At 65.0% G+C, this 47,140-nt stretch carries 34 protein-coding genes; 14 read left to right on the forward strand and 20 right to left on the reverse strand.

The window, feature by feature from the left end:
* Positions 1–122 precede the first annotated feature (122 nt).
* Both GGR39_RS07005 and GGR39_RS07010 read left to right on the forward strand, forming a co-directional pair.
* Positions 123–2,558 (forward strand): TonB-dependent receptor, encoded by a 2,436-nt coding sequence (locus GGR39_RS07005; protein ID WP_343055807.1) that lies wholly within the window; start codon positions 123–125, stop codon positions 2,556–2,558.
* A 95-nt stretch (positions 2,559–2,653) separates the two neighbouring features.
* The gene (locus GGR39_RS07010) at positions 2,654–3,694 is read left to right on the forward strand and encodes a glycerophosphodiester phosphodiesterase (RefSeq protein ID WP_246388385.1); all 1,041 of its coding nucleotides are present in this window, start codon (positions 2,654–2,656) and stop codon (positions 3,692–3,694) included.
* On the opposite strand, the gene asd is transcribed toward GGR39_RS07010, so the two are convergent.
* Positions 3,636–4,523 carry an archaetidylserine decarboxylase gene (gene asd, locus GGR39_RS07015; RefSeq protein WP_183616437.1) on the reverse strand — a complete coding sequence of 296 codons (888 nt, stop codon included), beginning with the start codon at positions 4,521–4,523 and terminating at the stop codon, positions 3,636–3,638. The genes GGR39_RS07010 and asd overlap by 59 nt on opposite strands.
* Before the next feature lie 32 nt (positions 4,524–4,555).
* Here asd and GGR39_RS07020 point away from each other — a divergent pair, with 32 nt between their 5' ends.
* Positions 4,556–6,211, forward strand: a complete 1,656-nt coding sequence (locus GGR39_RS07020) for an aminotransferase class III-fold pyridoxal phosphate-dependent enzyme (protein ID WP_246388387.1) — start codon at positions 4,556–4,558, stop codon at positions 6,209–6,211.
* 139 nt (positions 6,212–6,350) lie between these two features.
* Here the strand turns inward: GGR39_RS07020 and GGR39_RS07025 are convergent, their stop codons facing one another.
* From GGR39_RS07025 to GGR39_RS07035, 3 genes are all read right to left on the reverse strand, one after another.
* A complete protein-coding gene (locus GGR39_RS07025) occupies positions 6,351–7,001 on the reverse strand; it encodes a DUF962 domain-containing protein (RefSeq protein ID WP_242867223.1) in 651 nt (216 codons plus the stop codon).
* Positions 7,002–7,003: 2 nt separating this feature from the next.
* Positions 7,004–7,636, reverse strand: a complete 633-nt coding sequence (locus GGR39_RS07030) for a class I SAM-dependent methyltransferase (RefSeq protein WP_183616438.1) — start codon at positions 7,634–7,636, stop codon at positions 7,004–7,006.
* Positions 7,637–7,704: 68 nt separating this feature from the next.
* Positions 7,705–9,327, reverse strand: a complete 1,623-nt coding sequence (locus GGR39_RS07035) for an NAD(P)/FAD-dependent oxidoreductase (protein WP_183616439.1) — start codon at positions 9,325–9,327, stop codon at positions 7,705–7,707.
* Between the two features lie 138 nt (positions 9,328–9,465).
* On the opposite strand from GGR39_RS07035, the gene GGR39_RS07040 reads away from it, so the two are divergent.
* The 3 genes from GGR39_RS07040 (at position 9,466) to GGR39_RS07050 (ending at position 16,072) form a co-directional block, all read left to right on the forward strand.
* Positions 9,466–11,559, forward strand: a complete 2,094-nt coding sequence (locus tag GGR39_RS07040) for an AsmA family protein (protein ID WP_183616440.1) — start codon at positions 9,466–9,468, stop codon at positions 11,557–11,559.
* Positions 11,560–11,762: 203 nt separating this feature from the next.
* Complete coding sequence (locus tag GGR39_RS07045) at positions 11,763–14,093, forward strand: TonB-dependent receptor (RefSeq protein ID WP_183616441.1); 2,331 nt, start codon at positions 11,763–11,765, stop codon at positions 14,091–14,093.
* Positions 14,094–14,188: 95 nt separating this feature from the next.
* Complete coding sequence (locus tag GGR39_RS07050) at positions 14,189–16,072, forward strand: ABC-F family ATP-binding cassette domain-containing protein (protein ID WP_183616442.1); 1,884 nt, start codon at positions 14,189–14,191, stop codon at positions 16,070–16,072.
* Between the two features lie 115 nt (positions 16,073–16,187).
* On the opposite strand, the gene GGR39_RS07055 is transcribed toward GGR39_RS07050, so the two are convergent.
* Positions 16,188–16,757 (reverse strand): DUF4142 domain-containing protein, encoded by a 570-nt coding sequence (locus GGR39_RS07055; protein WP_183616443.1) that lies wholly within the window; start codon positions 16,755–16,757, stop codon positions 16,188–16,190.
* Positions 16,758–16,918: 161 nt separating this feature from the next.
* Between GGR39_RS07055 and GGR39_RS07060 the strand changes: the two genes are divergently transcribed.
* Positions 16,919–17,356: a DUF3597 family protein gene (locus GGR39_RS07060; RefSeq protein ID WP_183616444.1), complete on the forward strand. Its 438-nt coding sequence runs from the start codon at positions 16,919–16,921 to the stop codon at positions 17,354–17,356.
* On the opposite strand, the gene GGR39_RS07065 is transcribed toward GGR39_RS07060, so the two are convergent.
* The gene (locus GGR39_RS07065; protein WP_246388389.1) at positions 17,353–18,024 is read right to left on the reverse strand and encodes an arylesterase; all 672 of its coding nucleotides are present in this window, start codon (positions 18,022–18,024) and stop codon (positions 17,353–17,355) included. The genes GGR39_RS07060 and GGR39_RS07065 overlap by 4 nt on opposite strands.
* A gap of 48 nt (positions 18,025–18,072) precedes the next feature.
* Here GGR39_RS07065 and GGR39_RS07070 point away from each other — a divergent pair, with 48 nt between their 5' ends.
* Together GGR39_RS07070 and GGR39_RS07075 are read left to right on the forward strand one after the other, a co-directional pair.
* Positions 18,073–18,771, forward strand: a complete 699-nt coding sequence (locus GGR39_RS07070; RefSeq protein ID WP_183616445.1) for an ABC transporter ATP-binding protein — start codon at positions 18,073–18,075, stop codon at positions 18,769–18,771.
* Positions 18,768–21,296, forward strand: a complete 2,529-nt coding sequence (locus GGR39_RS07075) for an ABC transporter permease (protein WP_221225980.1) — start codon at positions 18,768–18,770, stop codon at positions 21,294–21,296. The genes GGR39_RS07070 and GGR39_RS07075 overlap by 4 nt, the downstream gene beginning before the upstream one ends.
* Positions 21,297–21,475: 179 nt before the next feature.
* Here the strand turns inward: GGR39_RS07075 and GGR39_RS07080 are convergent, their stop codons facing one another.
* Positions 21,476–21,829 (reverse strand): DUF6481 family protein, encoded by a 354-nt coding sequence (locus GGR39_RS07080; RefSeq protein ID WP_183616446.1) that lies wholly within the window; start codon positions 21,827–21,829, stop codon positions 21,476–21,478.
* Positions 21,830–22,058: 229 nt separating this feature from the next.
* Between GGR39_RS07080 and GGR39_RS07085 the strand changes: the two genes are divergently transcribed.
* Complete coding sequence (locus GGR39_RS07085; protein WP_183616447.1) at positions 22,059–22,517, forward strand: YaiI/YqxD family protein; 459 nt, start codon at positions 22,059–22,061, stop codon at positions 22,515–22,517.
* Here the strand turns inward: GGR39_RS07085 and GGR39_RS07090 are convergent.
* From GGR39_RS07090 to GGR39_RS07105, 4 genes are all read right to left on the reverse strand, one after another.
* A complete protein-coding gene (locus GGR39_RS07090) occupies positions 22,512–23,414 on the reverse strand; it encodes a pirin family protein (RefSeq protein WP_058737906.1) in 903 nt (300 codons plus the stop codon). The two genes, GGR39_RS07085 and GGR39_RS07090, sit on opposite strands and share 6 nt — an antisense overlap.
* Positions 23,415–23,645: 231 nt before the next feature.
* Positions 23,646–25,055: an efflux transporter outer membrane subunit gene (locus GGR39_RS07095; RefSeq protein WP_183616448.1), complete on the reverse strand. Its 1,410-nt coding sequence runs from the start codon at positions 25,053–25,055 to the stop codon at positions 23,646–23,648.
* Positions 25,056–25,069: 14 nt separating this feature from the next.
* The gene (locus tag GGR39_RS07100) at positions 25,070–28,264 is read right to left on the reverse strand and encodes an efflux RND transporter permease subunit (RefSeq protein ID WP_183616449.1); all 3,195 of its coding nucleotides are present in this window, start codon (positions 28,262–28,264) and stop codon (positions 25,070–25,072) included.
* Between the two features lie 68 nt (positions 28,265–28,332).
* Positions 28,333–29,610 (reverse strand): efflux RND transporter periplasmic adaptor subunit, encoded by a 1,278-nt coding sequence (locus GGR39_RS07105; RefSeq protein WP_425490586.1) that lies wholly within the window; start codon positions 29,608–29,610, stop codon positions 28,333–28,335.
* Positions 29,611–29,980: 370 nt separating this feature from the next.
* Between GGR39_RS07105 and GGR39_RS07110 the strand changes: the two genes are divergently transcribed.
* Complete coding sequence (locus tag GGR39_RS07110; RefSeq protein WP_183616450.1) at positions 29,981–30,949, forward strand: isoaspartyl peptidase/L-asparaginase family protein; 969 nt, start codon at positions 29,981–29,983, stop codon at positions 30,947–30,949.
* 143 nt (positions 30,950–31,092) lie between these two features.
* Here GGR39_RS07110 and GGR39_RS07115 read toward each other — a convergent pair whose 3' ends face one another.
* From GGR39_RS07115 to GGR39_RS07150, 8 genes are all read right to left on the reverse strand, one after another.
* Complete coding sequence (locus GGR39_RS07115) at positions 31,093–32,436, reverse strand: PepSY-associated TM helix domain-containing protein (RefSeq protein WP_183616451.1); 1,344 nt, start codon at positions 32,434–32,436, stop codon at positions 31,093–31,095.
* On the reverse strand, positions 32,433–33,011 hold the full coding sequence (locus tag GGR39_RS07120) for a hypothetical protein (protein ID WP_183616452.1): 579 nt from the start codon (positions 33,009–33,011) through the stop codon (positions 32,433–32,435). Before GGR39_RS07120 ends, GGR39_RS07115 begins: the two co-directional genes overlap by 4 nt.
* The gene (locus GGR39_RS07125) at positions 33,011–35,188 is read right to left on the reverse strand and encodes a TonB-dependent siderophore receptor (protein WP_183616453.1); all 2,178 of its coding nucleotides are present in this window, start codon (positions 35,186–35,188) and stop codon (positions 33,011–33,013) included. Before GGR39_RS07125 ends, GGR39_RS07120 begins: the two co-directional genes overlap by 1 nt.
* A gap of 449 nt (positions 35,189–35,637) precedes the next feature.
* Positions 35,638–36,504 (reverse strand): acyl-CoA thioesterase domain-containing protein, encoded by an 867-nt coding sequence (locus GGR39_RS07130; RefSeq protein WP_183616454.1) that lies wholly within the window; start codon positions 36,502–36,504, stop codon positions 35,638–35,640.
* Positions 36,501–36,932, reverse strand: coding sequence for a MerR family transcriptional regulator (locus GGR39_RS07135; RefSeq protein ID WP_425490587.1), 432 nt, complete (start codon positions 36,930–36,932; stop codon positions 36,501–36,503). The genes GGR39_RS07130 and GGR39_RS07135 overlap by 4 nt, the downstream gene beginning before the upstream one ends.
* Positions 36,929–38,563 carry a long-chain-fatty-acid--CoA ligase gene (locus GGR39_RS07140; RefSeq protein ID WP_183616538.1) on the reverse strand — a complete coding sequence of 545 codons (1,635 nt, stop codon included), beginning with the start codon at positions 38,561–38,563 and terminating at the stop codon, positions 36,929–36,931. Before GGR39_RS07140 ends, GGR39_RS07135 begins: the two co-directional genes overlap by 4 nt.
* 74 nt (positions 38,564–38,637) lie before the next feature.
* A complete protein-coding gene (locus GGR39_RS07145) occupies positions 38,638–39,936 on the reverse strand; it encodes an OmpP1/FadL family transporter (protein WP_183616455.1) in 1,299 nt (432 codons plus the stop codon).
* A gap of 54 nt (positions 39,937–39,990) precedes the next feature.
* Positions 39,991–40,437: a DUF2147 domain-containing protein gene (locus GGR39_RS07150; protein WP_183616456.1), complete on the reverse strand. Its 447-nt coding sequence runs from the start codon at positions 40,435–40,437 to the stop codon at positions 39,991–39,993.
* Positions 40,438–40,626: 189 nt separating this feature from the next.
* Between GGR39_RS07150 and GGR39_RS07155 the strand changes: the two genes are divergently transcribed.
* From GGR39_RS07155 to GGR39_RS07165, 3 genes are all read left to right on the forward strand, one after another.
* Positions 40,627–41,763: a thiolase family protein gene (locus GGR39_RS07155; protein WP_183616457.1), complete on the forward strand. Its 1,137-nt coding sequence runs from the start codon at positions 40,627–40,629 to the stop codon at positions 41,761–41,763.
* Positions 41,763–44,087, forward strand: a complete 2,325-nt coding sequence (locus GGR39_RS07160; RefSeq protein WP_183616458.1) for a 3-hydroxyacyl-CoA dehydrogenase/enoyl-CoA hydratase family protein — start codon at positions 41,763–41,765, stop codon at positions 44,085–44,087. The genes GGR39_RS07155 and GGR39_RS07160 overlap by 1 nt, the downstream gene beginning before the upstream one ends.
* Before the next feature lie 76 nt (positions 44,088–44,163).
* The gene (locus tag GGR39_RS07165; protein ID WP_183616459.1) at positions 44,164–45,954 is read left to right on the forward strand and encodes an acyl-CoA dehydrogenase C-terminal domain-containing protein; all 1,791 of its coding nucleotides are present in this window, start codon (positions 44,164–44,166) and stop codon (positions 45,952–45,954) included.
* Here GGR39_RS07165 and GGR39_RS07170 read toward each other — a convergent pair.
* Entirely contained in the window at positions 45,951–46,661 is a 711-nt protein-coding gene (locus GGR39_RS07170) for an HPP family protein (RefSeq protein WP_343055808.1), read from the reverse strand. The genes GGR39_RS07165 and GGR39_RS07170 overlap by 4 nt on opposite strands.
* Positions 46,662–47,140 lie beyond the last annotated feature (479 nt).

The following is a 47,140-nucleotide window of genomic DNA, read 5'->3' on the forward strand; positions in this document are numbered from 1 at the left end:
AATATCTTTGCCATTTCCCGTCTCTAACCGCGCGCTTCGCACTGCCAGCAGGCACGCGTTCAGCGGGGGAAATAATGTCGAATTCTCAAAAACTAAGCCGTATCGCACACGCAGCATTGCTGTTGAGCGCTACGTCCGTCCTGGGCCTGAGCGTACCGGCCTTTGCACAGGATACGGCTGAGCGGGCCGATGCCGCTACGGGTGATGACGTCGCGGGCCAGATCATCGTCACCGGCAATCGCTCACGATCAACCACCACGATCGCTGCGGACGAGATCCAGAAGATCCTTCCTGGCATCAGTCCGCTCAAAGCCATCCAGACGCTGCCTGGCGTTGCCTATATCACCGCCGACCCCTGGGGTAACAACGAGCAGAACGCCTCGCTCTTCATCCACGGCTTCAGCGCAGGCCAGCTGGGCTACACGCTGGACGGCGTGCCGCTGGGTGATCAGAACTACGGCAATTATAACGGTCTTTCGCCATCGCGCGCGGTCATTTCCGAAAACGTCGGGCGCGTGAGCGTCAGCACCGGCGCGGGCGAGTTGCGGGTCGCTTCCACCAGCAACCTGGGCGGCGCGGTGGAGACTTTCTCCAGCGATCCGCGCGCGAAGCTGGGCCTTGAAGTCAACCAGACGCTGGGCAGTTACGATGCCTCGCGCACCTTCGTGCGCTTTGACAGCGGCGACATGGGCAAGGGCACAAGCTTTTACCTGTCTGCAGTGCGCCAGAAGGCCCGGGCTTGGGACTTCAATGGCAAGCAGGGCGGCTGGCAGGGCAACTTCAAGCTGGTCCACGATGACAGCGCCCGCCGCCTCACCGCCTACATCGCCTATTCGGACAAGACCGAACCGAACGAGGATGCGACGACGATCTACGCGCGGCCCGCAAACGCGGCGCAGGCGTACCAGCCCTATACCCGCCCGTTCCTCTATCCCGATTTCGGCAAGGCGCTGTCCTATCTCAGCGCGACCGGCGCGGTTCCTGCGGTGGAGAGCGTGAACTATCGCAACTATTACAGCGATGCGCAGCGCACGGACTGGCTGGTCTACCTGAAGGATGAGGAACGCCTGACGGACAAGGTCACCCTTTCGGTTCAGGGCTACTATCACCACAACGATGGCGTGGGCGTGGTCGCAGGCCCGATCACGGTGGCGTCCCTGCCCAAGCTGTTCGGCCTGTACTTCCCCGGCCGCAACCTGAAGCTGTCCACCGGCAACTCTGGCTACGCGGTGCGCACCACGGAATACCGGATCGACCGCAAGGGCGTGCTGTCCGAGCTGAACATCGATGCGGGCAACCACCAGATCGCGGCAGGCGCCTGGTATGAAAACAACAGCTCCTCCGCCTACCGCCGCTGGTACGCGCTCGACGTGAATTTCCCCGAGCGTTACAGCCCCTATATCCGCCCCAAGGGCCCGCTGTTCACGCAATATGGCAGCGAAATGCGCACCGAGGTGCTGCAGCTGCATTTACAGGACACCTGGACGCTCACTCCGCGCTTCACCATCGAGGCGGGCGTGAAGACCAGCCTGCAGGACGCGGACGGCTTCTTCACCGTGCAGCCGATCGTCGGTTCGCTCGACGGTTCATCTAGCGCGTTGCCGAATGGGCGGATCAAGACCGAAAACTGGTTCCTTCCCACGCTGGGTGGCAAGTGGCGCTTCACCGATAACGAAGAGCTTTATGCCAACGTCCAGAAGAACTTGCGCCAGTATCAGGCCTACGGTGCCGGTGGTGGCGCCGCGCCATGGTCGGTGGGCAGCCAGGCATCGTTCGACTTCATCAAGGAGAACGGCCACCCCGAAACGTCGTGGACCTATGAAGTGGGCCTGCGCAGCCGCCACAGCTTCCCCGGCTCGTTCCTCAGCGGGTTCGAAGCGCAGCTGAACGCCTACCATGTCGATTTCAGCGACCGTCTGCTGGCGATCAGCCCCACCGTGGGCGGCATCGGTGGTGGCTCGATTTCGGGCGGCACACCCTCGCTGTTCAACGTGGGCAACGTGAAGACCAACGGCGTCGATGCCGCCATCACCTTGCGTTTCGGCAGCCACTTCTCGCTTTACAACGCGCTGTCTTACAACAGCTCGAAGTATGACAGCGACTATAGCGTGATCACCGGTGCGGCGACCGGCACGCGGCTTGGCACCTTTACCGTCGTTCCCACGCCCGCCGCCGGGCAGGCCGCGCTTCCCAACGCCGGCATCGTGCCGACCGGTGGCAAGCAGGTTCCGGGCAGCCCGCAATGGCTGAACAAGACGGTGGCGACGCTGGACTTCCAGCCGGTGCAACTGCAGCTGTTCGGCGATTTCGTGGGCAAGCGCTTTGCGACTTATACCAACGACGCCTCCGTCCCCAGCTTCTTCCTGCTCAGCGGCCGGGCAGCGATCGAGCTGGGCGATATGATCGGTCTGGCAGGGGCAGAGTTAAGCCTCAACGTGACCAACATCACCGAGAAGAAGGGCTGGCTCTCGGTCCAGCCGAACGCGCCCACGAATACGTATAACGTCTATCCGATCCCGCCGCGCCAGTGGTTCGGCACGCTGAAGCTGCGCTACTAATGCGCGGGGCGGACATCACGCGTCGCGGTGTCATCGGTGCCGGGGTGGGCCTAGCGCTCGCCCCGGCACTCGCTTTTGCGGCGGAAGGAGAGGTTATGCGCAAACGTCCGGCCAAACCGCTGCTGATGGCCCATCGCGGCGCATCGGCGCTCCGGCCCGAGCATACCTTGGGCGCTTACGCCAAGGCGATCGCGGACGGGGCAGACTTCATCGAGCCCGACTTGGTCGCCACGAAGGATGGCGTGCTGGTGGCGCGGCATGAAAATGACATTTCCGGCACCACCGATGTCGCCGCGCACCCTGAGTTCGCTGCCCGCCGGACGACCAAGACGGTGGATGGCGCACCCATCACCGGCTGGTTTACCGAGGATTTCACGCTGGCTGAGCTGAAGACTCTGCGCGCCAGGGAACGGCTGGGTGGGGTAAGGCCGGAAAGCCAGTCCTACGACGGCATGTTTCAGATCGTCACGTTGGAGGAAGTCGCGGACTTCGTGGCGGCCGAGGCGGCGGCGCGAGGGCGCACGATCGGGCTGATCCCGGAACTGAAGCACTCAACCTATTTCGCCGGGATCGGCCTGCCGCTGGAGGCGCGGTTCCTGGGCATCCTGAAGGCAAGCGCCTATCTGCGCCGCGCACCGGTGATCGTGCAGTCGTTCGAAGTGGCCAATCTCAAGGCCTTACGCCCACAGATCGCCGGGATGCCGAACGTGCAGCTGATGCAGCTGATCGGCGATCCCAAGGAGGCCGCGTTCGATGGCGTGGCGGCGGGCAACCCACAAACGTACGGGCAGATGATGACGCCCACCGGGCTTGCCGCGATGGCGCGCTATGCGGACTGGATCGCCCCGGCCACGCGCGTGGTCATCCCGCTCGATGCAGAGGGCAAGCTGGGCCGATCCACCGGTCTGGTCGCCGCGGCGCACAAGGCCGGCCTGCTGGTCGGCACCTGGACGTTCCGCCCGGAAAATCGCTTCCTGGCCGCCGACTATCGCAGCGCTGCAGGCGAAGACGCGCGCAACCCTGCGGGCAGCGTTGCCGAAATTCGCCGCTACCTGGCCGAAGGGCTGGACGGGTTCTTCACGGACGATCCGGCATTGGGCCGCCAGGCGATCGCAGCAGCGGCTCACCCATCCTGATGCTCTGACCCTCGATCAGCCCAGGCACCGGGGGGCAATCGGCCGGGGAGAGGACGATGATGGTCGAGCCGTGTTCGAACCAGCCTATCTCCTCTCCCTTGCCGAAACGCGCCTTGCTGGGCCGCACGCCTTGGCCGCCTGAGCGCACGTTGCGATCGGCGTCGAGGAAGGGCAGGCGGATGCTGGCGACCAGCACTGCCGCCACCGGCACCAGCGCCAGCCGATGCCCGCTGTCCAGCGTCACCGTGATCGGCGCGCGCTCGTTCTTGCAAAATAGTCGCTCCACGCGCTTCAGCGCGATCGGGTTCACGTTCCAGGTATCGCCCGAGATATAGCGCACTTGCTCGACCGTCAGGTCATGCGGCGCGTGGAAGCGGTGGTACATGCCCGCCGTCAGCCGCAGCGTGACGAACCAGCCGTCGCGCCATTCCTGCGCCTCCGCCACACTGCCGAGCAAGTCGGCAATGGCGTAGGGAAAGCCTTTCACTTGCAGGACTTGCCCCGCGTTCACCCGGCCGAATGCGCCGACGATGCCGTCGCTGGGGGAGACGATCGTGCCGGGATCGGTGTTCACCGGCCTCGCGCCGTCCCTCAGTCGGCGGATGAAGGCATCGTGCAAGCTGCCGAACCGGGTTTCTGCCGCATCCGTCAAATCCACGTCACAGAACAAGCGCCATAGCGCGATCGACGCGGTGCGCACCGCCGGATTTCGCCGCTTGCTGAACCATCCCATGAACCGGGTGGCGGCATGGCGGGGGATGCGGTTGGTCAGGAGGAAGTTCAGATCTTCCTGCGCGCCAAGGCGAGCGAGAGCGGAACGCAGGCTCATCGTGGGTCCTTCGTGGAGCTAGGGGAAGCGAGTTGAAGCAGGACAACTGGGTTTGGGGACTGGCGGGCGCGGCGGCGGGATTGCTGGCGGTCGACAAGGCGCGCAAACGCCTGCGCCTTTCGCGCGCCAAGCACCCCTCGCTCACCGGCCATGTCCGCATGGGCAAGCGGGTGGCGGGGATGGTTCCGGGCTATGCCCTGACGCCGGACGAGTTCTTCCGTGCCGACGATGCTCCGCTCGAAGTGATCGGCCGCCGCCGCGCCGGCTTCGAGCGATTGGCCACGCTCTATGCCGAGCGTTTTGCCAAGACCCGCGCCTACACCGCCGAAATCCGCGACAGTATCCCGGACCTGGAATTCACCGCAGCCTATCGCGTGCCGTTCCCTTTCAGCCCGGTCGTTCGCGAGCGGCTGGGGGCGGGAAGCTTCTACCAGGCGGCCGAGGGCGTCAGCCTGACCGATCTGGACGGCAATCGCTTTACCGATCTCACCGGTTCCTACGGCGTCAACCTGCTGGGCGTGGATGCCTATCGCGCGATGGTCCAGCAGGGCATCGCAACGACGGCGGACCTGGGCCCGACGCTGGCCGGGTTGCATCCGGTTGTTGCCGACAACGTGCGGCGGCTGAAGGCGATTTCCGGCCTCGATGCCGTATCGTTCCACATGTCGGGCACCGAGGCGGTGATGCAAGCGGTGCGGCTGGCGCGCTATCACACCGGACGTTCGCATCTGGTCCGCTTTTCCGGCGCGTACCACGGCTGGTGGGGCGATGTGCAGCCGGGCGTCGGCAATCCGGTGCCGGCGGACCATACCTACACTCTGGCGGACATGAGCGAGGCCACGCTGGAGGTTCTCGCCACGCGTAAGAACATCGCCTGCGTGCTGGTGAACCCGTTGCAGGCCATGCATCCCAACGCCGGAGCGCCGGGAGATTCCACCCTGGTCAGCGGCCGTGCCGACAAGCGCGCCGACCGCGCGGCCTACGCCGCCTGGCTCCAGCGCCTTGCCGCGGTGTGCCGCAAGGCAGGGATCGTGCTGATCGTGGACGAGGTGTTTACCGGCTTTCGCCTCGCACCACGCGGGGCCTGCGAATATTTCGGCATCGCGCCGGACATGGTGACATATGGCAAGACGCTGGGCGGCGGCCTGCCGGTGGGCGTGGTCTGCGGCAAGGCGGCGCTGATGAAGCGCTTCCGCGAGGATCGCCCCGCCGACATCTGCTTCGCGCGCGGCACCTTCAATTCGCACCCCTACGTGATGGGGGCGATGGACGCCTTCCTGCGGCACATGGATACGGCGGAGGGCCAAGCGCTCTACCATGGCGTCGATGCGGTGTGGAATGATCGTGCCGCTGCGCTCAACGCGCGGCTGGCGGCGGAAGGTGTGCCGGTGCGGGTCGCGAACCTGGGCACGATCTGGACGATCTGGCACACGATGCCTTCGCGCTATCATTGGATGCTGCAATTCTATCTGAGAGCGGAGGGTCTGGCGCTGAGTTGGGTCGGCTCTGGGCGGATGATCTTCAGCCTGGCCTATGGCGAGGTCGAGTTCGCCTATGTGGCTGACAGGTTCGTGGTGGCGGCAAAGCGGATGGCGGCGGATGGCTGGTGGTGGGCGCCGGAGGGAGATGCCCAGCGGGCGCTGCGCAAGGGACTTGTGCGGGAGTTTGCCGGGCATCTGCTGGGGTAAGATACTCTTGCCTCGTATCTCCCCGTTCATGTCGAGCGAAGTCGAGACACGCTAGCCTTAGTGCTGCGATGTCTCGACGTCACTCGACACCAACGGCGAAGAGGCGCGCCCCCCTGGAGGCGCGCGCCCCATCCGTGCTTTACCCGATCCGTGCCGCGCGGGTTTCTGCCAGGCGCCGCACCAGTTGCGCGGGAGCCTTGCTGTACAGCCGGAAGTCGTTGAACGGGTCGGTCACGATCTTCGTGCCCCAGACAAGTCCCGTCTCGATGTCACGGATGAAGAACAAGTGCACCACGCGGAACAGCAGGCCGCCGATGCCCAGTGCCAGCCACAGCAGGCCAAGGTGTTCCAGGAACTGCATAACACCCTGATGCGGCTCGAACGCGCCGAACAGGTCCGGCCGGATGTACAGCATCACCGGGCTCAGCAACCACAGTCCCATCAGCACCACCTTGCGGGCCAGGTTGTAGCCCACCTTGACCTCTTCCTTGTACTCGTGGGTGCAGTCGTTGACGTGATCGTAGCCGCGCGGCTCGAAGAAGAAGTGGCCGGCCTGCCGGCTGGTCATGGCAACGCCCCAACCCAACAGGGCTGCCAGCGCGGGCATCTTCCACATGATCGCATAAGCGACGATGAAGGTCGTGGCGCTGACGAAGTGCAGGCTCTGGTTGACCAGGCTGTGGTGATAGAACCGGTGGTCGTCCCAGCGCTGCTCGGCCAGTTGTTCGCGAAACCGGGCGATCTTGCCGGTCCCCATGGATGACGAGGCGGCTTGCGGATACTCGTGCATGGTCAACCTTGCAGCTTTCTGTAACGGACGAGGGAGAAGTGGCCGAGCGGGGGCAGGGGGCGGTGTTCCAGCAGGCGGACCTGACCGTTGCGCTTTGCCCAGGCCTCATAGCGGGACCACGGAAACTCGGTGCGCCAGCCCAGGCGGCTGGTGATCGGCATCAGCGCCTTTTCGATGGTGTCGCGCAGCCCCCCGTTGGCGCTGATCCGGGTGGCGATCACGATTTCTCCGCCGGGGCGCACCACCCGCACGAATTCGTCCAACGCCTTTTCCGGGTTGGGCACGGCGGTGACGACATATTGCGCCACCACCACGTCGAACGCATTGTCGGGATAAGTCAGCGCTTCGGCATCGCCGACCGCGATCTCCTCGACGTTCTCCAGCTTGAGCTGGTCCGCGCGGCGGCGGGCTTTTTCCAGCATGGCCTCGGAAATATCGATGCCGACCAGCCGGGTGCGTTTGCTGTAGTGGGGCAGCGAAATGCCGGTGCCGACACCCACCTCCAGGACGAGCCCGCCGATGTTCTCGGCCGCGACGATGGCCTGGCGGCGGCCGTTGGAAAAAACGCCGCCAAAGACGAGGTCATAGACCGGGGCCCACCGATCATAGGCTGCTGCAACGCTTGCTGTCTGCATGTCGTCTCCGCCGGATCACTTCTGCTGTGTGGCGGAGATGCGAGAGAATTATTTCAGCAGCGAGACAATCACGCCGCGACGATGCTTCTGGCGACGGCTTCGGCCACCTTGATCCCGTCGATCGCGGCGGAAAGGATGCCGCCGGCATAGCCCGCACCTTCGCCGGCGGGATAGAGCCCGGCGGTATTGAGGCTCTGGAAGCTCTTGTCTCGGGTGATGCGCACGGGCGAGGATGTGCGTGTCTCCACCCCGGTCATCACCACATCGGGATGATCGTAGTTCGCCACTTGCCGCCCGAACACCGGCAGCGCCTCGCGGATGGAATCGACGACGAAGGCGGGCAGGCAGAGCGACAAGTCCGTCATGGTGACGCCCGGCTTATACGATGGGGTCACCTCACCTAAAGCCGTGGAGGGGCGACCGGCCAGGAAATCGGCCACCTTCTGCCCCGGCGCGGCATAAGTGCCGCCACCTGCCTCGAACGCCTTGCTCTCCCAGTGGCGCTGCAAGGCGATGCCCGCCAGGGGACCGTCAGGATAATCACGCGCGGGGTCGATGCCCACGACCAGGCCGGAATTGGCGTTGAACTCGGCCCGCGAATACTGGCTCATGCCGTTGGTGACGACGCGGCCCTCCTCAGATGTTGCCGCCACCACGCGCCCGCCCGGGCACATGCAGAAGCTGTAGACCGTGCGCTCGTTACTGCAGTGGTGCGCCAGGGCATAGGCCGCCGCGCCAAGGTCTGGGTGACCGGCGCATTGGCCATAGCGGGCCTTGTCCACCCAGCTTTGCGGATGCTCGATCCGCACGCCGATGGAGAAGGGCTTGGCCTCTAGGTGGACGCCGCGATCGTGCAGCATCTCGAAGGTCGGCCGGGCGCTGTGACCGATCGCCATGACGACGTGATCCGCTTCCAGGAACGAGCCATCGTGCAAGTGCAGTCCGCGCAGTTGCTGACGTCCATCGGGCCCACGCTCCATCGCCAGATCGTCGACACGGGTCTGCCAGCGGTATTCGCCGCCCAGTTCCTCGATCGTGCGGCGCATCGATTCCACCATTGTGACGAGGCGGAACGTGCCGATATGGGGATGCGCCTGCCACAGGATATCGTCAGGCGCGCCGGCTTTCACGAATTCTTCCAGCACCTTGCGGCCCAGGAAGCGGGGGTCCTTGACGCGGCAATAGAGCTTGCCGTCGGAGAACGTGCCCGCACCGCCTTCGCCGAACTGGACGTTGGAATCCGGGTTCAGCTCTGACCGGCGCCACAGCCCCCAGGTATCCTTGGTGCGCTGGCGGACGACTTTGCCCCTATCGAGGATGATCGGGCGAAACCCCGATTGCGCCAGGATCAGCCCGGCAAAGAGCCCGCATGGCCCCGCGCCGATCACCACCGGGCGGCGGCCTGACCAGCCCTGCGGCGCATGGGCAACGAAATGATAGGCCATGTCCGGCGTCGGGCGCACGTCCTTGTCACCTTCGAACCGGGCGAGCACCTCCGCCTCGTCGGCAATCTCGATGTCGAGCGTATAGACCAGCAGGATCGCGTTCCGGCGGCGCGCGTCATTGCCGCGCTTGAACACGGTGAAGTCACGCAGCGCCGCCCGTTCGATCCTCAGGCGCGTGCAGATCGCTTCGGGCAGCGCTTCGGGCGCGTGATCGAGCGGCAGGTTCAGGCCAGAGAGGCGCAGCATCAGTTCGCTCCGCCCGGCCGGCAGGAAGGTGCATTGAATCCAAACAACATGGCCCAGCCCCTAGCGCATCCGCTCGCCGTTAACGAGTGGTCGCAAAGCATGGCAACAAAACGGCCCTTCCAAGCGATGTGACGGCTTATGGATGCCACAAGCACCACCGATACGAATTCCGCTGCCGCCACGGCTGAGGCCAAGGCGCTTGAACCCGGTGCGTCCGGCAGGAATGCTGCTAGGTCGCGCCATCGCCGGCATCTGGTGCGCAACATCCTACTGGGCGCGGTGGGCATCGTCTTCGCGGTCTGGTTGATCCTGTTCATCACCAAAGGGCGGTTCCTGAAGGGCCCGTTCGAAAGCATCGTCAGTTCCGTCGCGGGCCGCAAGGTAGCCGTGGGCGGCGATTTCCAGCTCTACTTCGCGCCGATCAAGATCAAGTTCCTGGCTGAACAGCTGGACGTTTCGAACCCGCAATGGGCGCAGCGCAAAAGCTTGTTTACCGCCGGCAAAATCGATGCCCGGATTGCGCCGCTCTCCCTGATTTTCGGCCGCAAGCGGTTCTATGCGATCGAATTGGTGAACTTCGATGCGAACCTGGAATGGGACAAGCTGCACAAGCGCAACACCTGGACCTTTGGCGACGGTAGCGGCGGCAAAGATTTCCACATGCCGCGCATCGATCGCGCGATCCTGGCGGGCGTTCGCGTGCGCTACTACGATCCGCGTACGCCGCTGTTGGCAAACTTGCGGTTCGAGCCGATCGTGGCGAAAGATACCGAGATCGGCCAATCGGTAAAGCTGAGCGGCGATGGCCGCTTTCGGACCGCGCCCTTTCGCCTTACCGCCAGCCTGCTCTCGCCCGACGCCACCGTCAGCGGCGGCAAGAACAAGCTGGTCGCCCGCGCCTTTGCCGGCAACAACGTGATCGACCTGACGGGCACCTTGCCTTCGCTGACCGAGTATCAGGGTGTGCCCTTGGCCGTCCGGGCGCAAGGGCGGGATCTGTCGCAGTTGCTGGAAATCATCGACGTCGCGATCCCGCGCACGCGTCGCTACGATATGCGCGCGACGCTGGTGAACGAGGATCAGGATTATCGTTTCACCAAGCTGCGCGGCACGTTCGGGCAATCCGACCTGGCCGGTCAGTTCACGGTGAAGAACAACGAACGCCTGCGTCTTGACGCCGATCTTACCACCCGCAAGCTGGACATCATCGATGCCGCGCCGTTCATCGGGTACAACCCCGATACCGTCGCCAGCAAGGGCGCGATCGCGGCGGCGGCGGAGACGGGCAACGGCGGCCAGCGCATCCTGCCAGACGCCGCGCTGCCGGTTGCGATGATGCAACGCTTCGATGCCGGGCTGGACTGGAAGATCGCCACGGTCCGATCGCGCAGCCTGCCGATCTCCAATATCGACCTGAAGCTGGCGCTGGAGAAGGGACGGCTGGCGCTGTCACCGCTGACCATGTCGATGGCGCGCGGCAACCTGGCCTCCGACCTGATTTTTAATACGCGCCAGCGCCCCGCGGCGGACAGCTACGACATCCGCCTTGCCCCGACACCGACGGCGAAGTTGCTTGCGGGATATGGCGTGTCGGAAGCTGGAACGACCGGCACGGTCAAGGGCCGCATCCAACTGAAAGGGCGGGGCGACACGATCCACGATTCGCTCGCGACATCGAACGGGCGCATCGCTTTCGTGATGCCGAACGGCACGCTCTGGACCCAGTACGCACAGCTCGCAGAGCTCGATTTGGGAACGTTCGTCTACAAGATGTTCGAGGGTAAGCTGAAGAAGCCGATTGAGATCAACTGCGGTCTGATCGCCTTCACCGTGCGCGGCGGCAGCGCGGCGACCGATCCGATCCTGATAGACACGACCCGCAACGTGATCACCGGGCGTGGCGGCTTCAACTTCGGTACCGAGGCCGTGGACATCGCTTTCAAGGCCGACGCGAAGAAGTTCAGCTTGTTTTCCGGGCAATCGCCGGTCGGGATCAAGGGCCGCTTTGCCGAGCCACGTCTCGACGTGATTAGCCCCGAGCTGGTTGGCCGTGCGGGTGCGGGCATCGGCCTTGCGGTCCTTGCGTCACCTGTGGCGGGGCTGCTGGCCTTTGTGGATCCGGGCAATGCCAAGTCAGCGGCTTGCGGCCCCGTCCTATCTGCTGCGACGGCCAGCGCGCAGCGGACGACGAAGGGCAAGCCACGAGAGGACGTCAGTCCCCGCAAGCGCTGACGAGGCGGATACCCTGGGTTGGGCTTCACCATTGTTGCACCACAGCATCACTTCGCCATCAATCAGCAACATGCCAAAGTTTTGTCATATTTCCCCCACCGGCGCGGCCTAACGGCGCGCACAGACGCTTTTGCGGGCTTCGACCGGAATGACCGGCGATGTCTCGCCAGCGCTTCAAACAGGTGGAATAAGGGAAGCCAAGAATGACATCGATCACTGCGCGCCGTGCGATCCTCGGCGCGCTCAGCCTGGGCGCAAGTATCCTGCCAGGCATCGCCATGGCACAGACCGCCGCCGCCGATGCCGGCACTGCGGCCACTGCGGCGAAAGGAAGCGATGTCGCCGGGGACATCATCGTCACCGCTCAGCGCCGCCAAGAACGCCTGACGGACGTGCCCGTCTCGGTCGGCGTGCTACGCGGCGATGATGTGCGCACCTTCACTGCGGGTGGCGATGATACGCTGCTTTCGCTCTCGGGCCGCGTTCCCGGGCTTTACATCGAATCGACCACCGGCCGCATCTTCCCGCGCTTCTACATTCGCGGCCTGGGCAATGTGGACTTCTACCTTGGCGCATCGCAGCCGGTCTCGATCATCCAGGACGATGTCGTGCTGGAGCATGTCGTCCTGAAGTCGAATCCGGTCTATGACGTGGCGCAAGTCGAAGTGCTGCGGGGCCCGCAAGGTTCGCTGTTCGGCCGCAACACCACCGCCGGCATCGTCAAGTTCGACACCGTGCGCCCCACGCAGGAGCTGAACGGTCAGGCCTCGCTCAGCGTAGGCAGCTACAAGAGCGTCAACCTGGATGCCGGGATCGGCGGCCCGATCATCGCCGACAAGCTGGCGATCCGCTTCTCCGCCCTGGTGCAGCACCGCGACGATTATGTGGACAACACTTTCAACGGCGTCAGCGCCGACGGCACGATCACGCCGCGCAAGAACGCGATGGGTGGGTTCGACGATCGCAACGCCCGCCTGCAGCTGCTGTTCACGCCGACCGAGCGCTTCTCCGTCCTGCTTTCCGGCCACTACCGCGACTACGAGGGCACCTCGACGCTGTTCCATCGCGGGGCCTTGATCCGGGGCTCGAACGACCCGGTTGGCCCGCGCAATTCGGTTGCTTACGACGAGGCGCAGAACAACCCGCAGGCTTACAAGACCAAGGGCGCATCGGCCCACGTCACCTGGGATTTCGGCGGCGCGGCGCTGACGTCGATCACCGCGTACGAGACCACCAAGGGCTATAGCCGTGGCGATACCGATGGTGGCGCGGCGGCGAACTTCCCGGTCAACGGCGTGCCCAACGGCTTTGGTCAGTCGCAGGGCCAGATCCGCGATCTCGATCAATGGTCGCAGGAACTGCGCCTAGCCAGCAGCGGGCAGACCGCGTTCAAGTGGCAGCTGGGCGGCTTCTATTTCGACAGCCGCGACACGACCGATTTCTACCAGCGCGGCTATTTTCTGACCACGGCGGCCCGCAATCCCAACAACTGGGTGCGCCTGCGCAACGTCAACACCTCCTGGGCGCTGTTCGGCCAGGCAAGCTACGACCTGACCGAGAAGCTGACGCTGACCGCAGGTGCGCGCTACACCGAGGATGACAAGAAGACGCGACTGCTGAAGACGGCTGACACCGCCGCAGGCGTGGTGACTTACGGCGGCCGCCGCTTCGTGGAACTGAAGGGCAAGAAGCCAAGCTGGGATGTCAGCGCGCTCTATCGCGTCAGCCCCGACTTCTCGCTCTATGCACGCGTGGCGCGTGGCTTCCGAGGACCCACGATCCAAGGGCGCTCGGCGGTGTTCAACTCGGACTTCACCACCGCCAATTCCGAAACGATCACTTCGGGTGAAGTCGGCTTCAAGAGCCAGATCGGCAACACGCTGCGCTTCAATGCCAGCGCCTTTGCCTGGCGCCTGAAGAACATCCAGCTGAACGGCAACGATTCGAACGGCAACGGCGTGCTCTTCAATGCCGACAAGGCCGATGCCTACGGACTGGAAGCGGACCTTGAGTATCGTCCGGTGCAGAACCTGTCCTTCACGCTAGGTGGCAGCCTGCTGCACACCGAGATCAAGGATAAGCGCGTGTTCGCGCAGGCGTGCAGCCTGAACGGCGTGCTGGTATGTACGGTCAACGATCCGGTCTTCACGCGCGGTGCCGTGGGTTCGCCCACCCGGACCTACTTCGCCCAGATCGACGGCAACCCGCTGCCTAACGCGCCCAAGTGGATGCTGAACGCCACCGCCCGCTATGACCTGCCGGTCGGCGAGCGTGGCAAGTTCTTCATCGCTACCGACTGGAACGTGCAGGGCTACACCAACTTCGTGCTCTATCGCACGGACGAGTTCTACTCGAAGGGCAACTTCGAGGGCGGCTTGAAGGTCGGTTACGATACCGGTGACTTCGAGATCGCGGGTTTTGTGCGCAACATCACGAACGAGAAGAACCTGAAGGGCGTGATCGAGAACTACATGGCGGCGGTCTATAACGAACCGCGTATCATCGGCGTCTCGCTGAGCGGCAAGATCCGCTGAGCCGGGCCTGACATGAAAGATCGAGCCGTGGCCTCTCGTCACGGCTCGATCCTCACGGCTCGATTCTATCGGCCTTCGCTGCTAAGGGCGCGGCCATGTTGAATATCTCGAGCATCACCGTGCGCCTTGGCGGGCGCACTATTCTTGACCAGGCGACCGCTGCGATCCCCACCGGCGCGCGGGTCGGGCTGATCGGCCGCAACGGCGCGGGCAAGTCCACGCTGATGAAGGTCATGATAGGCCAGCTGGAGCCGGACGATGGCGCGATCGAGATGCCCAAGCGCGCGCGGCTGGGCTATATCGCGCAGGAGGCCCCCAGCGGCACGCTGACGCCGTTCGAGACGGTGCTGGCCGCCGATGTGGAGCGCACCGCGCTGCTGGAAGAATCCGAAACCTGCGTCGATCCCGATCGCCTGGGCGACGTGCATGAGCGGCTGCTGGCGATCGACGCCTACAGCGCGCCCGCGCGTGCCGCGCGCATCCTCATCGGCCTGGGCTTTGACGAGGCGATGCAGGCCGAGCCGATGGACAGTTTTTCGGGCGGGTGGAAGATGCGCGTTGCGCTGGCCAGCCTGCTGTTCTCGCAACCGGACCTGCTGCTGCTTGACGAGCCTTCCAACCACTTGGACCTGGAAGCGACGCTGTGGCTGGAAAACTTCCTGCGCGCCTACCCCGGCACCCTGATCGTGATCAGCCACGAGCGTGATCTGCTGAACAACGTGGTCGACAACATCCTGCACCTCCAGGGCGGCAAGGTAACGCTCTATCCTGGCGGTTACGATAGCTTCGAGCGGCAGCGGGCCGAGCGTGCGGCGCAACTGGCGGCGGCGAAGGCGTCTCAGGATGCGCAACGCGCCAAGTTGCAGGACTACGTGAACCGCAACAGCGCGCGGGCCTCTACCGCCAAGCAGGCGCAGTCCCGTGCCAAGATGCTGGCGAAGATGCAGCCCGTCGTCGCGATGATGGAAGATCCGTCGCTGACGTTCGACTTCCCGAGCCCTAAGGAACTGCGTCCGCCGTTGATCACGCTGGACAATGCGGCCGTGGGCTACGTCGAGGAAAAGCCGATCCTGCGCCGCCTGGGCCTGCGGATCGATCCCGACGATCGCATCGCGCTGCTAGGGCGCAACGGCAATGGCAAGACCACGCTGGCCCGCCTATTCGCTCAGCAGTTGAAGCCGATGGAAGGCGAGATGAACATCTCGGGCAAGCTCGCCATCGGCTATTTCACGCAGTACCAGGTGGAGGAACTGGCCGGCAGCGATACGCCGCTGGTGCACATGACCCGCGCGATGGACGGCAAGCCGACTGCGCAGATCCGGGGTCAGCTGGGCCGCTTCGGCTTCTCGGGGGAACGCGCGCTGACGCCGGTTTCCAAGCTCTCGGGCGGAGAGCGCGCGCGGCTGGCGTTGGCGCTGGTAACGCGCGATGCGCCGCACTTGCTGATCTTGGACGAGCCGACCAACCACTTGGACGTAGACGCGCGCGAGGCACTGGTCCAGGCCCTCAACGCTTATGAAGGCGCGGTGATCCTGATCAGCCACGATCGCCATATGGTGGAGCTGACGGCGGATCGGCTGGTGCTGGTCGATGGCGGTGAAGCCCGCGAATATGCCGGCAGCATGACCGATTACATGGACTTCGTGTTGGGCCGCAATCAGCCCAAGGCGGACGGGAAGGGCAAGGGGAAGTCAGCGGAAAAGCCCGCTCCCATCGATCAGAAGGCGGTCAGCGCCAACTGGAAGGAGCAAAAGGAGCTGGAGAAGCAGTTCGCTCGCGCCGAAACAGCGATTGCGCGCGTCCAGTCCCGTGTCGCCGAGATCGAGGATGCCATGGTCACGCCCAAGCGCCCGCCCCACAACCTGGCGGGGCTGACAACCGGCCAGCTGGCCAAGCAGCGCGAGCAGGCGCTGGTCGACCTGGCAAAAGCGGAAGCTGATTGGCTTGCCCTCAGCGAACGTCTGGAGGCGTTCGCCTAGGCTTCGATCGCCACCCCCTCCGTTCGGGTCGAGCGAAGTCGAGACGCGCTGGGCTGGGCCCGCGTATCTCGACTTCGCTCGACCCGAACGGGAGGCGGGCTTTAGGCGAGGGGCGTTACAGCCCCTTCGCCATGTTAAAGTGCGCCGTTACCGCCGGGATCATTTCGGTGGCGAAGCTCTTCAGGCCCGCCACATCACCGCCGGTTGCGTAAGCCTTCAACGCATTCAGCGTGCTCTGATGCGCATTGACTTGCGCCGCGGCATAGGCCTTGTCGAACTCCGCGCCGGACTTGCCTTGCAGATCGCTCAAGACTTGCTGCTGCTGAGCGGTCATTGCCGCATCGGGTACGATCTTGGGCGTGGCGGATGCGGCGGCGGACTCCAGCTTCTTGCTGGACTCGGTGTGCGCCTTGATCATCTGCTGTGCGAAGGTCTTGACCTTGGCGGAGCTGGCCTTGTCGGCGGCGAGCTGGGATGTGGCGATTTCAAACGCGTCGCTGGCGGCGGCGGTATCGGCAAAGACCTGGCTGGGGCTGCGCTGGACTTCGGCGGCAGGGGTAACGCCGGGGATCGTGCTATCGGTTGCGGCGCTGGTTGCCATGGCATCACCGGCAGGCGCCTCTTTCTTGCACCCCGCCAGCGCCAGAGCGGCGACGGATACGGCGATCAGGGTCGTGTGCTTCATGATGGTCTCCAGGCGATTTGGGGTAGCAGGCCTATGCGTTGGTGACCTAACGACCTGAGAGACCGTCCCGTTCCCCCGGACCTTTCACGCCCTCATGCGTTAAGCTTTCAAAGGTCAGCCCGGCACAAGTCGGTTTTGAAAGCCTCAGCAGGAGCTTCTTCATGAGCGTATTCGGCAATATCCTGAACAAGATCTTCCATCGCGGGGGAGAGGCCAAGCCTGCCCCGGCCGCTCCGGCGCCTGCTCCTGTGCCCCAAGCCACCGCCCCCGCCCAGCCAGCGCCCGCCACGCCGCCGCCGGCACAAACGAACGCGCCGTTGTCTTCCCAGCCGGCCCAATCGGTCGATGTCGGTGCCGTGTTGCAAGCGATGGCGGAGATGAAGCCGGACCACGGCGGCAACTACAAGACCTCCATCGTCGATCTGCTCAAGCTGCTGGACCTCGATTCCAGCCTGTCCGCCCGCAAGGAGCTGGCGGAAGAGCTGAACGTCCACGCCGGCGATCATGGCAGCGCCGAGCAGAATATCGCCCTCCACCGCGCGGTGATGGACAAGCTGGCCGAAAACGGCGGTATCGTGCCGGACAGCTTGCGGAATTAAGGGCGGTTCAGCGCCTTGGCCACCAGCGGCTCGACCTTGCTGGTGATCAGGGCGATGCCCTGCGGCTTGGGATGCACGCTGTCGGCCTGCATAAGCTCGGGCCGCGTGATCACGCCGTCGAGGAAGAAGGGATAGAGGACCGCGTCGTAGCGCTCGGCCAGATCGCCATAGATCGGGTTGAAGCGCGCGGCGTAGTCCTTGCCCATGTTGGGCGCGGCGACCATTCCGGTCAGCATGATCGGAATACCGCGTTTGTGCAAATCCTCGCAGATGGCGATCAGGTTCTTGCGGGTTTCAGTGGGATCGATGCCGCGCAGCATGTCGTTCCCACCCAGGTTGACCATCGCGAGATCGGGCTTGCGTGGCAGGCCGTCCAGGGTGAAGGCCAGCCGACGCAACGCTGCGGCGGTGGTATCGCCCGAAACGCCGGCGTTCTGCACCGTCACGGCAAGACCGTCCTTCCGCAGCAATTGCTCCAGCATCGCGGGGAAGCTCTGTCTCGGTTCCACGCCATAGCCCGCGTAAAGACTGTCTCCGAAGGCCAGGATCAGTTTGCCGTCTGCAATCGGAGCCTGAGCAGCCCCCATATCGTTGCTGGAACCTTGCGAGGGCTGCTGCGCCGCATCATTCTCACGCGAGCAGGCCGTCAGGCCTTGGAGTAGCAACAATGCGCCCGCATATGGGGCCAGCCTGTTGAGCAAGGAAATTCTCCGTCCATGTCGTTTGATCCGGTTGCGGATATCGCTATTCGCACGCGCAATGTCACCCTGACACTCGGCAGCCGCGATGCGCCGACGCCGATTTTGCGGGGTATCGACCTGGAGATCGCCCAGGGAGAGAGCGTCGCCATCCTGGGGCCGTCGGGTTCGGGCAAGTCTTCGCTGATGGCGATCCTGGCCGGGCTGGAGCAAGCGAGCGGCGGGGACGTCAGCGTGGGCGGCGTCGCCTTCGCCACGCTGGACGAGGATGGCCTGGCCCGCGCCCGCCGTGGCCGGATCGGCATCGTGTTGCAGGCGTTCCATCTGCTGCCCACGATGACGGCGCTGGAAAACGTAGCGGTGCCGCTGGAACTGGCGGGGGAGGGAGACGCCTTCGCGCGCGCCGAGGCCGAGCTGGTGGCGGTGGGCCTGGGTCATCGGCTGACGCACTATCCGGTGCAGCTTTCCGGCGGAGAGCAGCAGCGTGTGGCCATCGCCCGCGCCGTAGCCCCGCAGCCGCGCATCCTGTTCGCCGACGAGCCCACGGGCAATCTCGATGGCAAGACTAGCGACGCGATCGTAGAACTTCTGTTCCAGCGCCAGCGGGATGCCGGGGCGACGCTGATCATTATCACCCATGACCCTGAACTGGCCCGGCGCTGCAAACGCGTGCTGACCATGGCCGATGGCCGCATCGCATCGGACACCCGCGCTTGAGCGGGTTTACAACGCTTAGCTGGCGCGAGAGCTGGCGGATCGCGCGGCGCGATCTGGACGGGGGTTTGCGCGGCCTGCGCTTGCTGCTGGCCTGCCTTTTCCTGGGCGTGGCGACGCTGGCCACCATCGGCAGCCTGACGAGCGCGATCACCTCCGAACTGGCCACGCGCGGACGCGTGCTGCTGGGCGGCGATGTCGAGATCGGCATGACGCAGCGGCAGGCCTCGCCCGCAGAACACGCGCAGTTTGCCGCGATGGGCCGCGTGAGCGACACCATCCGCACTCGCGCGATGGCCCAGCGCGTCGGCCTGGCCGAGGGCGCGCCCGGCTCGGTGCTGACCGAGCTTAAAGGCGTCGACCAGGCGTTTCCGCTGTATGGGCAGATGAAGCTGGCCGATGGCCGCTATCGCCCGCTGGCGGCCGACGCGGTGATCATCGATCGCGCCTTGGCCGATCGCCTGCTGCTGAAGCCCGGCGATGGGATGATCTACGGCGATGCCTCGTTCCGCGTGGCCGGGTTGATCGCCGATGAACCGGATCGCGTGGGCGAGGGCTTCACGCTGGGGCCCGTCGCCATCGTCTCGTTGGACGGCTTCAAGCGCACCGGCTTGTTGCAGCCCGGCGCGCTGTACAAGGCAAAGTACCGCATTCGTCTTTCGCCGGGCGTCGATCCCGTGGCGATAGTGGAGCGACTGAAGGCGAAATATCCCTCGTCCGGATGGGAGTACAAGGACCGCGACCATGCCGCGCCGGGGGCGGTGCGCTTCTTCGAGCGGATGGGCCAATTCCTATCGCTGATCGGCCTTGCCGCCCTGGTGATCGCCGGTATCGGGGTGAGCAACGGCGTAGCCTCGTATCTGGGAATGCGGCGCGGCAGCATCGCCACGTTCAAGATCCTGGGCGCGACGTCTGCGGATATCGCCCGCATCTATCTGCTGGAGATCGGCGCGGTTGCCGGGCTGGCGGTGATCGCAGGGCTGGTCGCCGGTGCGCTTCTGCCGATCGCGTTGGTGTGGCTGGTGCGCGATGTCCTGCCGGTAGCACCGGGCGTCGGCTTCTTCCCGATCCCGCTGGTGAGCAGCGCCGCTTACGGCCTGCTGATCGCCTTGGCCTTTGCCTTGCCCCCGCTCGCCCGCGCGCGGCGGCAACCGGCGGCGGCGCAGTTTCGTGGTGGGGTTGAGACGCGCGGCAGGATCGATCGGCGTACCGTGCTGCAGGTCGCGGCAGCGGGCACGGCCGTGGTGGCGCTGGCCCTGCTGACGGCGCGCGAGCCGGTCTTTGCCGCCGCCGTGCTGGGATCGGTCGGTGCGGTGCTGCTGATCCTGCTGGGTATCGGCAGCGCGATCCGCTGGGCTTCTTCTCGACTGCCGCGGCCGCGCCGTCCGCTGCTGCGCCTTGCCCTCGCCAATCTGCACAGGCCGGGCGCGCAGACCGTGGCGCTGGTCATCGCGTTGGGTCTGGCGCTGACGCTGTTCGTCACGCTCGCGGCGATCCAGACCAGCCTGAATAGCGAGATCACCCGCGCCGTGCCGCAACGCGCGCCTAAGCAGTTCGTGCTGGATATTCCTTCCGAAGAGCGCGCCCGCTTCGTCTCGGTGGTGCAGCGGCAAGCACCGGAAGCCAAGCTGAACATCGTGCCCTCGCTGCGCGGCACGATCACCGCCTACGGAGCGCAGCGGGTGGCCGATTTGCCCCAGATTCCGGACAAGGCCTGGTTCCTGCGGGGTGAGCGGGGGGTGACATATTCGCAGGATCTGCCCGAAGGCAGCGAGCTGGTGGACGGAGCATGGTGGCCGGCCGACTATGCCGGGCCGCCGCTGGTTTCGCTCGACCGGGAGGCCGCGCGCACGCTGGGCATCGGGGTGGGCGATACGCTGACGGTGAGCGTGCTGGGGCGTGAGATCGTGGCGCGCATCGCGTCGCTACGGCAGGTGAACTGGGAGACGATGGGCTTCAACTACGTCATGGTCTTCTCACCCAACACTCTGCGCGCGGCCCCCCACAGCCTGACATCGACCATCGACATGGATGCACGCCACGAAGGTCCGGTATCGCGCGCGCTGCTGAAAGCGTTTCCGTCCGCCTCAGTCATCGCGGTCAGCGAAGTGCTGGGGCAAGTGCGCAAGATTCTGGACCAGATGGCGACAGCAATCCTGCTTTCGGCCTCGGTGGCGATCCTGGCGGGCATCGCGGTGCTGGTGGGCGCGATCGCCGCCTCTCGGCAGGCGCGCAGCTATGACAGCGTGATCCTGAAGACGCTGGGGGCGACGCGATGGCAGATCCTGGCGGCGCAGGCGCTGGAGTACGGCTTGCTCGCCGCGACGCTGTGCCTGCTGGCGCTGGGCCTCGGCACGCTGGCGGCGTGGTACGTGATCGTGGAGGTGTTCGCGTTTCGCTGGGCCCCCGATTGGGGCGTGGTACTGGCGACGCTGGGCGCCGGCGCGGTGTTGACGCTGGGGATCGGGCTGATCGGATCGCTACCGCTGCTGGCAGTGCGGGTGGCCCCGGCCCTACGGCGATTGTGAAAGGGCGGGGCCGGTATCGGACGCGAACGGGCTGATGCCACCTCCGTTCGTGTCGAGCGAAGTCGGGACACGCGAGCACAGCGCTGGCGTATCGCGACTTCGCTCAATACGAACGGGGTAGCAAAAGCAGGAGGGGGAGAGTCGTAGAAACCTGACAGCCTCCCCCCACGTGCAAGAGCTTACTTGCGACGAGCCTTCCGCGCCGCGTAGCGAGCATCGCGCGCGGCCTTGAGTTCTTCAGCAGTCTTGGGCTTGGGCTTCGCGGCCTCGGCGGCAAGACGCGCCTCCTCTTCTTCCAAGCGCGCCAATTCGGCGGCTTCTGCCTCAGCCAGCGCCTTGGCTTCCTTCTCGGCCTTGATTGCGGCGCGCTTTTCAGCCTGAGCACGCTCCTTTGCTTCGGCGCGGGCAGCACGCTCAGCCAGAACTGCGGGGTCCACCGGCGGCTTCGCCTTCAATTTGGCCAGTGCCTTCGCCTTTGCTTCCGCGGCGGCTTTCACGCGGTCTTGAAACGCCGGCTCCTTGTATCCTGCCATCAATTGTTACTCAGTTCCTTGAATTGCTATGGTTGGTGCAGCGAAGCCGCAAGGCCTGACCTAGCACCAGCATTTACGATGGCAGCGAAATACGAGCCGCAAATCGGCTCAGGACCGATGCCATCATGGTCAGCGAACGCGCCTGTAGCACATTTCGTTGCAAGGCCAAGCCGCTTGCGGAACTATGACATGGTTCGTCATCGCGCCATCCTTTGTTTATGAAGGCGCGATGTTACAGATTCTGATCGATGCCGATGCCTGTCCCGTCAAGGAAGAGACCTATCGCGTCGCCACGCGGTACAAGGTGCCGGTGGTGGTGGTCAGCAACAGCCCGATCCGCACGCCGCGCGATCCGCTGATCTCACGCAAGGTGGTGAGCGACGCCTTCGATGCGGCGGATGACTGGATCGTGGAGCAGGCAGGCCCCGGCACCATCGTCATCACCGCCGACATTCTGCTGGCTGATCGCTGCCTGAAACTGGGCGCGGACGTGGTGGCGCCCAATGGCAAGCCGTTCACCACGTCCTCGATCGGCGGCGCCATCGCGGTACGGGCGATCATGGCGGACTTGCGCGCCGGGGGTGACGTGGTGGGCGGCCCGCCGCCTTTCAGCGCCAGCGATCGCTCCCGCTTCCTCTCCACGCTGGACCTGGTGGTGGGGAAACGGAAGCGGGAAGCCGGATCATGAATTCTCGGGCAGGGGAATGAATTCGTCGTCCCCCGGCACCCGCGCGAAGCGGCCTTCACGCCAGTCACGCTTGGCCTGATCGATCCGCTCGGCCGAGGTTGAGACGAAGTTCCAGAAGATCTGCCGCGCTTCCGGGAACGGCTCGCCACCCACCAGCATCAGCCGCGTATCGCCCGTGCCGCGCAGGACGATTTCAGCACCGGGCTTGAACACCACGAACTCGCCAGTTTCGAACCGGCCCTCCTGGCCGACGATCTCCACCGCGCCGGAAACGACATAGATCGCCCGCTCCACATGCTCAGCCTTGAGCTGGTAGCGCGCACCGTCTGCCAGCAACAGGTCGGCGTAGAGCGTGTCGGAATAGGTCTTCACCGGCGATCGCAGCCCGTCCGCCTGGCCCACCACCAGGGACAGGCGCACGCCTTCGGCTTCGGTCGTGGGAATCTGGTCTGCGGCATAGTGATCGAACGCCGGGTCGATCTCCTGGTCGGCGGCGGGGAGCGCGATCCAGGTCTGGAGCCCGAACAGCGGGCCGCCGGTGCTGCGCGCCGAGGCGGGGCTCCGCTCGGAATGGACGATGCCCGATCCTGCCGTCATCAGGTTCACCGCGCCGGGTCGGATCGTCTGGAGCGAGCCCAGGCTGTCGCGATGCTCGATCTCGCCTTCGAGGAGATAGGTCAGCGTGGAGAGACCGATGTGGGGGTGAGGGCGCACGTCCAGCCCCTCGCCGCCGTGGAACGCGGTCGGCCCCATCTGGTCGAAGAAGATGAAGGGACCCACCATCCGCCGCTGTGCCGAAGGCAGCGCGCGGCGCACGGTGAAGCCGTCTCCCAGATCGCGCACCGGGGGCAGGATCACCAGGTCCACGCTTTCGGCGTCGCTCGATCGGATGGTCATGGGTCGTCTCCTCGTCCGTGTGTCGTTGATGAGGGTCTAACCGATCGCGGGGGCCGTGTTCAGTGGATTAAAGTGGACGCAACTGTTCGAGATTGTTGAGTAGTCCCGCGCCTTTTCCGTTCGTATCGAGCGAAGTCGAGATACGCTGGTCTCGCGCTGACGTGTCTAGACTTCGCTCGACACGAACGGGAGGGGAGGGAGCTAGACTACGGGGGAAGGCTTGTGGCCGGTTCAAGTCGTGCCCGTCCACGACCCACCCAGCGCGCGGAAGAGATCGACTTGCGCGAACGCCACGTCGCGGGTGGCGGCGGCGTACTCCGCCTCGGACTGGGCGAGGGTGCGTTGCGCATCCAGTACGTCGAGGGCATCGATCTGCCCCCGTCGTTGGCGGGCCAGGCCGACATTGGCCGCACGCTCGGCAGCGCTGCGGGCCGAGGCGAGGCGCTCCTTGCGCAGCAGGGCGTTGCGATAGTTTGACAGGGCCGTCTCGGTTTCCTCCAGCGCCCGCAGCACGGCGCCGTCGAACGTGGCGAGATCGGCTTCGGTATCGGCGCGCGCGGCCCCCATCCGGGCGCGGATACCTTCCTGGTTAGGAAAGGCCCAGGAGATCAGCGGTCCCAGCAGCCAGCGCAACGGTCCGCCGCCCAGAATATCTCCGCCGCCGATCGCCGTGGTGCCGATGGCCCCGCCTAGTGAAATCCGCGGGTAGAGGTCTGCCGTGGCGACGCCGATGCGCGCGGTGTCTGCCGCCAGCCGTCGCTCCGCCGCCTTCACATCGGGACGGCGCGCCAGCAGGGTGCGCCCATCGCCGACCGGGATCGGCCGGCCGACATCGGGCGTATCACGTCGGACACGCGCCGCCTCCGGCAGGTCCTGCGGGGAGCGCCCGGTCAGGGTCGCCAGGCGGAACAGCGCGCCGTCGCGCGCGGCCTGCAGCGCCGGGATCATGGCCGCCTGCTGCTCGCGCAATTGCGTCACGCGGATCACGTCCAGGCGCTGATTGAGGCCGCGTTCGAACCGCGCATTGGTGATGCGCTTCGATCGAGTGAGCAGGTCGACCGTGCTTTGCGCCACGGCGATCTGTTGCGCGGCGCTGGCGGCGTCGACATAGGCGCGCACGGTATCGGCCACCACCGTCACCCGCACCGCGTCGGCGTCTTCCTGCGCGGCGGAGAGATCGGCGCGGGACGCCTCGACGCCGCGCTTCACCCGGCCGAACAAGTCCAGCTCGTAGGAGATGTTGAACTCACCATCGACGACGCGGTTCTCCCGATCCATGCCAGGCAGCACCTGCATCGCGGAGGAGCGGTTCTGCCGGACCGAACCCTGAACCCCGGTCTGCGGCAGAGCCAGGTTGCGTGAACCGCGCAGCTGCGCGCGGGCCCGCTCGATCCGCGCCACCGCCACGCGTACGTCGGTGTTGGCGGCCAGGGCATCGCGGACCAGGCCGTCCAGCACCGGATCGTCATAGAGCCGCCACCAGTTGCCGTCGGGCTCGGCGGTCGACACCACCGGAGATGCGCTGCCGATGAACGGCGTGGCGGCGCTGGGCGGCGTCGCAGGGGCGACGAAGTCCGGCCCGACCGCGCAGGCGGAGAGCGCCGTGGCGGTCAGCAATGCCGCAAGGGATTGCTTCAACATGCTCATATCTCCTGTCACTCAGCCGGCAACGCGGCGGCGTCATGGCCGTGTGCGGTTTTGGGCGCGGGGCGTGCCTTGCGCCGCAGCCGCTCGGCCAGATTGCGGCACACGACGTAGAAGGTGGGAGTGAAGATCAGCCCGAACCCGGTCACGCCGACCATGCCGAAGAACACCGCCGTGCCCAGCGCCTGGCGCAGTTCCGCACCGGCCCCTTCGGCAATCACCAGCGGCACCACGCCCAGGATGAAGGCGAAGCTGGTCATCAGGATCGGACGCAGGCGCGTGCGGGCGGCGTGGACGGCGGCATCGATGGTGGACATGCCCTCCTCCTCCGCCTGCTTGGCGAACTCGACCACCAGGATCGCGTTCTTGGCCGCCAGCGCGATCAGCACGACGAGGCCGATCTGGGTCAGGATGTTGTTGTCCAGCCCCCGGATCTGCACGCCCAGCATCGCCGCGAACAGGCACATCGGCACGATCAGCACGATGGCCAGAGGCAAGGTCAGGCTTTCGTACTGGGCGGCCAGCACCAGGAAGACGAAGAACACCGCCATGCCGAACACGATGCCCGCGGTATTGCCCGCCGTGCTCTGCTGATAGGCGATGCCGGTCCACTCATGGCCATAGCCGGCAGGCAGGTTGGCGTCGGCGATGCGCTCCATCGTGGTCAGCGCCTGTCCGGTCGAATGGCCGGGGGCGACGCCGCCGTCCACCTCGATCGCGCGCTGCAGGTTGTAACGCACCACGCGGTAGGGGCCTGTCTTGTCCTCAAAGGTCGCCACGGAGCCCAGCGGCACCATCGCGCCGGTGACGGAGCGGGTCTTCAGGTTGGCGATGTCCGCCGTCGATCCGCGATAGGCCGAGTCCGCCTGCGCGGTGACGCGATAGGTGCGGCCCAGCAGGTTGAAATCGTTCACGAACGCGGAGCCGAGATAGACCTGCAACGCCTCGAACACGCGCTGCACCGGCACGCCCAGCATGTCCGCCTTGGCACGATCGACATCGGCAAAGACGCGCGGGGTCGCCGTGTTGAACAAGCTGTAGACCTGTTTCAGCTCGGGCGCCTGATTGGCCTCCTTCAGCAGCGGGGCGATGGCCTTCTGCAACTCGGCGTAGCCACGGCCCTCACGGTCCTGCACGATCATGCGATAGCCGCCGGCCGGGACGATGCCGTTGATGGTGGGCGGCGGCAGAAGAACGATCTGCGCCTTGTCGTAGCCCTTCATCGCGGCTTGCGCCTGTTCCATGATCTTGGCGTACGTCGCGCCGACCTTGGCCCGGTCCTCGAAGCTTTCAAACGGGAAGTAGATCGCGGCGGAATCGGGGGAAGCGGTGCGCGAAGGCCCGTGGAGCCCGGCGAACATCACCGCGCCGCGAATGCCCTTGATCGGCAGGATGCGGGCGGCCATTTCGCGCGCCACCTCGTCGGTGCGGGCGAGCGAGGAGCCCGGCGGCAGGAATGCGGCGGCCATGAAGTAGCCCTGGTCCTGCTGCGGCACGAAGCCGGAAGGCGTGGTCCAGAACAGGCCCAGCGTTGCCAGGATCAGCGCGGCATACGTCGCCATCATCCGCAGCGGGGCCTGCACCAGGCGGTGGGTCAGCCCGGCATAGCGCTCGCTCATGCGTTCGAACCCGTGGTTGAACTTGTCCCCGGCGGTCTGCACCCACTGCTTCCAGCGCGGTGCGGTCGTCGGCACGCGCTCACGATGCTTGAGCAGGATCGCGGCGAGGGCGGGGGACAGCGTCAGCGAGATCAGCAGCGAGATCACGGTGGCGGTAGAGATCGTCACCGCGAACTGCTGATAGAACGCGCCCGAGATGCCGCTGATGAACAGAGTCGGCACGAACACCGCGCACAGCACAAGCACGATCGCCACCAGCGCGCCGGACACCTCGTCCATGGAGCGCCGTGCCGCATCGATCGGGCGCATGCCGTCCTCGATATAGCGTTCCACGTTCTCGACCACGACGATCGCGTCGTCGACGACGATGCCGATCGCCAGCACCAGCCCAAACAGCGACAGGTTGTTGAGCGAATAGCCCAGCGCCGCCAGCATCACCGCGGTGCCGATCAGCGAGACCGGAATGGCGACGATCGGAATGATCGCGGCGCGCCAGTTCTGCAGGAATACCAGGATGACGATGACGACCAGCACCACCGCCTCGAACAAGGTGTGATACACCGCGTCGATCGACTGGCCGATGAACTCGGTGGGGTTGTAGATCACCGAATATTCCATGCCCTTGGGGAAGGACTTGGCCAGCGTATCCATCTGCCCGCGCACGGCCTCCGCCGCGGCCAGCGCGTTGGAGCCGGGCCGCTGCATCACCGCCATGACCACGGTGGGCTTGTTCGAAAGGTAGGTGTTGGTGCTGTAGTCCTGCGCGCCCAGTTCCACGCGGGCGACATCGCGCACGCGGACTTGGCGGCCATCGGGATCGGTGCGGACCACCACGTCCGAGAATTGTTCAGGCGTCTGCAGGCGCCCCTGCAGCTCCACGCCCACCTGATAGGCGTTGCCCTTGTCATAGGGCGGCGCGCCCAGCGCTCCGGCGGAAACCTGCACGTTCTGCGCGCGAAGGGCGGACACGATCTCTCCGGGGGTCAAGTCCATCGCGGCGGCGCGGCCCGGATCGATCCAGATGCGCATGCCGTAGTCGCGCGCACCATAGAGCCGCACGTCGCCCACGCCTTCCACGCGCGCCAGCTTGTCGCGCACCTGGGTCAGGGCATAGTTGGACAAGTAATCGCGCGGCAGGCTGCCATCGGGCGATTGCAGGTTCACCACCATCAGGAAGTCCGGCGAGGTCTTGTTGGTGACGACACCCAGCTGCTGCACTTCGGGCGGCAGGCGCGGCGTGGCGACGGCGACACGGTTCTGCACCAAGACCTGCGCGGCATCCAGATCCGTGCCGATCTTGAAGGTCACCGTGATCGTGGTCTTGCCGTCTCCCGTGGACTGCGAGTCCATGTAGAGCATATCATCGACGCCGTTGATCTCCTGCTCGATCGGCGCGGCGACGGTGTCGGCCACGGTTTCGGCGGAGGCGCCGGGATATTGTGCGCTCACCGTGACGGTAGGCGGCACGATGTTGGGATATTGAGAAACCGGCAGGCCGAAAAAGGCGAGCGCGCCCACCACGGTGATAATCACCGCGATGACGCCCGCGAAGATCGGCCGGTCGATGAAGAACCGGGAAAATCGCATGAGCTGTGTCCCTGCTGGGCGCGCCAGGGCGCCGGGGATTTATCTGGGTCGGGCTGAGAAGCGCGAGGTCAGTTCAAGGTCGCCTGCGCCGCCATCGGCGCGTTGGGATTTCCCGCCGGATCAGGCGGAGCCTTCGTAGGCGCGATCCGGCCGGGCTTGGCATCTACCTTTGATCCTGCGACCGCCCCGGCGAAGTTGCTGATCACCACGCGGTCATCAGGCGCAAGGCCGGACTGAATCACGCGCAATCCATTGACGAGGGGGCCCAGCTGCACCGGCTTGGCGGCAACCACGCCGTCCTTGCCGACCACCAGCACGACCTTGCGCGCCTGGTCGGACTGGACGGCCTGATCGGGCACCAGCATCGCGCGGACCTTGCCGCTTTCCGCCAGGCGCATGTTGCCGAACATTCCGGGCGTCAGGAAGCCATTGGGATTGGGCACCACCGCGCGGATGCGGATCGTGCCGGAGCGCGGATCGAGGCCATTGTCGGTAAAGTCGAGCCTGCCGTTCCAGCGATAGTCCGCCTCGTCCTGCAAGCGCACCTGCACGTCTGCGGCGGCTTGCCCGGCCTGCCGCTGGCGCTGCGTCTTGAGGAAGAGCGCTTCGGAGGCATCGAAGTTGAAGTAGATCGGATCGACCGCGTTGATCGTGGTCAGCAAAGTGGCGGTGGCCGCGCCATCGCCCGATACCAGGTTGCCGATGTCCACCTTGCGATCGGACACGCGGCCCGAAATCGGCGCGCGCACGGTGGCGAATTCCATGTCGAGCGAGCGGCGGTTGAGCCGCGCCTGCGCCCCTGCCAGCGCCGCTTCCGCCGCGCGCACCTTGGCGCGCAGCTGATCCACCTCGCTGGCGGCCATCGCCTCGTCCCCGGTCAGCCCGGCGACGCGGCCATAGTCTGACCGGGCGAGCGTCAGGGCGCTGCGGGCGGAGGCGACATCGGCCTGCGCCTCGGCCAGCGCGGCGCGGTACGGCCGGGGGTCGACCACGAACAGGGCCTGGCCCTGCCGCACGAAATCACCGTCATGGAACAGGATCTGCGTCACCGCGCCCGATACGCGCGGGCGAACCTCTACCGTGCGGCTGGGGGCGAAACGGCCCACGAAATCGTTCCATTCCGTCACTTCTCGCACCAGCGGCGCGGCGATCTGGACGACGGCGGGCGGTGGCGGCGCGGCATCGGCCTGCTGTCCGGACAACATCTTCCACCCGACGCCTGCCACCAGCAATACCGCGATCACGCTGATCGCGGTATTGCGGCGGCTTCGGCGCGGGCCTGCGGCGGGCTCCGCCGAAAGATGCCGCTCGTCAGTGGGCAGCGGAATTTTGACATGCGAGTTCACTGGCGATGCTCCGGCGAATAAGGTCTGTCCGCCGCCGTTTCGGCGCGGCAGCGGCAGGCAAGCCTCTGAGGCCGCGCCCCAGGGCACGACCTTGCAAGGCCGATCGATGGCACGCCCGGTAAGGGCGCAAGGATTGTTGTTATTTTCCGGAAGCTCAACAGCTGAGTGTCGAGGTTCCGCTCCCATGAGGATTACTATACCGCTTGGTATATAAGGCAGTCGCCGACAGCGTCAACCGGTTTTGTACCAGAAGGTAATCTATTTGCACGTTCTTTGTTACAACTGTGAACGGCATGTTCATGCTCAGCCTTGGCAAGTGGCGTATTTCCGGGCTTTGACCGGCTACGCTGGTCTTCGCTAAAAGCGCCTGATGACAGATCAGACAAACACCGCGCGCGATGGCATCCTCGATTCCGGGGGCTGGGTGCTCCAGGTCCACGGCGGTGCCGGCGCGATGCGGCGGGGCGAACTGGACTCGGCGCTCGAAACCGCCACGCGTGCGGGGCTGACGCAGGCCCTGGCGGCGGGCGCGGCGATCCTGCGCCAGGGCGGTGCGGCGCTGGACGCGGTGGAGGCCGCAGTGCGCGTGCTGGAAGATGATCCGGCGTTCAACGCAGGCCACGGCGCGGTCTTCACGGCGGACGGGACGATCGAACTGGACGCGGCGATCATGGACGGCACCACGCGTGCAGCCGGAGCCGTTGCCGGCGTCACCCGCGCGCGCAACCCCGTCACTTTGGCCCGCGCGCTGATGGAGCAGACGCCCCACGTTCTGGTGGCTGGCCCCGGTGCTGATCGCTTCGGCGAGGAAGTCGGCGTCGAGCAGGTCGATCCCACGTACTTCCACACGGCGGAGCGCTGGCGGCAGCTGGAAAAGATGCGCGAGCGTGGGCAGGGCAAGGCCGTTTTCGATGCCGACGTGAAGTTCGGCACCGTGGGCGCAGTGGCGCGCGACAGCCAGGGGCACCTCGCCGCCGCCACCTCCACCGGCGGCCTCACCGGCAAGCGTCCCGGCCGGGTCGGCGATTCGCCGGTGATCGGGGCGGGCACGTTCGCGGATGATCGGTCCTGCGCGGTATCGGCCACCGGCTCGGGCGAGTTCTACATCCGCGAAGGCGTCGGCCATGAGATCGGCGCGCGCATCCGCTTCCTGGGTGAAAGCGCGCAAGTGGCGGTGGACGTTGTGCAGGCGGAGACGAAAGCGCTGGGCGGGGAAGGCGGCCTGATCGCGATCGGCCATGATGGCGCGGCGGTCTGGTCGTTCAACACCCCCGGCATGTATCGCGGGCGCGTTGCCGCCGATGGCGAAATGACGGTGGCGATCTATGGGGATGAGTAGGGCGGCGGTCTGAGGGTTTCGGGTGCTGCGGTGTCTCGACTTCGCTCGATGCGAATGGAGGAATGGGGGCGGTAGCGGCTTCCCTGAAGTTCGTCATTGCCGCGAAAGCGTGAAACCATTTCCCGCCTGAAGCGGCCCGACCCTCACCCCAGCATCAGCATCGCCGGCAGGAGAAGGCCGAAAGCCGCCATCGCCTGCACCGCCTTGCGAAAGCGCACGTCGGCAACAGAGGGGATCGAAGCCAGCAGGATCATCGCCAGGCCGATCCAGAAGATCGCCACCAGCGGCGCGCCGTTGCCCAGGGCCTTGCGGGCGACGAAGGTCATGCCCAGCATGAACGGGCTGCCCCACACCACGCCATCCCACATTCGGTGCAGGCGTGGCTCCACATGGCCACGGCGGCGGCGCTTGCCCAACCAGATGAACACTCCGGTCGCGGAGATGCCGGTCAGCGCCGCGCCCAGAACAAGGTAGGCCAGCTTCACCGGCAGGCCGCCGAAATTGCCGAAGTGCAGCCCGTAGATCGATGCTCCGGCCTGCTGCCCGATCGCGCCATCGGACAAGCCGGCGATGCCCAGCAGCCGCCCGCGCGCGTCGTAGCGATAGCTTTCGCCAAAGATCAGCCGATGCGGGTGACGGGCCGAGACGACCACCTCCTGACCCAGCGTGCCCGGCTCATGAATGGTGACGTAGGTAGGCACCGCCTGCGGATAGGTGCGGGTGAAATTGGTGATCACGGCGGCGACATCGGCGGGCGGGGCGGGCTGCGCGTTCGGCTTGCCCTCCGGCCCGAACAGCGGGGCGTAGACCGCTTCCACGTTTCCGTCCTTGAATAGCGCGGCGAGGCCCATCGCGGTCACGCTGCCCAGCCCGATGATCGCGCCCGTCAGCGCCAGCGCGGTGGAGAAGGGCAGGGTCCAGACCGAGAGGCGGTTGTGCCAGTCCGCCAGGCCGACGCCGTTGCTGTCGCGCGCGCGCAAGTTGAAGGCGTCGCGGAAGACGCGGGGATGGGCGATGATGCCCGTCAGCGACAACGCCAGCAGCATCGCCCCCAGCGCGCCCACCACTGTCAGCCCGATGACGGACGGCAGGTTGAGCGTGTAATGCAGCGCGATCAGGAAGTCCGACCAGGCGATCTCTTCCGGCCCGGCGATCGTGCCGTCCGGGTTGAGGTGGACCGCGCCGGTGTCCGTGGTGATCGTGGCGCGCGGCAGGTCATCACCCGGCATGTGGACGAACAAGTGAGTGGTGGCGGGCTTGCCCTTTTCGCTTGCCAGCACCGCCTCCACGCCGCGTTGCACGGCTTGGGGGGCGATCGCCGGCATCTCGGGCGCGTCCCGCTGCTCCAGCCGCTGAAGCTCGGGATAGAACACGCTGATCGTGCCCGTCAGGCAGACGATATAAAGCAAGGCGCTGGTTAGCAGGCCGATCGCCGCGTGGGCGGAAAGCGCGCGCTTGACGCTGGAGGGTTCGGGCGCTGCCGTCATGAAAGCACTCCTAGCGCGAGACAGGGCCAAAGCGGAAGACTGGCGAAGGCGAGCAAGCGCAACTGCCCGCGCCGGTCGCTCTCCATCAGCAGCAGGTACGCCAGCACGGCCCAGGCCAGTGGGGTCAGCGTCAGCGCCAGGAAGAACGCGTTGGCTTCTCCCGCGCCGGTGAACAGCAGGAGGCTGGCCCCGGCCACGGCGATGCCGATCCCCAGAATACCCGCGATCAGCCCCACCATGATGAACGTCAGCACGCGCCCCATCAGGCGCAGCGGTTCGCCCCGCTCGGCGATGATGCCAGCGCGGCGGTTCGAGGCACGCATCTTGCCTGGGCGGGAGCGAAAGGCTGCCCAGGCGAGCAGCACCAAGGCGGCGCCCATCGTCCATAGCGCGGTGACCGAGGTGCCCCAGGCGCCCGCCGCCTGCCAGCCCAGCACGGCTCCGGTCAGGATCAGCAGCCAGCCCGCTAGGTTCAACGGATGCGAGCGGCGGTCCTGCTGCCAGGCATAGCGCAACACGCCCACGCCTAGCATTCCGGCAAGCGATCCGGTGAGGAGAACGCCGCCCAGCGCCATCAGAAGCGGTAGCTCACAGTGCCGAACACCTGCCGCTCTTCGCCCATGAAGCAATCGCCCCGCGCCAGGCAGGCGGAGTAGAAGCGCTTGTCCAGCAGGTTGGTGGCGTTGACCGAGAAGGTCCAGTGTTCGCGCCAACGCAGCTCCGCCAGCGCATCGACCAGTGTGTAGCTTGGCGTGCGCAGGCCATTGGGGAAAGCGGATTCGCTATAGGACTTGTTCGCTCCGGAATAGCGCGCGCCCCCGCCCAGCAGCAGCCTCAGTTCGTCCGACAGATCGAATGGACGCGAGGCCCACAGGGAGGCGTTGTACTTGGGCACGTTCTCCATCTGCTTGCCGATTTCATAGGCGTAGGTCGACTTGGACACCGCCGCGTCGTTGTAGCTGAAATTGGCGACGATCTGCAGGCCGCCGGGGAAGGTGGCGTTGCCTTCCACTTCGATGCCCTTGGAGGTGCTTTCGCCGACTTGGCGCTGGCCTCTTGTGAAGGCATTGGGATCGTTGGCCGTCGGGGCAGGGATCACAACATCGACCGGCGTGTTGGTCTGGGTGATATGATAGCCGGTGACTGTCAGGATTGCCCAATCGGTCGGATGTAACTTTACGCCTGCCTCGAACTGGCGACCGCGCTGCGGTTTGAAGACAGTGCGATCCACGGTGGTTCCGATGATCGGGTCAAAGCTTTGGGTAAAGCTGAAGAACGGTGAGACGCCCTTGGCCACATCGGCGATGATACCGGCCCGGAAGGTGGTGGCGCTTTCGTTCAAGGCGCGTACCCCGAAGCTGTCAGTCGTCACCTTGTCGCGCCGTGCGCCCAGCACGACCGAAACGCGATCGGCGAAACGGATCTGATCCTGAAGGTAAAAACCCAACTGCTTTTGAACAGTGTCGTCTGATAGATACGGGTTAGGTCCGACACCGCCGCCAAAATCCTGCAATGCGTTGTAATCGATATTGTAGATATCGATATATTCCTCGCCGAAAGTATCGACCTTGCGGACGCGGCTGCGACTGAAATCGACACCTGCCAGCAAGACGTGTTCGATCTGGCTGCCCGTGTTGAAGTTCCACTGCAGGTTGTTGTCGGTGGAGAAAATTTCCATCCGGGCGCGACTTGTCTGCCGGTAGTTGCCGATGATCCGCATCGCCGGATCAGGCACCGCGACGCCATTCGCGTCGACCTGTCCCGGCAGCACATAGGGGTTTAGCGGATTGGCGTAGCTGTTGGGATAGTGCGTGCGGTAATCCACGTCGCTATCGATGTAGCGGGCCTTGAGGCTGATCTTCACCGCATCGTTGAAGCGGTGGCTGATCATGCCGGTTCCTTGCAGCAGGCGGCCGTCGTAGCGGTCCCAGCCGGGCTTGCCGATGAACAGATCGTTGCGCAGCTTGCCGTTGGGATTCGGCAGAATCGTACCGACCAGCGGCAGGAACTGCGCGGTCGAGCCGCCGTCGTCCTCCTGATAAAGGCCGAGCAGCGTGACGTCGGTCTGGGCCGAGGGCCGCCAGGTGAGCGATGGGGCGATCATCACCCGATCGTCTTTCACGAAATCGGTCTGCGTATCGGCATCGCGCACGCGCGCGGCGATCCGGGCGGCCAGCGTGTCGCTCAGCGGGCCGGTGAGATCGGCCAGCACTTCCTTGCGATCGAACGACCCGTAGCGGACGGAAACCTCGCCGCCCGTCTCGAACTGCGGCGCCTTGGAGACAAGGTTGAACAGGCCGCCGATCGAACCCTGGCCGAACAGCACAGAGGCCGGACCGCGCACAAGCTGCACGGCCGAGAAGTTGTAAGGATCGGCCGGGATCGTGGCATAGAAGCTGAACACATCGCGCATGCCGTCGCGGAACTGCTGCGCGTTGACGCCGCGTACCTTTACGCCGTCGATCCGGCTGTCACGGCCATAGGGGTTGGTCTGAACGCCCGAGACATAGCGCAGCGTATCACTGACGGAGAGGGCGCCCTGCTGGGTGAACAGTTCATCGGTGACGATGGTGACCGGCTGCGGTGTCTGTAAGGCGGGGGTGTCGGTCTTGGTCATCGCGCCGCTGGCGGCCCGCGCACCGGTTACGATGATGGCGTCCGCCGGCTGCTCTTCTTCCGCGTGAGCGGGGAACGCAACGCCCAGAACAGTCAGCGCGGTTCCGCAAAGCGCGGTAAGACGAAGCCGGTGCATACAGGTATTTCCCTCCGTTGATTGCCCGCTCGATAATGCGAGTAACTCGCAATAACAAGAAGAGAGTTGTAGGCGGCACAACGGAAACAATTTGACACAAGTAACCATATGGGTTATACGGCTACGCATCCGGCTAGGCGATGATCACGCAGCGCCGGTGTTTCGAGCCGGCGCCGTGGGCGGAGAGATGCGACGAAATCGTGTCACGTTCCCCAGCGCTCGCGCGCAGGTATGTCGTGAAGGGACCGGCTCGACTTGCGAGCCCTACGGCTGGTCCCACATGTCTGCGTCAGGGCCGAGCCGAGGTTCCCACGCCATCGGCCGTTCGCACACGGTGGCTTTTCCCGCGCTCTCCAGCAAAGAGCGCCCCGGTGCCGGCTCGATGTCCGCCCCGTAAACCTTCTGGCGTTATCCCACGCTCGCCGGTGGGCGTCCGCGCTTGTCCGCTATCACGGACGGTGGCGGATCAGGCCTTCCTGGGTCATGCTGGCGATCATTCCGCCATCCTGCGTGAAGATCGTCCCTCGCGCCAAGCCTCGACCATGCCCCGACCAGGGACTGTCCATGGTATAGAGCAGCCATTCGCCCAGCGGCGGCGTCTCATGAAACCAGATCGCGTGGTCCAGGCTGGCGGACTGGATATCTGGAGAGGACCATCCTTTTTCATGGGGCAGCAGCGCGGTGTTGATGAGGCCGTAGTCGCTCACGAGCGCCAGCGCGGTCCGCGCTTGTATTTCGTCTAGCCCGGCGGGCAGGCGGAACCAGGCGCACTGGCTGGGAAGGCCGGGCATCCCGACTGACGGATCGGCCCCCTTCGCGTCGATCTGGCCCACACGCATGTCCAGCGCGAGCGCAAGGTCGCGAAAAGGCCAAGGTAACGTTCCCATCGCCGCCGTAAGAAAGTCGGCCAGCGGCTTGGCAGCCTCCGGGCCGGGCGGTTGCGGCATCGGGCCGCGATAAGCCAGGCCCTTTTCAGGCCGCTGGAACGAGGCTGCCAGGTTCAGGATCGGCCGTCCGTCCTGCAAGGCGACGACCCGGCGATTGGCGAAAGTGCCGCCATCGAAATCGCGGATGACCCGGTAGATCACGGGGCGCGTGATGTCACCGGCGCGCAGGAAATAGGCATGAAGCGAGTGGGCGGCCCGGCCCGGTTCCACAGAGGCGACGGCTGACGCCAGTGCCTGCGCGATCACTTGCCCGCCGTAGATCCTGCCGCCTTCTTCGGGCCGCGCCGCGCCGCGATAGAAGTCGGTATCCAGTTCCTCCACTTCTAGAAGGCGCTGAACCTCGAAGACGGAAGCTTCCTGCTCGTTCACGATACCTGGCCCTTTGCCTCGCCGTGATGTTCGCGCAGCCAGTCCTGTGCCTGCTGCTCGATCGAACCCAGCTCTTCCAGCGTCTGTTCGATGGCCTGCTTCTGTTTGGCAAGCTCCGATCGGCGTTTGGCCACCTTGGCGATCAATTGGCGCACCTGGGCGTGATGCTCGGGATCGACATCGTAGAGGTCCAGGAACTCGGCGATTTCGCGAATGCTGAAGCCCAGCCGCTTGCCCCGCAGGATCAGCTGCATCCGCCCGATCTCTCGCCGCGAATAGATGCGGGTGGTGCCCACGCGTTGCGGCGCGATCAGGCCCTTGTCTTCATAGAAGCGCAAGGTGCGCATCGTGACGCCCAGCTCGGTGGCCGCTTCCTGGATGCCGAGCAGATCGGCGGGCGCGTCCGGCGCCGTTTCCGCTAGGGTCACAAAACGCCCTGAGCGGCAGCGCGCCGTGCGGCTTCTTCGGCCACCAGCTCTTTCTTCGATAGCTTGCCGACCATGGTCTTGGGCAGGCTGGGCCTGAATTCTATGCTGGAGGGCATTTCGATCTTGCTGATCCGCGTCTTGAGGAATTCCATCAACTCCTCTTCGCCGACAAGATCACCTTGATGCAAGGCCACGAATGCCTTGGGTGACTGTCCCCGATAGGGATCGGGCACACCGATCACCACGGCCTCGGCCACGCTGGGATGCTCGTACAGCGCATCCTCGATCATGCGGGGATAGACGTTGTAGCCGCTGCACAGGATCAGGTCCTTGATGCGATCGACCAGAAACAGGTAGCCGTCCTCATCCAGGTAGCCGACATCGCCGGTGCGCAGCGCGCCATAGATAAAGGTGGCTTCCGTATCCTTGGGGCGGTTCCAGTAGGCCTTCATCACTTGCGGCCCCCGGGCGCAGACTTCGCCACGCTCGCCCTGCTTCATCACGCGATGAATGTTCTCGGGGTCGCGGATTTCGATGGCGGTGCCGGGGAAAGCAGGTCCGCAGGAATTCTCCTTGACCAGTCCTTCCAGTGGATTGCAGGCGATGATCGGGCTGGCTTCGGACAAGCCATAGCCTTCCACCACGCGCACTCCGGTCTTCGCTTCAAACTTCTGGCGAATGTCCAGCGGCAGAGGCGCGCCACCCGAAATGCAGACCCGCACCTGATCGAACTCGCCATGCAGCTCGACGTTGTTGAGCGCGGCATAAAGCGTGGGCACGCCAAAGAATTGCGTGGGCTTCACCCGCTTGGCGGTTTCCAGGAAGGACTTCATCTCGAAGCGGGGCAGCAGGATCATCTCGGCGGCGGTATCGACCGAGTAGTTCAGCACCGTGGTCAGCGCGAAGACGTGGAACATCGGCAGCACGCCCAGCGTCCGCTCCTGCGTTTCGGGCAAATGGCCGACGTGCGCGATCATCTGCGCCGAATTGGCGGCGAGGTTGGCGTGAGTCAGCATCGCGCCCTTGGGAGTGCCGGTGGTGCCGCCGGTATATTGCAGCACCGCCAGATCGCAGGGGTCCTGCACCACCGGGTCCGGATCGGCCTGGCGGGCAATCAGATCGTGGAACCGCACGAAGCGCAGATCATGTGGCTCATGCGCGATATCCTTGCGCTTAAGCAGGCGATAGGCGGTGCCCTTGATCGCGGGCAGGACACCGGCGATCGGGCAGACTACCACGCGGTGCAGGCTGGTCTTGCCGATCAGCGGCTCGATCTTGGGGAGGGACATGGCAAGGTCGGAGGCGATCATCACCTCCGTCCCGCTGTCCACCACCTGGTGCTCCAGCTCCCGCTCGGTATAGAGTGGGTTGAAGTTTACCACGACGCCGCCGATCCGCAGAATCGCGAAGTAGCAGATGACATAGTAGGGCGTATTGGGCAGGCAGAGCCCGACCCTCATTCCCGGCCGCACTCCCAGATCCTGCAGACCCCGAGCCGCTCGGCGAGAGAGTTCGCCGATCTCACGATACGTCCACTTGCGACCCATGAAGTCGACCGCGGGCCAAGCGCCATGGCGGGCGACCGCATGGTCGAGCAAATCGGTGAGGAGCCGCGGCGCGATCGCCGGCATCTCATCAAGCGGTGCCGAGGGGGTACCAAGGTCAGCCGGCTCGCGAGGGCCGGCGTTGTGCGCCGCGGCCGCCATTAGAACGCCATCCTTGCGCCGAGCGAGAAGACCAGCGCGGATGCATCGCGCAACTCGCCGTTGGTGATCACCGGCGTCTGCGCCGCGGTGCCGGCATAGGCCGCCGTGATCCGGTCGATCGGCGCATCCTTGAACGTGATGTAGCTGGCGGCGGCGTCCACCGTGATCGCGCTGCTGGCCTTGATGCTGGTGCCGGCCGAGAAGTTCCAGCGGTTGCTGTCCGGCACACGGGCGTCACGATCGCCATCGCGGGTGGGGGTGTTGCCGTGCTGGATGCCGGCGCGCACGGTCAGGTCCGGGTTGACGTCGTAATCGGCACCGAACGCATAGGTCCAGCTTTTCTTGTAGTTCTCAGGGATAGCGGCATTCACCGGAGCGCCCAGCCGGATCGCGTCGAACTTGCTCCAGCCATAGCGGATCACCTGGCCGTTCAAGGTCAACTGCGGCGTTGCCTTCACCCGGACGCTGCCGATCGCCTGCCACGGTGTGCGGAAAGAAGCGCTGGTGTCGATAGAACGATTCTGGCCGGCGAGCGGGCCCAGCAGGCCTTCCGTGGTGATCGAACCGTCCAGCTTGTGCTTGATGCTGGACTTGTAGGCCAGGCCCAGCGTCACCGGACCGCCACGATACTGCGCACCGGCTGACCAGCCGAAGTCCCAGCCGTTGCCCTTCAACTGCTGGCGGCCGTCGGGCAGCGCAGGCGACAAGTTGGGCAGGTAATTGCTCAGCGTGGCATCGGCATACTCCGCGTTTAAGGCCGCGCCGATGCTGAGCTGCGGCGTCACCATGAACGCTACTGAAGGCTGAATATCGAAAGTGCGCAGCTTGGTCTTGTCCGCGCTATACCGCGCCCAGCTTTCGGCATCGTAGTCCGTGGTGAAATTGTAAGGTGCGCTCACCGCCAGACCGAAAGCCACGCGGCCCATGCCATAGGCGACCGCACCAGAGGGCAGCACACCCTTATTGATTGGGTTGCGGGCGACGGGATCACCGCCGACCGGGGCGGGGCGCTGGCCGGGGCGGACGATCACGGTGCCGTTGTCCACCACCTTGCCGCGCGGGATGATGGCGCTGGCGTGGATCGCCGCTTCGCCGCCTTCCATGCCGCCGATCGAGGCGGGGTTCCACCACAGCGAGTCTACGCCGGTATCGGCCGCCTCGCCCGAGAACGCCCGGCCCTGGGCGCGGACAGACTGCTCCTGCAGATAGAAGGCCTGCGCACTGGCTACGGTGCTGATGCCGAAGGCGAGCGCGGTGGCTGCGGTTCCGGCGAGGATGCGCCCCTTGCTGGTATTCATTCGGTTCTCTCCTGAGTTCCCTGATTTTTTAAAAGCTTGAACGACCCGAGGTATTTACTTGATCCGCGTCCAGGTCTGCGTCTTGCAAAGCGGCCAGACGATGCAGCCCTTTAGCTTTAGCGTATCGGCGCCGGCCGGGGTGATCGTCGCCTTGTAGGTGCCGCCGTCTTCCGGATTGTAGATGGTGCCGCCGTCCCACTGCTTGGCGCTGCCGGTAAATCCGCCCAAAAGCTGCAGACCCTTCAGCTTGCGACTGCGCTTGGCGGTGTCCTTGTTCTTCTCGTCCAATAAGTTGGGGTTGGTGCGAAGGTTCTGGGAATCGATCAGGCGGCCACAGATCGAGGTGCCGCACTTGGTGATTTCCACCACACCGTTGCGGCTGGGCGTGCGCCACTTGCCAAGCACCATTTCAGGCCCGGCGGCGAGCGCCGGAACCGCGACCAGCGTAGCTGCCAGCCCCAGGGATGCCATCGCCAGCGACGAGGAGTTCAATATCTTCATGCAGCTGTCCTTCGCTCTCCATTGTGCCGGCGGTGCCTCCTCGTTTTCTTGAGGAATCCACCTGTGCTTGCCGGCTTCGAGAATCGGTCTAGCGCAAAAATTGCTTGACGTATAGGGAAAGTAGCGCACCTTTAGAGGCGAGATTGAGCGGCGAGAATCGCGAAGACCGTCCGCGCCGAGGAGAGTTGCATGCAAAGCGTCGTTATTGCCGGTTATGCCCGGTCCCCTTTCCATCTTGCCAACAAGGGCGCGCTGACTAAGGTCCGTCCTGATGATCTGCTGGCACAGGTCATTCGCGGCCTGATCCAGAAGACCGGCCTGGAAGCTTCCGACATCGAGGATGTCATCGTCGGCTGTGCATTCCCTGAGGGGGAGCAGGGTCTCAACGTGGCGCGTCTGGCAGTGCTGCTGGCAGATTTGCCGATCAGCGTGGGCGGCATGACGGTGAACCGTTTCTGCGGTTCCTCAATGAGCGCGGTGCAGATCGCGATGGGCCAGATCGCCATCGGCGCGGGTGAGGTGTTCGTTTGCGCCGGTGTCGAATCCATGACCCGCGTGCCGATGATGGGCTTCAATCCGATGCCCAATCCCGAGCTTGGCAAGAAGAGCGCGGCCTACATGTCGATGGGCGAGACGGCTGAGAACGTCGCCAGCAAGTACCAGATCGCGCGTGGCGAGCAGGAGGCCTTCGCGGTAGAAAGCCAGAAGCGCGCTGCGGCCGCACGCGATGCGGGCCGGTTCGCCGACGAAATCGTGCCGATTCAGACCAAGGCCGGGCTGGTCAGCGAGGATGGTGCGATCCGGGGCGATACCAGTGCAGAAGCGCTGGCTGCCTTGAAGCCCGCGTTCGATGCGCAAGGTTCCGTAACGGCGGGCACGTCATCGCCGGTAACCGATGGCGCGGCGGCGGTTCTGGTCACCACAGAGGAATACGCCCGGGCGCATGGCCTGCCGATCCTGGCGCGCATCAAGTCGGTCAGCGTATCGGGCTGCGCGCCTGAAACTATGGGGCTGGGTCCGATCCTGTCGAGCCAGAAGGCGCTGCAACGCGCCGGCATCGAGGCGAAGGATCTCAGCGTGGTCGAACTGAACGAGGCGTTCGCCAGCCAGGCGCTGGCCTGCATCCGCGACCTTGGCGTCGATCCGGCCAAGACCAACATCGACGGCGGGGCGATCGCGTTGGGTCATCCGCTGGGCGCCACGGGCGCGCGGATCGTCGGCAAGGCGGCATCGCTGCTGAAGCGTGAAGGCGGCAAGTATGCGCTGGCCACCCAGTGCATCGGCGGCGGTCAAGGCATCGCGACCGTTCTGGAGGCTGTCGACTGATGAGTGCCACCATCAACAAAGTGTGCGTGATCGGTGCCGGTACGATGGGCGCGGGGATCGCCGCGCAAGTCGCCAACGCCGGTGTTCCGGTGCTGCTGCTGGATATCGTGCCCAAGGACGGCGGCAATCGCAACGCCATCGCCGAGGGCGCAGTGGCCGGGATGCTCAAGACCGACCCTGCGCCATTCATGAGCACCCGCGCCGCCAAGCTGGTAGAGACCGGCAATATCGAGGATCACCTTGGCAAGATCGCCGAGTGCGACTGGGTGATCGAGGCCGTGATCGAGCGCCTGGACATCAAGCAGGCCCTCTATGCCAGGATCGAAGAGGTTAAGCGGCCCGGCACGGCGGTGTCTTCCAACACTTCCACGATCCCGCTCGCCCATCTGGTCGAGGGACGGTCGGACGCCTTCAAGCGCGATTTCCTGATCACCCACTTCTTCAATCCGCCGCGCTACATGCGGCTGCTGGAAATCGTGGCCGGACCGGATAGCGATCCGGCCGTGGTCGACAAGGTTCAGGCCTTTGCCGATGTGGCGATGGGCAAGACCGTGGTGCGCGCCAAGGATACGCCCGGTTTCATCGCCAATCGCATCGGCACGCTTTGGATTCAGCTGGGCATCAACGAAGCGATGGATCGCGGCCTTACCGTGGAGGAAGCCGACGCGGTGGCGGGCAAGCCGATGGGCGTGCCCAAGACCGGCATTTTCGGGCTGGTCGATCTGGTGGGCATCGATCTCATGCCGCATTTGAAGGCCAGTCTTACCGGCACCCTGGCCAAGGACGATCCCTATCAGGCGATTGCCCGCGATATTCCGCTGATCGAAAAGATGATCGCCGACGGCTACACCGGTCGGAAGGGCAAGGGCGGCTTCTATCGCGTGAACCGTGAAAAGGGAAAGCAGCTCGAAGCCATCGACCTGGCCAGTGGCGCGTATCGGCCCAAGGCCAAGGTGACCGGTGTCTCTGGCGCGGCGGCGAAGGGCGATTTGCGCGCTCTGGTCGAAACCAAGGGCAAGCTGGGTGACTATGCCTGGGCCCTCATGTCGGGAACGCTGGCCTATGCCGCATCTCTGGTGCCCGATGCGGCGGACGATGTCGTCGCGATAGATGATGCGATGCGGCTGGGGTACAACTGGAAGGCCGGGCCGTTCGAGATGATCGACAAGCTTGGCGCGCAGTATTTCGCCGAGCGCTTGTCCGCCGAAGGCAAGCCGGTTCCGGCACTGCTGACGCTGGCGGGCGATCGGGCGTTCTATCGCGTCGAGAACGGCAAGCGCCAGTTCCTGGGCCGTGATGGCGAATACCACGATATCGTCCGCCCCGAAGGCGTGCTGCGTCTGGCCGACTTCAAGCTGAGCGCGAAACCGCTGCTCAAGAATGCCTCCGCCGCCCTCTGGGACGTGGGCGATGGCGTCGCTTGCCTGGAGTTCACCGGCAAGATGAACGCCCTCGACGGTGAGGTGATGAAGCTGATCGGGCAGGCGATCCCGCTGGTGGCGCAAGGCTACAAGGCGATGATCGTCTACAATGATGCCGACAGCTTCTCGGCAGGCGCGAATCTGGGCCTAGCCATCTTCGCGGTGAACATCGCCGCATGGAGCGAGATCGAGAAGCTCGTGGCTGGTGGGCAGATGGCCTACAAGGCGCTGAAGTATGCGCCGTTCCCGGTGGTCAGCGCGCCTGCGGGCATGGCGATAGGCGGCGGTTGCGAAATCCTGCTGAACTCCGACGCGGTGCAGGCCCATGCCGAGCTTTACACCGGCCTGGTGGAATGCGGCGTCGGCCTGATCCCCGGCTGGGGTGGTTGCGGCGAAATGTTGGACCGTGCCCGCAACGCGCCGGGCATGCCCAAGGGGCCGATGCCCGCGGTGGCCAAGGTGTTCGAAACCATCTCCACCGCCACCGTCAGCAAGTCGGCCCAGCAGGCCAAGGAACTCATGTTCCTGCGCCCCGAAGACGGCATCACCATGAACCGTGACCGCTTGCTTCACGACGCCAAGCGCAAGGCGCTTTCGCTGGTCGAGGGCTACAAGCCGCCCGAGCCGCCGACGTTCCGCCTCCCCGGTGAGAGCGGTCACACCGGTCTCAACATGGCGGCCGAGGGCTTCCACAAGCGCGGCATGGCGACCGACTACGACATGGTCGTTTCCGACGCTTTGGCAACGGTGCTGTCCGGCGGCGACGCCGACACCGTGGACATCGTGACGGAGGCCGACCTGCTGACGCTGGAACGCCAGAACTTCATGCGGCTGGTACGCGACAAGCGGACCGTGGCCCGGATAGAGCAGATGCTGGAAACCGGCAAGCCGCTGCGGAATTGAGGACGAAAGCGGAGCGCGCAACCCAACTGCCACCTTCAGACGAGGGCAGGGGACGGGCGCTCCCAAGGAGAATGACATGCAAGTCTACGAGGCACCCCTTCGCGACATGAAGTTCGTCCTGCACGAACTCCACAACGACGATGGCTTCGGCAATCTCGAAGCATTGGCGGAATTCACGCCCGACCTGACAGACGCCATCCTGGAAGAAGCCGCCAAGGTGGCGCAGGAAGTGCTGCTGCCGCTCAATCGCGGTGGTGACGCGGAAGGCTGCATCCTGGAAAACGGCGTGGTTCGCACGCCCACCGGATTCAAGGAAGCTTACGCGATGTTCCGCGACGGCGGCTGGTGCGCGCTTGCTTCCGATCCGCAGTGGGGCGGGCAGGGCCTGCCGGAATCGGTCAACAAGATGACCGAGGAGATGATCTGTGCTGCGAATGTCTCGTTCAGCCTCTACCCCGGCTTGACCCACGGCGGCACCACCGCGATCGAGGGCCATGCCAGCGACGAGCTGAAGCAGCGCTTTCTGCCCAAGATGGTCTCGGGTGAATGGTCCGGCACGATGTGTCTTACCGAATCGCACTGCGGCACCGACCTTGGCCTGTTGCGCACGCGCGCGGTTCCGCAGGATGACGGCAGCTACAAGCTGACCGGCTCCAAGATATTCATCTCGGCCGGTGAGCATGATCTGACCGAGAACATCATCCACCTGGTGCTGGCCCGCATGCCGGATGCACCGGCGGGCGTGAAGGGCATCAGCTTGTTCCTGGTGCCCAAGTATCTGCCCAAGGACGATGGTTCCGTCGGTCCTGCCAACGGTGTCTCGGTCTCGGCGATCGAGCACAAGATGGGCCTCAAGGCTTCGGCCACATGCCAGCTGAACTTCGACGATTCCGTGGGCTGGCTGGTTGGCAAACCGCACAAGGGCATGGAAGCCATGTTCACGATGATGAACACCGAGCGTGTTTCGGTCGGCGTTCAGGGCCTGGGCGTCGGCGAAGCGGCGTATCAGTCCGCCGTGTACTACGCCAAGGACCGGTTGCAGGGCCGCTCGCTATCGGGCGTGAAGAACCCCGGCGGCCCGGCGGACCCGATCATAGTTCACCCCGATGTGCGGCGCATGTTGATGACGATGCGCGCCTACAACGAAGGTTGCCGCGCCATCACCGCCTGGGTCAGCCGCGCACTCGATGCCGAAAAGCATGCGACCGATCCGGAAGCGAGACAGCGGGCCGAGGATTTCGTCGCGCTGATGACGCCGGTGGTGAAGGCGCTCTTCACCGACCTGGGTTTCGAAAGCGCGAACCTGGCTGTTCAGGTCTATGGGGGCCATGGCTACATCGCGGAAAGCGGGGTCGAGCAATATGTGCGCGATGCCCGGATCGCGATGATCTATGAAGGCACGAACGGCATCCAGGCGCTGGACCTCGTCGGCCGCAAGCTGCCCGCGCACATGGGCCGCTACTTGCGCAGCTTCTTCCACCCGGTCTCGACCTTCATCGAGGCGAACAAGGCGGACGCCGATCTGGGCAAGATGGTCGAAGGTCTGGAGAAGGCGTTTGGCGCCCTCCAGCTTTCCACCGCGACAATAGCCGAGCGAGGTATGCGCGATCCTGAAGAAGCCGCCGCGGCCGCCACCGATTACACCCGTCTGCTCGGGCTGGTGGCGATGGGGTATTGCTTCGCCAAGGCAGCCTTCGTCGCACAGACGGCTTTGAAGGGAGGCACGGACGAGGCCGACTTCTACAAGGCCAAACTGGCCACCGCGCGTTTTTTCTTCGATCGCATCCTGCCCCAAGCGACTTCGGCATTCCTGGCGATCAAGAGCGGCAAGGCATCTATGATGGCATTGGAAGCCGCAGCGTTCTAAATCTGCGAAGCGGGCGGCGCACTCTGTTCGATCGAACGGATGCGCCGCTCGACCGCTTGGAAAATAGCGTCCAGGTCGGCGATATCAGCATCGATCATCTCGTCCCACTCCGCCAACGTCGCCGCCAGGGCCTGATGGGCAAGAGCGGAGTGCGCGCTGCGTGAAGGCGGCGTGGGAGCGCGGTGCGGCCATGAGTGACCGCTCGCGTTGTTGAACAGCCATGCCACCCCGCCCAGCGCCACAGCATTCGCAAAGATCGTAACGAGATGGAGCGCGTTCCACTTGTCCGGACCCGACGCGGCAAGGGCGTAGAGCAAGGCGCAGGCGCCACCGGGCGGATGCATGCAGCGCGCCACGCTCATCGCGGCGATCGCCAAACCCACGGCCAGACTTCCCGCCATCAGCGGCATGCCGATCAGATGTCCGCATAGCAGTCCGACGCAGGCAGACAGCACGTTGCCGCCGATCAGCGGCCAGGGCTGAGCCAAGGGGCTGGCTGGCACAGCGAAGATCAGTACGGCCGACGCCCCTGCCGGCGCGACCAGCCAAGGCAGAGTGGCCGTCGTGGCCCCCCAGAGGATCACCCCGATCCCGCCCGCGATGGCAATGCCCAGCATCCCGCCAATCGCGCCGCGCCAGGCGGTTCCATGCTGCGGGAGGTGCGGCGCGGGAAAGCGCAGGGAAGGGATGGGCTTGGTAACGGACACGATCGGCTCTCCCTGTTTCGAGGGCAGCGCATAGCGATGGCCGATGGGCTGAACCAGTCTCCCGATCTCGCGGAGTGGCTGAATCCCGTCATTTTTTCGGGGTTTGGTTTTGCTATGAAACTTTTTTGAAATTGGTGTTTGACCGACTCGTTATCGTTGCCTATACGGCGTTTCACCGGACGGGACGTTGCTTTCAACGGCATGTTTAGTTTGGTCGCCGACATGACGGACAACTGAGTTCCCCACCTAGAAAGCGGGGGATGGCTGGTTGTCCGGCTTTACTGTTCGGTGGAGATGGTTGCTGGTATGATCTGGCGGTTATTTCGTGTTCTTTGACATTGTTGGTTTAGATGAAGGGACATGTGGGCGACGGCGCCTGGTCTTGGGGGTCTTTGGGCTCCGGGTACCAGTTACAAACAAGTCGATGCCTTTAAGATGTTTTGCTGCGGGGTCATTTATGGCTTTGTGGTTTGGCATTG

It is taken from the genome of Novosphingobium fluoreni (assembly GCF_014196615.1).
Taxonomy (GTDB): domain Bacteria; phylum Pseudomonadota; class Alphaproteobacteria; order Sphingomonadales; family Sphingomonadaceae; genus Novosphingobium; species Novosphingobium fluoreni.

What these genes read in the sequence shown, in the direction of transcription:
- GGR39_RS07080 (WP_183616446.1), bottom strand. Translation starts at nt 21,829, where the DNA reads ATGGCAGGATACAAGGAGCCGGCGTTTCAAGACCGCGTGAAAGCCGCC.
- GGR39_RS07125 (WP_183616453.1), bottom strand. Translation starts at nt 35,188, where the DNA reads ATGCACCGGCTTCGTCTTACCGCGCTTTGCGGAACCGCGCTGACTGTT.
- GGR39_RS07115 (WP_183616451.1), bottom strand. Translation starts at nt 32,436, where the DNA reads ATGACGGCAGCGCCCGAACCCTCCAGCGTCAAGCGCGCGCTTTCCGCC.
- GGR39_RS07085 (WP_183616447.1), top strand. Translation starts at nt 22,059, where the DNA reads ATGTTACAGATTCTGATCGATGCCGATGCCTGTCCCGTCAAGGAAGAG.
- GGR39_RS07040 (WP_183616440.1), top strand. Translation starts at nt 9,466, where the DNA reads ATGGATGCCACAAGCACCACCGATACGAATTCCGCTGCCGCCACGGCT.
- GGR39_RS07145 (WP_183616455.1), bottom strand. Translation starts at nt 39,936, where the DNA reads ATGAATACCAGCAAGGGGCGCATCCTCGCCGGAACCGCAGCCACCGCG.
- GGR39_RS07010 (WP_246388385.1), top strand. Translation starts at nt 2,654, where the DNA reads ATGCGCAAACGTCCGGCCAAACCGCTGCTGATGGCCCATCGCGGCGCA.
- GGR39_RS07120 (WP_183616452.1), bottom strand. Translation starts at nt 33,011, where the DNA reads ATGGCGCTGGGCGGCGTTCTCCTCACCGGATCGCTTGCCGGAATGCTA.
- GGR39_RS07060 (WP_183616444.1), top strand. Translation starts at nt 16,919, where the DNA reads ATGAGCGTATTCGGCAATATCCTGAACAAGATCTTCCATCGCGGGGGA.
- GGR39_RS07090 (WP_058737906.1), bottom strand. Translation starts at nt 23,414, where the DNA reads ATGACCATCCGATCGAGCGACGCCGAAAGCGTGGACCTGGTGATCCTG.
- GGR39_RS07050 (WP_183616442.1), top strand. Translation starts at nt 14,189, where the DNA reads ATGTTGAATATCTCGAGCATCACCGTGCGCCTTGGCGGGCGCACTATT.
- GGR39_RS07140 (WP_183616538.1), bottom strand. Translation starts at nt 38,563, where the DNA reads ATGCCGGCGATCGCGCCGCGGCTCCTCACCGATTTGCTCGACCATGCG.
- GGR39_RS07045 (WP_183616441.1), top strand. Translation starts at nt 11,763, where the DNA reads ATGACATCGATCACTGCGCGCCGTGCGATCCTCGGCGCGCTCAGCCTG.
- GGR39_RS07150 (WP_183616456.1), bottom strand. Translation starts at nt 40,437, where the DNA reads ATGAAGATATTGAACTCCTCGTCGCTGGCGATGGCATCCCTGGGGCTG.
- GGR39_RS07030 (WP_183616438.1), bottom strand. Translation starts at nt 7,636, where the DNA reads ATGCAGACAGCAAGCGTTGCAGCAGCCTATGATCGGTGGGCCCCGGTC.
- GGR39_RS07025 (WP_242867223.1), bottom strand. Translation starts at nt 7,001, where the DNA reads ATGCACGAGTATCCGCAAGCCGCCTCGTCATCCATGGGGACCGGCAAG.
- GGR39_RS07070 (WP_183616445.1), top strand. Translation starts at nt 18,073, where the DNA reads ATGTCGTTTGATCCGGTTGCGGATATCGCTATTCGCACGCGCAATGTC.
- asd (WP_183616437.1), bottom strand. Translation starts at nt 4,523, where the DNA reads ATGAGCCTGCGTTCCGCTCTCGCTCGCCTTGGCGCGCAGGAAGATCTG.
- GGR39_RS07100 (WP_183616449.1), bottom strand. Translation starts at nt 28,264, where the DNA reads ATGCGATTTTCCCGGTTCTTCATCGACCGGCCGATCTTCGCGGGCGTC.
- GGR39_RS07035 (WP_183616439.1), bottom strand. Translation starts at nt 9,327, where the DNA reads ATGCTGCGCCTCTCTGGCCTGAACCTGCCGCTCGATCACGCGCCCGAA.
- GGR39_RS07165 (WP_183616459.1), top strand. Translation starts at nt 44,164, where the DNA reads ATGCAAGTCTACGAGGCACCCCTTCGCGACATGAAGTTCGTCCTGCAC.
- GGR39_RS07160 (WP_183616458.1), top strand. Translation starts at nt 41,763, where the DNA reads ATGAGTGCCACCATCAACAAAGTGTGCGTGATCGGTGCCGGTACGATG.
- GGR39_RS07095 (WP_183616448.1), bottom strand. Translation starts at nt 25,055, where the DNA reads ATGTTGAAGCAATCCCTTGCGGCATTGCTGACCGCCACGGCGCTCTCC.
- GGR39_RS07110 (WP_183616450.1), top strand. Translation starts at nt 29,981, where the DNA reads ATGACAGATCAGACAAACACCGCGCGCGATGGCATCCTCGATTCCGGG.
- GGR39_RS07055 (WP_183616443.1), bottom strand. Translation starts at nt 16,757, where the DNA reads ATGAAGCACACGACCCTGATCGCCGTATCCGTCGCCGCTCTGGCGCTG.
- GGR39_RS07155 (WP_183616457.1), top strand. Translation starts at nt 40,627, where the DNA reads ATGCAAAGCGTCGTTATTGCCGGTTATGCCCGGTCCCCTTTCCATCTT.